Here is a 57,671-nt window from a genome sequence, read left to right as displayed (position 1 = left end):
CATCCGCGGCGGCGAGAACGTCTATCCCCGCGAGATCGAGGAGTTCCTCTACACCCACCCCGACATCGCGGACGTGCAGGTGATCGGCGTCCCCGACAAGAAGTTCGGCGAGGAGCTCATGGCCTGGATCATCATGCGCGAGGGCGTGCCCGCGCTGACCGTGGACGGCGTCCGCGAGTTCTGCACCGGACAGCTCGCGCACTACAAGATCCCGCGCTACGTGCACATCACCGACAGCTTCCCGATGACGGTGACCGGCAAGATCCGCAAGGTCGAGATGCGCGACCGGGCGGCCGAGCTCATCGAGCAGGGCTGATCGGCGCCTAGGGTGGCGGGCATGAGTGACCAGGTGCTGCCGAGCGGCGAGCAGTGGACCATCCGGCACGGCGAGCACGAGGTCGTGGTCACCGAGGTGGGGGCGACCCTGCGGTCCTACACGTATGCCGGACGGCCCGTGATCGTCGGGTCGCCGCAGGACGCGCCGGCCCTGCACGCGCGGGGGACCGTGCTGATCCCGTGGGTCAACCGCATCCGCGACGGGCAGTACACCTTCGACGGCACCGAGCGGCAGCTCGCCCTGTCCGAGCCCGCCCGGCACAACGCGCTGCACGGCCTGGTGCAGTGGCTGCCGTGGTCGCCCGTCCGCGTGGAGGACGACCGGGTGACCCTGCGCGCACGCCTGCACCCGCAGCAGGGCTGGGACTGGACCCTGGACCTGCAGCTCGACTACCACCTCGACGACGACGGCCTGACCGTCACGCCCACCGTCACCAACGTCGGCGACACCACCGCGCCGCTCGGCGTGGGGGCGCATCCCTACCTGACGGTGGGGGAGGACCGGGTGGACGACCTCGAGATCCGGTGCCCCGCTGCGTCATACGTCGCCGTCGACCCCGACCGGCTCCTCCTGGCCGACGACACCGTGGCCGCCAGCCTGCGTCCCGTCGAGGGCACGTCCCAGGACCTGCGCGACGCCGTCGTCGGCGACCGCGACCTCGACACCGCGATGACCGGTCTCACCGCGGACGACGACGGCCGGTGGCGCATCACCATCGCCCACGGCGGCCGCAGCACGACCCTGTGGGCCGACGCCGACGCCTTCCCCTGGACGCAGGTCTACACCGGGCACGACCTCCCCGAGGGCTACGCGCGCACGAGCGGCCTGGCGGTCGAGCCCCTCACGGCGGCACCCGACGCGTTCCGCACCGGCGAGGACGTCGTCCGGCTCGGTCCGGGCCACGCGTGGTCGGCCTCGTGGGGCCTGACGCCTCGCTGAACCGTTAGCCTGGTGGGCAGGGCGCGTGCCCCGAGAGATCCACGTGCCCTGACGCCGACCCCGCACACGGGCCGGCCCACGACGAGATCGACACGAGGTGGACCAGTGCCAACGGGCAAGGTCAAGTGGTACGACACGGACAAGGGCTTCGGCTTCCTGGCCGACGACGAGGGCGGGGACGTCTTCGTCCACGCCAACGCCCTGCCCGAGGGGACGACCACCCTCAAGCCCGGCACCCGCGTGGAGTTCGGGATCATGGACGGCCGGCGCGGGGCCCAGGCCCTGTCGCTCACGATCCTCGACCAGGCCCCCTCGGTGACGCGCAAGCTCCACGAGAAGAAGCGCAAGCCCGCCGACGAAATGGTCGAGATCGTCGAGGACACCATCAAGCTCCTCGACGGCGTCTCGATGCAGCTGCGCAAGGGGCGCTACCCCGACGCGGCCGGGTCCACCAAGCTCGCCGCCGCCCTGCGGGCCATCGCCGACAACTTCGACGGGAGCTGACCGATGGCCACCATCAAGCCCGACACGACGCTGACCGCGGCGGTCGACCTCGCGCGCGCCGCCGCCGAGAGCATCGCCGAGGCGGGGGCCGTGGGCGACCACCTGGCCGTCGTCATGGACGGCGAGCGGGTGGCCACGCACCAGTTCGCCTGCCTGTCAGCGGGATACCCCGACTGGCGGTGGTCCGTCACCGTCACCCGCGTCTCCCGGTCCAAGCACGTCACCGTCTCCGAGACGCACCTGCTGCCCAGCGACACCAGCATCGTCTCCCCGGCCTGGCTGCCGTATGCCGAGCGCATCGCCCCCGGCGACCTCGGCCCCGGCGACATCAACCCGTACGTCGAGGAGGACCCCAACCTCGAGTACGGCTTCGAGGCGACCGGGGACGAGGACGTCGACCGGATGGCCCAGTGGGAGCTGGGTCTCGGCCGCAAGCGCGTGCTGTCCGCCGAGGGCCGCGAGGACGCCGCCCAGCGCTGGTACGACGGCGACAACGGCCCCACCGCCGAGGTCGCCGTCAAGGCACCCGAGCGCTGCTCGTCCTGCGGCTACTTCCTGCCGATGGCCGGTGCGCTGCGCCGGTCCTTCGGGGTGTGCGCCAACGCGTGGTCACCGTCGGATGGCCGCGTCGTCGCCCTCGACCACGGCTGCGGCGCGCACAGCGAGGTCGACATGCCGACCAACGACCCCCGCCCGCTCGACCCGCCCGTGGTCGACGACCTGGCGGTGGACCTCGAGGTCGCGCCGGCCGTCGAGCTGACGCTGGCCGAGAGCGCCGAGAGCGCCACGAGCACGGACGAGGCGCCGACCGCCTCCGACGTCGCGTCGAGCACCGACGTTGCCGGTGACAGCGCAGCCGAGGTGCAGCCGGAAGCGCAGGCCGCTCCCGAGACCGACTCGTCCGAGAGCGCCAGCAGCGCTCTGGAGACGGCGTCGCTACCCGACGCCGAGCCCCCCGCCGCCGAGCCCGGGGCCGCGGAGTCGCCCGCCCCCGAGCCCGAGGTCGCGAGCGAGGCCACAGCGTCGGCGGCCGCCGCCGACGGTGTTCCGGAGCCGGAGCCGGAGCCGGAGCCGGAGCCGGAGCTCGAGCCCGAGGTCAAGGCCCCCGCCCCTCGCCGTGGTCGGCGCGGGTCGCGTCGCGCCGCCGGCGCCCCCGCGGGTCCGGCGACGCCGCGCACCGACCCGGCGACCGACGCCGCCGCCCAGCGGGTGGCCGAGCTCGCCGGCGACGCCTGAGCAGACCCGCGACACGGGCCGTCACCCCGGCCGCACGTGGGTCGCAGGGTCTCTTCCCCGCAACCAAGTGCTGCACATCGAAGCGACCTCGCGAGAGGGTCTGTTGCGGCACAACGGAACTCGGCAAGCGCCTCGGCCGATGTGCAGCAGTTGTGCACCCGGGCGACGCCCGAGCGCTGGGCGGACTCCGGCGCGTCGCCGTCAGGCGCCCTTGTCGGCGCCGCGCCCGCTCCTGACGTAGGCCAGGCCGAGCACGCCGAGCGCGATCCCCGTCACGCAGGCCCACGGCCACCAGGCGCGCCCGTCGAGGTGCAGCGACGGCACGACCAGCACGACGAGCAGGGCCACGACCCACAGCCAGGTGCCGAGCGCCACCACGCGATCGGTGCGCACGCGCATCGCCGGCACGGTGGTCGGGTCGATCGGGGGCCGCTGGTCGGTCACCCCTGCAGGCTAGCGCCCGGGCCCGTGCTCGAGGGGGACGGGCCCGACGGGGACGTGCCCGAGGGGGACATCGACGAGGTGGTGGCTCGGGCGTGGTGCTCGTGCGACTCCGGGGTCCGGGCAAAGCGCAGCGCCCCGCCGAGCAGCAGCACCGCGGACAGCACCAGCCCGGGCCAGTAGCTCCCGTCCGGGGCGCGCAGCGCGTAGAGCAGCGCGACGTAGACCACGGCCGCCTGCCCGCACAGCTGGACCAGGCCGTTGGACGTGCCCTCCGGCGTCGGCCAGGTGACCTCGGCGGCATACTGCATGCCGATCGGCATCAGGCTCACCAGGCAGAACCCGAGCAGGAAGGCCGCGCCGAGCAGCCCCGCGAGGGAGCTCGCGAGGGCGACCCCGACGACGGCGGGAGCGGCGAGCGCGAGCCCCGCCACGAGGAAGGGCACCCGCCGGTCGAGGCGATCCGACCAGGCCGACAACGAGACCGACCCGATGACCCCGCCGAGCAGCATGGCGGCACCGACGTTGCCGGCGTCGGTCGCCGAGAAGCCCCGCGGGGCAACGATGTCCGCGACCCACTGCGTGATCCCCTTGAAGACGCCCATCCCGATGAAGATCGCCAGCAGGTAGCGCCGGAACGGCCCCACCGACAGGGCGTGCCGCATCCCGTGGGTCTCGAGCTCGCGCTCGGTGAGGTCGACCGGGACGCCGGCGGGGCGGTCGGTCACGAGCAGGGGATAGGCGATGCCGGCGACCAGCGCCGCCATACCGATCCCGAGCTGCAGCGGCCCGATGACGCCGGGACCGTGCGCGTCGACGAGGGCCGTCGGCAGGACCATCCCGATGGCGGTGCCGACCAGGTTGGCGAGGGTGACCAGACCGATCGCGGTCGCGCGCTCGCGCCTCGGGAACCAGCGCGGCGCCACCGACACGTGACCCGCGGGTAACTGTGCGGCGAGGCCGCCTGACGCGCAAGGCATGCCCGGCCCGCGTCACCCGGGTGCCTGACCGACTGGTGGCGGGGGCGCGGACGGCATACGGCCCGCCGGTAGGATCCGGGGACATGACGCAGGCCCCCTCCCGCCGCCCCCGCAACGCGCCGCCCGCCAGCGGGCTCGACCGCTACTTCCGCATCACCGAGCGTGGCTCGTCCGTCGGCCAGGAGGTGCGCGGCGGGATCGTCACGTTCTTCACGATGGCCTACATCGTGGTGCTCAACCCCCTGATCATCGGCACCGTCCCGGACTCCACGGGCGGCTTCCTCGGCGGGGGAGACCCGGACCGGGCGCGCATGCTCGTGGCCGCCGGCACCGCGCTGGTCGCCGGGCTCATGACGATCCTCATGGGCGTCGTGGCCAACTTCCCGCTGGCCCTCGCGACGGGGCTGGGGCTCAACGCCTTCCTGGCCTACGGCGTGGCCAAGATGCCGCAGATGACCTGGGCCGACGCGATGGGCCTGATCGTCCTCGAGGGCATCATCATCCTGGTGCTCGTGCTGACGGGCTTCCGCAAGGCCGTCTTCCACGCGATCCCCGCGCAGCTCAAGACGGCGATCTCGGTCGGCATCGGTCTGTTCATCACCCTCATCGGCCTGATCGACGCGGGCTTCGTGCGCAAGCCGGCCGGCCCGACCCCGGTCGAGCTGGGCATCGGCGGCTTCCTCAACGGGTGGCCGCTGCTGACCTTCGTGGTCGGGCTGTTCCTGATCATCGCGCTGATGGTCAACCACGTGAAGGGCGCCATCCTCTACGGCATCGCCGGGGCCACCGTGCTCGCGATCGTGCTGGAGGCGGTGCTGCACATCGGCTCGCAGACCGGTCCGGGCGGCAAGATCGTCAACCCCACCGGGTGGGGCCTCAACGTCCCCACCCTCCCCTCGAACCCCTTCGCCCTCCCGGACTTCTCGCTGGTCGGTGACTTCAACCTGCTCGGGTCGTTCAGCAAGATCGGGTTCGTGTCGGCCGCGCTGCTGATCTTCACCCTGCTGCTCGCCGACTTCTTCGACACGATGGGCACGATGGTCGCCATCGGCGGCGAGGCGGGCCTGCTCGACGAGGAGGGCAACCCGCCCAGCTCCCAGCGCATCCTGGTCGTGGACTCCGTCGCCGCCATCGCAGGCGGCATGGGCTCGGTCAGCTCCAACACGTCCTACATCGAGTCGGCCGCGGGTGTCGGCGAGGGCGCTCGCACCGGACTCGCGTCCGTCGTCACCGGCATCATGTTCCTGCTGGCGACCTTCCTGTCACCGCTGGTCGCGGTCGTTCCCTACGAGGCCGCGACCCCGGCGCTGATCGTGGTGGGCTTCCTGATGATGCAGCAGGTCACCGGCATCGACTGGGACGACATGGAGATCGCCATCCCGGCCTTCCTCACCATCGTCCTGATGCCCTTCTCCTACTCCATCTCGGTCGGCATCGGCGCGGGCTTCGTGGCCTACGTCGTCGTCAAGATCGCCCGCCGCAAGGCCCGTGAGATCCACCCGCTGCTGTGGATCGTGGCCGCGCTGTTCGTCCTCTACTTCTGCATCACGCCGGTCAAGACGGCCCTCGGCGTCGCCTGAGCCCCGCGCTCACCGGGTCCGCGCCGCCGCCCCCTCCGCTTCCGCCCCGCCCCGCCGCCCCCTCCGGGCGCCATTGGTCACCACTGATCTTTTGGAACGTTCATATCGCCTCCGGGACGCGATTGGTGACCAATGGCGTGTGAGCGGTGAGCGGTGAGCGGGGTGGGCGACGTGAGCGGTGGGCGACGAGCGGGGTGGGCGCCGATGGGGTGGCGCGGAGACGGGGTGGCGGGCGGGTCGGCATACCTGCTCACCTCTCCCACTAGGGTGAGCCGTATGACGCAGCTGACTCGCTCCCAGGTCGCGCAGATGGTGGACCACACCCTGCTCAAGCCCGAGGCCACCGCCGACGACGTCCGCGAGCTCGTGGCCGACGGCGAGCGGCTCGGGGTCTACTCCGTGTGCGTCTCGCCGTCGATGCTGCCGCTGTCGACCTCCGTGGCGGTGGCCGTGGTGTGCGGCTTCCCCAGCGGCAAGCACACGTCCGCGGTCAAGGCTGCGGAGGCTGCCGAGTCCGTGCGTCTCGGTGCCGCAGAGGTGGACATGGTCATCGACGTGGGTGCGGCCGTGGCGGGAGACTTCGACGCGGTCGAGCGTGACATCGCCGCCGTCCGCGAGGCCACCCGCGGCGCCGTGCTCAAGGTCATCATCGAGTCCGCAGCCCTGACCGACGAGCAGGTCGTGGGGGCCTGCCAGGCTGCCGAGGCGGCCGGCGCGGACTACGTCAAGACGTCGACCGGGTTCCACCCCAGCGGTGGCGCCTCGGCGCACGCCGTCCGGATCATGCGCGAGACCGTCGGCGACCGGCTCGGCGTCAAGGCGTCCGGCGGCATCCGCACCGCCGAGGCGGCGCGCGAGATGATCGAGGCGGGGGCCTCGCGCCTCGGCCTGTCGGGCACCGCGGCCGTCCTCTACGGCTTCCCGGAGTAGCGAGCCGGACGTCGGGCCAGCCCGACTGAGCCGGACGTCGGGCCAGCCCGGCTGAGCCGGACGTCGGGCTAGCCCGGCTGAACCGGACGTCGGGCTAGCCCGACACATAGGACGCCAGGCAGCGGGATGGGGCTCTGACCAGGGGGTTCGTAGCGTGGACGACATGACGACAGACACCTCACCTGCTCGCCGCGAGACGTCGCCCAGCACGTCCGCCACGTCCACCACCTCCACCACGTCCACCTCGCAGACCTGGACCTGGTCGCCGACCCGGCTCATCGCCGACAGTGCCTACCTGCTGGTGGGCTTCCCGCTCTATCTCGCCGCCTTCATCCCGATCGTCGTCCTGCTCGCCGTGGGCGGCGCGACCATGATCCTGGCGGTGGGGGTGCCAGTGGTGATCGCCGGGCTCGTCCTCGCGCAGGGCACGGCCGCCGTCGAGCGGGCCCTGCAGCGGTCGCTCCTCGGCGCCAGGCTCCCCGAGCCCGTTGTGGTGGCCCACCCCCGCGACCCGGGCGTCGTCGGACAGGTCACCTCGCTGTTCCGCGACCGGCAGCGGTGGGGCGACGCGGTGTTCTCGCTGCTGGCGTGGGCACCCACCTGCGTCTTCTGGTCGGTGGCGCTCTCCTGGTGGGTGACGATCCTGGCCGGGCTGTCGTATCCCGCCTGGCAGCGCTACCTGCCCGAGGACCAGCTGGGTGACGGCATGGCCACGTGGCTCAACCTGCCGGACGAGTACTGGGCTCACGCCCTATGCAACGTCGCGCTCGGCCTGATGCTGCTGGCCCTGGCGCCGATCGCGATGCGGGGCCTATCTCGTGCCCAGGCCGGCGTCAACGGCTGGCTCCTCGAGGCGCCGACCCGGACCTTGCGGCTGGAGCAGGCCCATCGCCGGCAGCTCGCCGACACCCGCGAGGGCGAGCTGGGCTCGCTTCAGCGGCTCGAGCGGGACATCCACGACGGCGCGCAGCAGCGGCTCGTCCGGCTGCAGATGGACCTCGCGCGGGCCGAGCGGCAGTGGGACCGCGCCCCCGAGGCCGCTCGCGGCCTGCTCGCCTCGGCCACCGAGCAGGCGCACGGTGCCCTCGACGACCTGCGGGCCGCCACCCGGGGCATCGCGCCGCCCGTCCTGCTCGACCGCGGCCTGGCCGCCGCCCTGGGGAGGAGCTCGCCGGCCGCGCCGCCATCCCCACCCGCCTCAGCGTGGACGTGCCGCGGGTCAACCTCGGCTACGAGACCGCGCTCTACTTCTGCGTCACCGAGGCCCTCGCCAACGCCGCGAAGCACGCGAGCGCCACCCGCGTCGACGTCCGCGTCCACGTGGACGGCCCCTGGGTCGTGGCGGAGGTCGAGGACGACGGCGTCGGGGGTGCGCACCTCGGCAAGGGCACCGGCCTCGCGGGCCTGGACCGGCGCCTGGCAGGTCTCGGGGGCCACCTGACGGTGACCTCGCCGCAGGGCGGGCCCACCGTCATACGGGCGGAGGTGCCGTGCGTGTCGTGATCGGAGACGACTCCGTGCTGCTGCGCGAGGGTCTGCAGCTCCTGCTCGCCGACGACGGCCACGAGGTGGTGGCCACCGTCGGCGACGGTCCGTCGTGGGTCGCGGCCATGCACGAGCACCGGCCCGACCTGGGGATCGTCGACGTCCGTATGCCGCCGACCCACACCGACGAGGGGCTGCGCGCAGCGGTCGAGGTGCGGCGATCCTGGCCCGGCGCAGCGGTGTTCGTCCTGTCGCAGTACGTCGAGCGGTCGTACGCCGACGACCTGCTCGCCAGCGGCACCGGAGGCGTCGGCTACCTGCTCAAGGACCGGGTCAGCGACATCGACGGCTTCCTCGGGGCGCTGGATCAAGTGCGGGCCGGCTCCACGGTCATCGATCCGCAGGTGGTGAGGCAGCTCATGGCACGACCTGGCGGACCCGGGCCGCTCGCCCAGCTGACGCCGCGCGAGCGTGAGGTGCTGGGCCTGATGGCCGAGGGCTGCACCAACGCCGCCGTCGCCGCCCGGCTCGTCGTGACCGAGGGAGCCGTCGAGAAGCACACCCAGCGGATCTTCGCCAAGCTCGGGCTCGGCCCGGACGACGGCCAGCACCGGCGGGTGGCTGCGGTCCTGACCTTCCTGCGCGGCTGACCGGCATGGTCCATGATCGTGGTCCGGGGACGTCGAGCCGGGTCGAGGTGAGGACATGCTGAGGACGCACGACCTGATGCAGATCGGCGAGGTCGCGCGCCGCAGCGGCCTGGCACCGTCGGCGCTGCGGCACTACGAGACCCTGGGGCTGATCGCGAGCACCCGCACGGCGGGGGACCGGCGGCTCTACCAACGGTCGGTGCTGCGGCGGCTGGCCGTCGTGCGGGCCGGTCAGCGGGTGGGGCTGACCCTGGAGGAGATCCGGGCGTCCTTCGGGTCTCTGGCGCCGGACAAGGCGCCGACCCGGCAGCAGTGGGCGCGCATTTCGAGGTCGTGGGCACCCTCGCTGGACCGGCGGATCCGCGAGCTCGAGCAGGTGCGTGACAACCTCGCCGGCTGCATTGGGTGCGGGTGCCTGTCGATGCGGCAGTGCTCGCTCTACAACCCGCAGGACACCCTCGGCGAGGGTGGGGGACAGGGCGCGCAGCGGCTGCTGCCGCAGTAGGGCTGGCTAGGGAATCAACGACGACAGGTCATCGTTAGCCAAGGTAATGAACTAGGCTAAGGAAACGATGACCCAGGACACCCTCACCGATCACCCCGCCGAGGCCGACGACCTCGCCCACCTCGCCAACGACCTGCGCCTCGCGTGCCAGCGCATCAGCCGCCGCATCCGCTACGAGGGCACCCACGACGTCGCGCCCCACCAGGCCAGCGTCCTCTTCCGGCTCGAGACCCCGCGCACGCCAGGGGAGCTCGCCGAGATCGAGCGCGTCAGCGCCCCCAGCATGACCCGCACCGTCGGGTGCCTCGTCGACGCCGGCCTGGTCCGTCGTGACCCGCACCCCACCGACGGCCGCCAGGTGGTCGTGTCGCTCACCGCCGAGGGCGAGTCGCTGGCCCAGGCGATCCGTCGCCGCCGCGACTCGTGGATGGCCAGCCGGCTCGAGGGGCTGAGCCCCGAGCAGCGTGCCGTCCTCGCCGAGGCCGCCCCGCTGCTGCTGGAGGTGGCCGGACGATGAGTGCCACCTTCGCCTCGCTGCGCGTCCCCAACTACCGCACCTACTTCTTCGGCGGGCTCGTCTCCAACGTCGGCACCTGGATGGGCCGCGTCGCCCAGGACTGGCTCGTCCTCACCCAGCTGACCGACCACTCGGCGTCGGCGCTCGGCGTCGTGACCGGCCTGCAGTTCGCGCCGGTGGTGCTCCTGGCCCCGTGGGCCGGGGCCGCCGCCGACCGCTTCCCCAAGCGCACCATCCTGCTGTGCACCCAGGCCGCCCTCGGCATCACCGCCGCGCTGACCTGGCTCCTGGTCGTGACCGGCAGCGCCGAGCTGTGGATGATCTATCTGCTCGCGCTCGCCCAGGGCGCCGCCGCGGCGCTCGACAACCCGACGCGGCAGGCATTCGCCTCCGAGCTCGTCGGTCCCGACCTGATCGGCAACGCCGTCGGCCTCAACAGCGCGTCGTTCAACGCCGCCCGCCTGATCGGCCCCGCCGTCGCCGGCGTCGTCATCGGCGCCTGGGGCACGGGACCCGCGTTCGGCGTCAACGCCCTGTCCTTCGCGGCGGTCATCCTCAGCCTGACCCGGCTGCGCGTCGCCGAGCTCCACCCGGCGCCCCTGCGACGGGGCGGCGGCGCCATACGGGAGGGGATCGGCTATGTCCGGCGACGACCGGACATCATGCTGCTCATGTTCATCGTGTTCATGCTCGGCACCTTCGGCATGAACTTTCAGCTCACGATGGCGCTCATGGCCACCACGGTGTTCGGACGCGGCGCCGAGGAGTACGGCCTGCTCGGCTCGATCATGGCCATCGGCTCGCTGTCGGCGGCCCTGCTGTCGGCCCGTCGGGCCCAGCCGCGGCTGCGCGTGCTGCTGCTCGCGCTCGGCGGCTTCACCCTCGCCAGTGCCGCGGCTGCCGCCGCCCCGACGTATGTCGCCTTCGCCCTCCTGCTGATCCCGTGCGGGCTGACCGCGCTCACCGTCATGACGACCGCCAACGCGTCGGTGCAGCTGTCCGTCGACCCGGAGATGCGGGGTCGCGTGATGGCGCTCTACATGGCGATCTTCATGGGCGGCACGCCGCTCGGGGCGCCGTTCATCGGCTGGGTCGGCGACACCTTCGGCGCCCGCTGGACGATCGGCGTCGGGGCCGTGGCCACCGGGATCGCGTGCATCGCGGCCGTGGCCTACATCATGGTGTCGGACGGCGTGCGGCTGCGTCGTCGCCCCGGGAGCCGGCGGCTCGAGGTCGTGCACCCCGAGCAGCTCGAGCCCCACGTCCACGACCTGGCCGAGGTGGTGACCCGATGACCCCGCGCTTCCGCCGCGTGGCGACGCTGATCGTGATCGCCGTGTGCCTGGCCCTGGCGGCCTACGGCTCGCTGGTCCGCTGAGCCCGGTCGGTCCGGTGAGACCCGCCGGTCCGCTGAGCCCCGCCGCTCCTCCCGGACCCGTCGGGCGCTCCCGTCAGAGGCGCTCGACGACGTGCTCGATCGCGCGCATGAGGATCTCGACGTCGTCCGGCTCGACCGCCGGGAACATCGCGATCCGCAGCTGGTTGCGCCCGAGCTTGCGGTAGGGGTCGGTGTCGACGATCCCGTTGGCGCGCAGCACCGCTGACACGCGGGCGGCGTCGACGGTCTCGTCCAGGTCGATGGTGCCGACGACCTGCGAACGGGCGGCCGGGTCCGCCACGAACGGCGTCGCCCACGGCGTGCGCTCGGCCCACGCGTAGAGCCGCGAGGAGCTGTCGGCAGTGCGTCCCGCGGCCCACGGCAGGCCGCCCTGCGCGAGGAACCACCGGACCTGCTCCTCCATCATGGCGATGGTCGCGAGGGCGGGGGTGTTGTAGGTCTGGTCCTTGCGCGAGCTCTCGATCGCGGTCGTCAGCGACAGCGAGGCGGGGATCCACCGGTCGGTGGTGGCCAGCTCGTGGGCACGCTCGACCGCGCGGGGGGACAGCACCGCCACCCACAGCCCACCGTCCGAGCCGAAGGACTTCTGCGGGGCGAAGTAGTAGACGTCGGCCTGGGACACGTCGACCGGAAGCCCGCCGGCGCCGGACGTGGCGTCGACCAGCACGAGCGCGTCGTCGTCCGCCCCCGCCACGCGCTCGACGGGCAGCATCACGCCGGTGGAGGTCTCGTTGTGGGGCCAGGCATAGACGTCGACGCCGGCCTCGGCCGCCGCCGCCGTGCGCGTGCCCGGGGCGGACTCGCGCACCAACGGCTCCGCCAGGTGGGGAGCCTCCCGCGTGACCTGCGCGAACTTGCTGGAGAACTCGCCGACCACCACGTGCTGCGCCCGCTCGCGGACCAGGCCGCACGCGGCGACGTCCCAGAACGCCGTCGACCCGCCGTTGCCCAGCACCACCTCGTAGCCCTCGGGCAGCGCGAACAGCTCCGCCAGCCCCCGACGCAGCGAGCCCACCACGTCGCGGACGGGCGCCTGGCGGTGGGAGGTCCCGAGCCAGGTGGTGGCACCGGCGACGAGCCGCTGGACCTGCGCCGCGCGCACCTTGCTCGGTCCGGAGCCGAAGCGCCCGTCGGAGGGCAGCAGGTCGGAGGGCAGCAGGATCTCGGAGGTCACCTGCTCATCCTCCCAGCCGTATGCCGGGAGCGCGGCGAGCCCGCCGCGATCCGGACGGGCCCGTCAGGGGCGGCGCTCGGTCGAGTGGGGACGTTTGTGCCCGGATCCCGAGCATTTTGGTCCCCGTTGTTCCGCGTCCGGGTCGAGGGGGCGGCGCTCGTGGTGCGGTGGAGGCCGACGGTCGAGGGTCAGGCGGCGTCGCCGGTCCGACCGACGTCGGCGAGGCGTCGTGGGGGCGGTCCGGCATACCGGGCCGTGGGCCTGATCATGCGGCGGGCCCGCTGCTGCTCGAGCACGTGGGCCGACCAGCCCGCGGTGCGCCCGCACACGAACATCGGGGTGACGATCGGGGCCGGGACTTCGGCGAGGTCGAGCAGGACGGCCGCCCAGAACTCCACGTTGGTCGCGATCACGCGGTGGGGGTTGCGCTCGGCGAGCGCCGCCAGGGCCGTGGCCTCGAGCTCGCACGCGGCGGCGTATCGCGGGGCGCCGAGTCGTCGGCAGGTGGCCCTGAGGACGTCGGCGCGAGGGTCGGTGCCGCGATAGACGCTGTGACCGAAGCCCATGATCCGGCCGCCCTCGCCGAGGACCTGGTCGACGATCTGCGCGGCGGGCACGCCGGCCTCGACGTCCTCGAGCATCCACATGACCCGGCGTGGCGCGCCGCCGTGCAGGGGGCCGCTCATGGCCCCGACGGCTCCGGACAGGCAGGCCGCCGCGTCGGCGCCCGTGGAGGCGATGACCCGGGCGGTCAGGGCGGAGGGGTTGAGACCGTGCTCGGCCACGGTGACCCAGTAGCTGTCGATCGCCGCCACGTGCAGCGGGTCGGGGTCGCCGCGCCACCGGATCAGGAACCTCTCCGCGATCGAGCGACCGCGGTCGACCTCGCGCTGAGGGACGGCGGGCCGGTCCTCGCCCCGCGCGGACTGGGCGATGAAGGACATGGCCATCACCGACGCCCGGGCGAGGTCCTCGCGGGCCTGCGTCGCGTCGATGTCGAGCAGCGGGAGGAAGCCCCAGACGGGGGCGAGCTGGGCGAGGGCGCTCTGCACGTCGACCCGCACGTCACCGGTGCGCACCGGCAGCGGGAAGGGCTCGGCGGGCGGCAGGCCGGGGTGCAGCGCCTCGTCGACGAGCAGCCCCCACACCTGCTCGAACGGCACGTGGCCGACGAGCTCGCGCAGGTCGACCCCGCGATAGCGCAGGATCCCGCTGTCGCGATCGGCCTCCGCGATCTCGGTGACGAAGTCGGCTGTGCCGCCCACCTCGCGGTCACCCACCCGTGCGCTTGACCCGCGGCGTCATACGGCGTCTGGGGGCCGGGCGGACCCGCTTGTCGAGGTCGTACCCCTCGATCAGGGCCTGCAACGTCTTCTTCTTGCTCGTGGGGTGCGACGCGACGGGCGTGTCCCCGTTGAACACGACGAAGAGCCGCTGGTCCCCGTCGAAGACGGTGAGCACCGAGCCGTCGACGAGGTGGTGGGCGTGCTCGAGGGCGCGCCGGCGAGCGTTGCTGCGCGCCACCTGCCGCTCGGCGAGCTCGCGCGCGGGCTCCTTGCCGTGCTTGACCGCCTCGTAGACGATCGGGCCGTACTTGACGCCGAGCTTGACCAGGTTGTTGACGGCGCCGACCTTGCCTCGTGCCATGACGGACCTCCTCAGGACGCGGTGACCGGGTCAGCCTAGTCTCGGGGTATGACGCAGAACGACGTGACCGACCCGCGGGTGACGGGCGAGCAGGGCGACGACGCCCGCGGCGCGGGGGTGCAGGGCATCCGGCGGGTCGACTACGCCGGCACGGGTCTGGACGAGGCGACGCTGGGGGACAGCCCCTGGTCGCTCGCGTCGACCTGGCTCGCGGAGGCCGTCGCCCACGACGCGTCCAGCGGCGGGCACACCGAGCCCGACTGCCTCGACCTGGCCACGGTCGGCGCGGACGGCCTCCCGGACGTGCGTCCCGTCCTGATGAAGTTCTTCACGCCCGCCGGCCCGGGGTTCATCACCGACAGCGGCTCCACCAAGGCGCGCCAGATCGGCGAGCAGCCGCGGGTGGCGGCGACGCTGCGCTGGTCCGCGCTCTACCGCGTCATCAGGTTCCGGGGTCGGGCGGTGCCGCTGGACGGGGACGAGCTCGAGGGCTACTGGCGCACCCGACCCTGGGGCTCGCAGGTCAGCGCCTGGGCGTCCGAGCAGTCCTCGCCGGTCGACGGCCGGGAGGAGCTGCAGCGGCGGTATGCCGAGCAGGCCGCCCGCTTCACCCGTGACGGTGAGGAGGCCGAGATCCCGATGCCGCCGTCCTTCTGCGGCTGGCGGATCGCGTGCGACCAGATCGAGTTCTGGGCCGGTCAGCCGTCGCGCCTGCACGACCGCATCGCCTACGAGCGGGTGGGGGAGGGCGACCTCGACGACGCCGCGTCCTGGCGGCGGCACCGCAAGATGCCCTGATCTGCCCGATCCTGCCCGTCCTCGTGCCGGGCGGCGCTGCGTCGTGCGCGGCGCAAAGCAATTCCACAGGCGCGCGTGGCACGCTTGACCCCGTGACTGACCTGATCGACACGACCGAGATGTACCTCCGCACGATCTACGAGCTGGAGGAAGAGGGCGTGAAGCCCCTGCGCGCCCGCATCGCCGAGCGACTCGGTCACGCCGGGCCGACGGTCTCCCAGACGGTCGCCCGCATGGAGCGGGACGGTCTCCTTCACGTGGCCGGCAGCCGCGAGATCGAGCTGTCCGCCGACGGTCGGCTGCGGGCGATGCGCGTGATGCGCAAGCACCGCCTCGCCGAGCGCCTGCTCCTCGACGTGATCGGCCTGGAGTGGGAGCACGTCCACGACGAGGCCTGCCGCTGGGAGCACGTGATGAGCGAGCGGGTCGAGCGCAAGATCCTCGGCCTCATCGGCGACGACCACGTCTCGCCGTACGGCAACCCCATCCCCGGTCTGGACGAGCTGGGGTCGGTCGGCACGGACGGCAAGGACCCCGGACTGGTCCCGCTGCACTCCGTCGTGGATGGTTCCGTGACCTCCGTCACAGTCACGGTCCGACGGATCGGCGAGCCGGTGCAGGTGGATCACGAGGCTCTCGGCCTGCTGACGGCCGCTGGAGCGCTGCCCGGTGGCCGGGTTCGGGTGACCTCGGAGGGCGACCGGGTGATCGTCGTGGGCGTGAATTCCACTGACTCGCAGGGGGTTTCGCTCCCCGTGGATGTCGCGAGCCATGTGTTCGTGGACACCGTCACGTCCGACTGAGAGTGGTTATCGCACGCATTTGTGTCCGGTGCGGGCACTAGCAGCCGTACCCACGGAGGGCGCCTGTGATTCACCTGCCTGTGATCTGAACGTGACAATCCCGGGGGTGTCCGTTACCTTTTTTCACGGCCCTTCTCCCCCTGGAGGGGCTGCAGCAGGAGACGCCGAGTCCTGTCACTTCTGCTGTTCTGCTTATTTCCGCTGACAGGAGCGGGGGACCCACCTTGGCGCGCAAGCGTCCCGGGGTGAAGCCACGAGAGTGGCCGGGCCATACCTTTCCGCCCGAACCCGACAGCTAACTTCGTAGGCGTTCGAGAGGTCAACTGTGTCCATTCGCACCCCCGGTCGGCACCGCGCTGCCGACGTCACGTCCGCCAGTCTCCTGATCAAGGCGGCCAAGCACGCCGCCGCCCCGGCCACCAAGGTCGCGGGTGTCGTCGCCGCCACCGGTGGCATGGTCATCGCCGCGTCGATGCCCGCCACGGCCGCCCCGGCCGCTGCCGCTGCTCCGGTCAGCGTCGCTGCCCCCTCCGTCGCCGCCGTCGGCCAGCTCGGCCGCGTCTCGCTCGCCGGGGTCAAGAAGTCCAAGCTCAAGAAGGTCCGCGGCACCGTCAAGAAGCGCACTGCCGTCAAGCGCAAGAAGTCCACGGTCAAGCGCAAGCGCTACACGGTCAAGCGCAAGCGCTACACGACCAAGCGCAAGTACACCCGCACCTCGCGCACCTACCGTCGCACCGCGGTGCGTCGCGTGAACCGCACCTACACCCGCGCCTCCCGCACGGCCGTCCGTCGCACCGTTGCGCGCAAGGTCGTCAAGAAGGCCGCGAACCCGGCTCCCCGCGCCGTCGCGGGTGGTGGCGTGCTCCGCACCGCCGCCAGCCTGTCCGGCATCTACTACCGCTGGGGTGGCACCACCACGTCCGGCTTCGACTGCTCGGGCTTCACGAGCTATGTCTTCCGCGCCAACGGCAAGTCCCTGCCGCGCACCGCTGCCGCTCAGCAGCGCGCGACGCGTCGCGTGTCCAGCCCCCAGCCCGGCGACCTCGTGTTCTTCGGCTCCCCGGCCTACCACGTGGGCATCTACGCCGGCGGCGGCATGATGTACGACTCGCCGCGCACCGGCCGCACCACCGGCCTGCACAAGGTCTGGAGCGCCAAGGTCAGCTACGGTCGCGCCTGATCGGTCTGATCTCTCGAAGCACCACGCGACGCCCCCTCCGCCTCGGCGGTGGGGGCGTCGTCGTGCTGTCCAGCCGCTGTGCTGGGGACCGATCCCCCCGGTCGGTCCTGTGCGGCCCCTGCTGCTCAGCACCCTGAGCTGGTGCCGGAGGTGCCGGGCCACGCTGCGTCCCCCTCGCGCAGCGTGCCCGGCCCCTGCCGTGCACGCTCCAGTCTGCCGATCGCAAGCCCCCGGCGCATCAGCCTTTGGTCGGGATCTGATTGCGACCCAGGTCGTATGTCGAACCGCCCGTCTGCCGGAGCCGCCGGCCGCGCCGGTGCCCTCCCGCCGGCCGGTCGCGCCAGAGTGGTCACAGAACCGACACCAGATCAGGCCAGACGTCGCACCTGTGACCACTCTGACCTCGGCCTGAATAGCGAGAGGTCACACAGGGCTCCCCAGCCCGTCCAGACGGAGTCACTCCCGCCCTCTCAGCGCGGCGGAGCGCCCGCGGGGTCACCTCTCGACGGCGTCGTCGAGGGGGTGGGTTCGGCGTGCCATCAGGATGGTGCCCCCGGCTGGAATCGAACCAGCGACACCCGCTTTAGGAGAGCGGTGCTCTATCCCCTGAGCTACGAGGGCGGGGGTGGCGGCTGCGCCGACCACGGGCACCTATCTTGTCATGGCGGTGGGCGCAGCGATGACAGCGACCGGGGTGGTTCGTCATACGGGCGCGACCGCAGGGTGTGGATCGATCCAACCCGGCGACCGCCGAGATGGACACGGAGGGTGAGATCGGCACCGATCGGGTGTGTCAACAGGGCGAACTTGGGCCGTGGTTACTCGCCAGTCTTGACCTTCAACGATTGATTGCTGATCATTCAACGAGCGGCGCGCATGGTTCCCTCCCCCTGCATCATGCGCGCCGCCACCATGTCCGCCCGGGGCATGCCGGCCTCGCTATCCTTGGCCGGTGACCCCAGCACCGCCCGCCGCCAGCCGCCCCACCGATGCGCAGGACTCGGCGGTCGCGGCCGTCGCCCGCTGGCGGCGCGAGCTCGTCGAGGCCGGCGGACCCAACTCCTTGCTCTGGCGCCCGGCCGACGCGCGCGGGCGGCTCGAGCTGACGCACGGCCACCCGGCGGGGCTCGCGATCTTCCTGTCCGGGCGCGACGCCAAGCTGTCCGACCTGCACCGCGAGCCACGGGCGCTGGCCGAAGCCGTCGTGGCGGCGCGTCGCCTGCGCGCGACCGCCGAGGACCTGTGGGAGCAGCGGGGACTCGCCACCTGCTTCCTGGCTGCCGGTATGGCGACCTGGCAGACCTCCGGCGGGGCCGGGCGAGTGCCCAGCGCCCCCGTCTTCCTGCGTCCGTGCGAGCTGCGCCCCCGCGACCTGGCCCAGACCGACTTCGACCTGGTGGTCAGCCGCACCGTCGAGCTCAACCCGGCGCTGGTCGAGCTGGTCCGGGCCGAGCTGGGGGTGGAGCTCGACGGCCGCGGGCTGGCCGAGTCTTCCTGGGGGCGCAACGGGTTCGACCCCGAATCGGCATATCGCGAGCTGCTCCGTCGGTGCTCGGGACTACCCGGCTTCACCATCGAGCGGCGTCTCGGGGTCGCGCTCCTTCCCTACGCCAAGCTCGGGATGGTCGCCGACCTCGCCGGGACGACGGTGGCCGAGCACCCGGTGGTGCGGGCCCTCGCCGGTGACCCCGCCGCGCTGCGTCCGCCGACCGGCGAGCCCGCGGCCGGAGTGTCCCTGCCGCTGGTCCTGCCGGTCGACGAGCACCAGCGGGCGGCCCTGGACGCCATCGGCGCGGGCGACGACGTCGTGGTGCAGGGTGCACCCGGCACCGGGATGACCCAGGTCGTCGCCGCTGCCGTCGCCGGGCTGGCCGGTCAGGGCCGAAGCGTCCTGCTCGTGTCGCACGCCCGGTCCGCGATCACGGCCGTGCAGGAACGTCTCGCGCAGGCGGGGCTCGACCTCGTCGTCGAGGCGCACGACGGACCCGACCTGCGGCACGAGCACGAGCCGCTCACGGCCGCGACGCCGGCCGAGCCCGTGCAGGCGACGGCCGCGACGACCCGCGACCACCACGCCGTCACCGAGCGGCTGCAGGGACACCTCGTCGCCCTCCACCAGGCCCGACACCCGTGGGGCGTCAGCGCGTTCCAGGCGCAGGGGGCCATGGTCGAGCTGAGCCAGGTCGATCCACCGCCGCGATCTCGCGTCCGGCTCGCCGGCGACGACCTCGCCCACCTCACCCCGCAGCGGCTCGACGTCGCCACCCGTGAGCTGGTGCAGGTCGCCGAGGACGGCGCGTGGCTCACGCATCAGGGCGCCGACCCGTGGCGCGCGGCTCGCATCACCACCCCCGCCGAGGCGGACGCCGCCCTCGCCGCGTGCGAACGGCTCGACGGCGACCGCGGCCTCACCCGCCTGACCAGCCTGGTCGACGCCCTGTGCCGCGAAGTCGGTCTGCCGCACGCGAGCTCGGTGCGGGGCCTGGGCCAGGACCTGGACCTCGTGTCGGGCGTGCGCGCGACCCTCGACGCGTTCGTCCCGGAGGTCTTCGACGCGCCGCTGCCGGAGATGCTGGCGGCCACGTCCACGGCATACCGCACGGAGCACGACGCCGGCGTCGGCCCGTGGCGCCGTCAGGGCCTGCGGCGCGACGCCCGGCGGCTGGTGCGCCCCGGTCCCGGGCCGACCGACCTGCACGACGCGCTCGCGACGGCCCATGACCAGGTCACCCGGTGGCGCGAGCGGGCGGGCGCCGCAAGCCGTCCCACCGTCCCGCACGGGATCGACGAGGCCCGCGCCGCGCACCGCGCCGTGGTCGCCGACCTGGAGGCGCTCGAGCCGGTCCTCGCGACCACCGTCGACGGCGCCGGGTTGCTGGACCTGCCCGTCGAGACGGCTCTCGCCCGCGTGCGCGAGCTCCTGCGCGGACGGCGACGCCTCGCCGTGCTGCCCCTGGTGACCACGACCCTGGACGGGCTGCGGGCCCAGGGGCTGGGGCCGCTCGTCGAGGACCTGGCGGTCCGCCGCGTCCCCGCCGCGCAGGTGGCCTCCGAGGTGCGTCACGTGTGGTGGAGCTCCGTCCTCGACGAGGTGCGCCGCACGGACCCGCACTACGGAGCGCACGACGGCAGCGCCCTCGACGCCGACGCCGCGGGGCTGCGCCGGCTCGACGCCCTGGCCCTGCGCGAACGCGCCGCCGCCGTCGCCACCGCGGTCGGGGACGCCCGCCCCTGCTGGGCGACCAGCCCGCACGAGATCGCGTCCCTCCTGCCCGTCGGCGTGGCCGTGGACACCGTGATCGTGCTCGAGGCGTCCCAGCTGTCCGTGGCGCAGGCCGTGTCGGCCCTCAGCCGTGGCCGGCAGGTCGTCGTCTGCGGCGACCCGCACCAGCTGCCGCCCGGCGACGTCAGCGTCACCGTCCCCGACCCTGCTCGTCGCGGTGACGACGTGCAGGCCGACCAGCGTGCGCCGTCCGTCCTCTCCGAACTCGCCGAGATCCTGCCCGTGCACACCCTCCGGACCGTCCACCGCACCGTCGACGACCGCATCACGGCGGCGCTCGACCGCCGGCTGCACGGCCAGGACCTGGTGGGCGTGCCGGCCGCGTCCACCGCGCCCCGGCTGCAGCTCGAGCTGGTGGACCAGGACGGTATGCCGCAACCGCCCCGCGGCGAGGCCCCCGTCACGACCACGGCCGAGGTGGACCGCGTGGTCCGGCTCGTCCTGGCGCACGCCCGCAGCACCCCCGAGCGCTCGCTGGGGGTCGTCACCTTCCACCCCGCGCACGCGGACGCCATCACGGCAGGCCTGCGGCAGCAGCTGGCGACGCTCGACCGCGGTGACACGTCACGGCGGTTCTTCGAGGGCTCGGCGCGAGAACCGTGGTGGATCAAGCCCGTCGACCAGGTGCAGGGTCAGACCCGCGACGACGTCATCGTCTCCCTCGGCTATGCGCTGGACGAGGCCGGCCAGGCGGGGCACCGGTTCGGCGCCCTGGCTCTGGGGGCGGGGGACCGGCGCGCGGCCCTCGCGGTGACCCGTGCCCGCCACCGGCTCGTCCTCGTCTCCACCGTGTCGGCGGAGCAGCTGCACCAGGCGGGGGCGGGAAGTGCCGGGGTCGAGCTGCTCGCCGAGGTGCTGGACCTGGCTGGCACGCCTGCCGGACCCATCCCCTCACTGGGGGACCTGACCGACCCGGTCACCCGCGAGCTCGCCGGCCGGCTGCGGCTGGCCGGGCTCTCGGTGACCGAGCGCGCGGGTCGTGGCGCCGGCTCCGGCGCCGTCGAGCTGGCCGTCCGGGATCCTCGAGCCGTGCGGGGCGTTGCCGTGGCCGTGGAGTCCGACGGCGCGGACTACGCCACCGGTGCCGGACCGATCGACCGTGACGTCCGACGGCCCGCGCTGCTGCGGTGTGCAGGCTGGGAGCCGCTGCGCGTGTGGACGCCCGACCTGTTCACCGCGCCCGAACGCGTCGTCGCCCGGATCGTCGACGCGGCCCACGGGCGGGCCGAGGGTCTGCGGCGCGGTGAGCGTGGCGCGAGCGACCCGCGCGGCGACGCCTCGGCCGGGTCACCGCGATGACCCGACGCCACCGCCGCGTGGACGCGCCGGGCACGGGGTCCGCCGCGGCCACGCCCTTGGGGGCACCGGAGCCGCGTCTGGGGTCGACCGAGCGTCGCCCGGAGGAGTCCGAGCGCCTGCGCGGCACCCAGCGACGCCCGGGGGAGGCGGGGCCGAGCATGACACCTGCCGCTGGCGAGCCGGCTCCGTCGGGCGCGTCGCCTCGACGCGTGGGCGACGTTCCCCGCGAGGACGAGCGCGACCGGTGGCTGCGGGAGCAGCGTCCCCCGCACTGGGAGTAGGGGCGTCACTGACCATCCCCACGAGCGCACCCCTCGCTGTCGATGCAGTCGTCGGCAGGATGCGTGGGCGAACGACGAAGGGCCCCGCCAGACGGCGGGGCCCTTCGTGACGTGCGGGGGTGGGTCAGCGGCGACGCAGCTCGTCGCGGATCTCCATGAGGATGGACGCCTCCTCGGAGGGGGCGTCAGTCTCCTCGACCCCGGCCTTGCGGCGGGCGGCGATGGCGTTCATCGGGGCCACGACCATGAAGTAGATGGCAGCCGCGATGATCAGGAAGCTGATGAGCGCGGTCAGGAACGCGCCAACAGGCACGCTGCCGGGGTTGAAGGAATTGAAGTTGGGCTGGCCGCCCAGCTTGCCGATGAGGTTCATCAGGATCGCGACGAAGCTGTCGATGACCTTGCCGAAGGCGGCACCGATGACGACGGCGACCGCCAGGTCGACGACGTTGCCGCGCATGAGGAAGTCCTTGAAGCCCTTGAGCATGACTGTTCTCTCTCTGTTCTGGGGAGATGGGGAGCGAGCCCGCTCGGGCTCGGGGCGGCGACTCCGCCGCATGCGCCACCGTATGACGCTGAGTTGCGTGAGCACGATACTTGATCGTTCATCGGTGACCAAACGTTGACGCGATGCGCTCACTGGGAAGCGGCCGTGAGCATCAGGTGCAACGCCTCCACGTCGGGCCCAGCACTGCGTCCCGTGTGCAGCGCGCGGGTCTGAGACTCGTTGAGGGACACCAGGACCGTGCGACCGGAAGAGCCGGTCGCGCCTCCCGAAAGCCCTGGTCCGGCGGACTCGAGGACCGGTGTCTGCAGGACCACCGCGGCGGGGGCGACGAGTCGGGCACCCACCCACACCTGGACCCGGTCCCCGGCCCGCAGGAGATCGGCCACGACGGGCTCCACCGCCGGGACGGCCAGCGCGGCTGACCCCCTGGGCAGGCCGGTGAGCCTGGTCGAGCCGGTCACCGCACGTGACGTGAGCGGGTCGCCAGCGGCCACCGCGCTCGCCAGCCGCCGTCCGACCAGTGCGTCGGCCGCGGGCCAGCTGCTGGGAGCGTCCCGGCCGGGCCATCGGCGGCGGACGAGGTCGGCCTCGCCCAGGACGTGCCCGGCGGGCAGGTCGTGGGCGGCGCTGAGCACGACGGTCCCGGCGGGAGGCGGGGCAGGGAAGGCCAGGCGCAGCGCGCCGGTGACGGCCAGCCCCACGCAGAGGGCGGCCAGGACGCGGCGGGCGAGGCGCAGGTGCCAGGACACGCGACGGCTGCGCAGGCGAGCGCGCCACGACCGGCGCAGCGGTGCAGGGCGCCCGGCTCGGTCGCCACGGCGGGGGAGGGCAGTCATGCCGCGAGGCTAGGCAGCAGACCACCGACGGGCGAGGTCGCGGAGGCCGCCTGTGGACAGGGCGACCCACGACGCGACGAGCTGTGGACGACACGCCGCGGCCGGCGCGTCCCGCTGGTGTGCGAGTGGGTGGGCTGCGTCGTCATACGAGCTGGTCGTCCCGACGCCCGAGCAGCGAAACGAGGACTCGGCGTGGATGCGTGGGTGCGGTTTTGGTGAGAGGGCGCAGATGGTCCCTCAGACGCGGTTCGAGCAGCCGTATGTGACCTCTCGGGAGGCGGGCCGAGATCAGAGTGGTCGCAGATGCGACGTCTGGCCTGGTCTGGTGTCGGTTCTGCGACCACTCTGGAGCGACCGGCCGGCGGGAGGGCACCGGCGCGACCGGTGGCTCCGACATATGGGCGGTGCGGCCTCGGTGAGAGGGCGGAGGTGGTCCCTCGGACGCGGTCCGAGCAGCCGGATGTGCCCCCTCAGGCCTGTCGAGCGGCAGGCTCGAGGGAGCGCGGTGCAGGGGGCCAGGTCAGCTGGCGGCGGCCGAGCTGGTCGAGGTGCTGGAGCTGCTGGACGAGGTCCCGGACCCGTTGGAGCCGGACGACGTGCTGGTGCTGGAGGTGCTCGAGGACGCGTCGCTCGACGAGGCCGTGGTGCTTGCGGTCGCCTTGCCGTCCTTGCCGCGCGAGTCCGTGCGATAGAAGCCGGAACCCTTGAAGACGACGCCGACGCTGTTATAGACCTTGCGCAGCAGCCCCTCGCAGCGCGGGCACACGGTGAGCGCGTCGTCGGTGAACGACTGGACGATGTCGAAGGCCTCGCCGCAGTCGGCGCAGCGGTAGGAGTAGGTGGGCACGGTGCCTCCGGAGGGGACGAGCGGGTGAGGGACGCCGGCGGTCGACGTCGACCTGGGCGTGCGACCGCTCAGTCTAGCGAGCCGTCGCGGCGTCGCTGACCGCGTTCGCGGACCGTGCGGGCGACCGGAGGGCGGTGCCCGGGCTCGAGCCACCCGGCCAGGCGGCCCTGCTGGGACACCGCGCGCAGCCGCTCCTCCGCGGAGTCCCGCAGCTCCGCGGGCACCACGACCATGAGCGAGTCCCCGCGCCGCAGCACCGTGGACCGCTCCGGCACGAACGACCGCTCGCCGCGTAGCACGAGGGCGACGCTGGCGCCCTTGGGCAGCCGCAGCTCGTAGACCTCGACCCCCGCCATCCGCGACTCGTCCCCGATCTGCACCTCCACGACCTCGGTGTTGAGGCGTTCGAGCGGGGTGGACTCCAGCTGCAGGTCCATCGTGGCGCCCGCGTCGATGACGCCGAGCCTGCGTGCGACCCAGGGCATGGTCGGCCCCTGCACGACGGTGAAGATCACGACGAGCATGAAGACGAGGTCGAACAACCAGGCGAGCGACGAGGCGCCGGTCGTCTCCGGGACCGTGGCGAGGACGACGGGGACGGCGCCACGCAGGCCCGCCCAGGACAGGAAGGCCTGCTCCCGCCACCCGATGCCGAACGGCGTCGCGGACACCACGACCGACAGCGGCCGGGCGACGAGCAGCAGCACCAGGCCCATGACGACCGCGGGGACGATCCAGCGCCCCAGCTCGGAGGGGGACGCCAGCAGGCCCAGCAGGACGAACAGGCCGATCTGGGCGAGCCAGCCCATGGCGGTCGCGAAGCCCCGGGTCGCGGCCTTGTGCGGCAGGGAGCTGTTGCCGACGACGAGCGCGGCGACGTAGACGGCGAGGAAGCCGCTGCCGTGGGCGTAGGTGGCGACGCAGTAGGCCATCGTCGGCACCGCCATCACGCCGATCGAGAAGAGGGCGGACGAGGTGTCGGCATACCGGCGCAGCAGCTTGGTCCCCAGCCAGCCGACGGCGATGCCGAGGAGGGCGCCCACGACCAGCTCGTAGACCGCGAGCCCGGCGAGGAAGAGCGGACCGGCCTCGGAGTCACCCGCGGCGACCGAGGCCAGGGCCGTGACGAGGATGACCACCGGTGCGTCGTTGAAGCCCGACTCGGCCTCGAGCAGGCTCGTCAGCCGCCGCGGCAGGGGCACGCTGCGCAGCACGGAGAAGACGGCGGCCGCGTCGGTCGAGCTGAGGACGGCCCCCACCAGCAGCGCCGAGACCCAGTCGAGGTCGAGGACGAACCTCGCGGCGACGCCGACCACCCCGACGGACACCATGACGCCGACGGTCGAGAGCAGGGCGGCCGGGGCCACCGACGGCCTGATGTGCTTCCACGAGGTCGAGAGGCCGCCCTCGGCCAGGATCAGCACCAGGGCGATGTAGCCGAGGGCCTGGGTCAGGCGGCCTCCGTCGAACTGGATGCCGAGCCCCGACTCACCCAGCCCGACGCCGATCAGCAGGTAGAGGAGCAGGGACGGCAGTCCCGAGCGGGCGCTGATGCGGACGGCGACCACGGCCAACAGGAGGACGGCGGATCCGAGGAGGAGGACGGAACGCAGGTCCTCGATCCCGAAGCCCGCGCCCGTGTCCATGGCCCCATCCTCTCGTATGCCGCACCCGCCCCTCGCGTCGTCCGCCGGCCTGTCGGTGCCGTGGCCTAGTCTCGCTCACGTGTCCCGCGCCGCTCTGATCGCCCGACGGACGACCGTCTCGGTCGTCGTCCTGCTCCTCGTGGCCGCCCTCATCGTCGCCGGCGTCGTCTACGGCGCCGTCCGCAGGACCGACCCCACCGTCACCGGCACGGCGCGGCTCACCGGGCTGTCGGGCGAGGTGGACGTCCGGCGAGACGGCGAGGGGGTCGCCCACATCTACGCCGACACCCCCGAGGACCTGTTCCGGGCCCAGGGCTATGTCGCGGCCCAGGACCGGTTCTTCGAGATGGATCTGCGCCGCCACGCCACGGCAGGGCGGCTGGCCGAGCTCGTCGGCGAGGCCGGGGTGGCGTCGGACATCAGCGTGCGCACCATGGGCTGGCGCCGCGTCGCCGAGCAGGAGCTTCCCACGCTGTCGGCCGACACCCGGCGCTACCTCGCGGCGTATGCCGACGGGGTCAACGCCTACCTCGACACCACCGGCGACGCGACCCGCGTGGCGCCGGAGTACCTCATGCTCAGCGTCCGCTTCCCCGGGTACCGCATCGAGCCGTGGGGCCCGGTCGACTCGCTGGCCTGGCTCAAGGCGATGGCCTGGGACCTGCACGGCAACTACGCCGACGAGCTCGCCCGCGCCCGGCTGATGGCGCAGGGTCGCTCGCTCGACGAGGTGCGTGAGCTGTATCCCAGCTATGACGCCAAGGCCCAGCCCCCGATCCTCTCCCCGTCGGCGTGGTCGCCCTCTGGCGTGCACGGCGGCCGGTCCAAGGCGCCGGCGGCCGGCATACGGCAGGGTGCCGGCCCCGCCCCCGATCCCGAGAGCGACGCCGCCCTGGGGCGGACAGCGCAGGCCGTCTCCGCCGTCGCGCCGCTCGTCGGCCGGGGCGAGGGGATCGGATCCAACTCGTGGGTGGTCGGGCCCTCCCGGTCCTCGACCGGAAAGCCCTTGCTGGCCAACGATCCTCACCTCGCGCTCGCTCAGCCCGGGATCTGGCACCAGACCTCGCTGCACTGCCGCACCGTGTCCCAGGCCTGCCCGTACGACGTCTCCGGGTTCTCGTTCGCGGGCTTCCCTGGGGTCGTCATCGGGCACAACCAGCGGATCGCGTGGGGATTCACCAACCTCGACCCCGACGTGAGCGACTTCTACCTCGAGCGGGTCAAGGGCAGCACGGTGCTCAAGGACGGCGCCTACCGCCCGCTGACGACGCGCACCGAGCGGATCCGGGTCGCCGGCGGCACCGACCGCACCATCACCGTCCGGTCCACCTCGCACGGCCCGCTGATGTCCGACGTCGACGCTGCCGTCAAGGACGCCGCGGCCGTGCCCACGGCAGCGACCACCGCGTCGCCGGCGACCCCCGCCGAGGGAGAGTCCCTGGCGATCGCCCTGCGGTGGACCGGGCTGGAGGTCACGCAGACGGCCGACGCCATCTTCCGGATGAACCGCGCCACGTCCTTCGACACCTTCCGCGCCGCGCTCTCGTCGTTCGCCGCGCCCTCTCAGAACGCGATCTACGCGGACGTCGACGGCCACATCGGCTACCAGGCACCCGGCCGCGTGCCCGTCCGCCCCTCCGGGACGGCGGGGGCACCCCCCGGCTACCTGCCGGCACCGGGCTGGGACTCGCGCTACGACTGGACCGGCTATGTCCCGTTCGACCAGATGCCACGCACCCTGGACCCGCCCGAGGGCTTCGTCGTGACCGCCAACCAGGCCGTCACCACCGCGACGACACCCTTCCTGACGACGGACTGGACCCACGGCTGGCGCTCCACCCGCATCCGTCAGCTCCTGACCGCGCAGCCGACCGTCTCGCCCCAGCGCATGCGCGACATCCAGGGCGACGTCAACGACGGCTTCCAGCCCGTCCTCACCGCTGCGCTGCGCGGTGTCGACCTGAGCGGCGACAGCTTCACCCGTGAGGGGCAGGCGACGCTGGAGGGCTGGGACGGCCGGTTCGTGACGGGGGACAGCCACTCGTCCCGAGCGGCGGCCTACTACACGGCGGCTTGGTCCGCGCTGCTCCACCGCACCTTCGACGACGACCTGCCCCCCGGTCTGCGGCCCGATGGCGGCTCGCGCTGGCCCGCGGTCGTCAAGCAGCTGCTCGCCGACCCCCGGTCTCCCTGGTGGGACAACCAGAAGACCCTGCGGATCGAGACCCGCGACGACATCCTGCGCCAGGCCCAGGTCGACGCGCGTCTCGAGCTGACCCGGCTCACCGGCAAGGACGTCAAGGCCTGGGACTACGGGCGGCTGCACACGCTGACCCTGCGCCATCCGCTCAGCGCGGCGGCACCCGGCATGCTGCGGTCCCTGCTCGACCGCGGTCCGCAGCCGGCGCCGGGCAACCCGCTCGCTCCCAACGCCCTCGGCTACGACCTGCAGCTGGGCTACGCCGCCGACTGGGGGCCGTCCATGCGCATGGTGGTCGACCTCGGCACTCTTGACTCGAGCACCTGGGTCCAGTCCACGGGCGTGTCCGGGCACCCCACGAGCGACCACTACGACGACCAGACGGGGCGCTGGCTGCGCAACGAGCCCTTCGCGTGGCCGTTCAGCCGGCAGGCCGTCGAGGGCGCGACCCGTGACCAGCTCACGCTCGCGCCGCGCGACAACGGCTGAGCCCCGTCGCGCGCTCAGCGGTCGAGCCAGGTGATCCCGTCCGCGGTCACCACGGCGTCGACCCGCTGGTCGTGCTCGGCGGACGGCAGCTCCTCGTCCAGGAGCTCCTGCGGGTGCAGCAGCGTCACGACCCGGACGCCGTCGCGACGCCGGGGGAGCGCCCGGTCGTAGCACCCTCCACCCTGCCCGAGGCGCACGCCCCGCCGGTCCACGGCCGTGCCCGGCGCCAGCACCAGGTCCGCCTGGCTGATCGCCTCCAGCCCGAGCCGGGCCGACTCGTCCAGCTCGTCGCTGCCCAGCGGGCGCCAGTCGAGGTCGAGCCCCGGCAGGGTCACCGGCACCAGCACCCGATAGCCGGCCCCGACCAGGGCCTCGTTGATCGGGCCGGTGCCGGGCTCGGTCGGCCACGACTCGTATGACGTCACGGTGCCACCCGGGGCCACCAGGTCGGCGACGACCCGCAGGGCGTGGTCCGCCAGGGCCCGGGCCTGCGCCTCTCGGTCGGCGCGAGGGGTGTCGGCATACCGCTGCTTGCGGGCTGCCCAGAGGCGGGTCCGCAGGGCGCGCTTGGCCTCGACGGGGGTCGTGAGCGGGGTGTCCATGCCACGGATTCTGTCAGGCACGGACCCGTGAGGAGGAGGGGCGGATCGGTCTCGTGCCACGATGGGCCGCACCCACCCACCTCGAGGAGGACCCGTGTCCATCCGGACCCGCCTGGCGATCGTGCTCGCCGCCGTGGTCCTGCCGGTCCTGCTGGTGGCCGGGCTCGTGGCCGGGGTCCTGCTGCCGCGTGCGCTCGTGGACGGCCAGCGACGCGACGTCGACCGCGCCACCGTCGCCGTCGCGACGGCCATGGCGTCCGAGTGCTGGGCGCTGGGCGACCGGGCCGAGGTCATCGCCCTGTCGATCGCCAACGGGCGCCCGCCAGCCACGGTCCTCGCGGAAGAGACCCGCGGCGGGCTGGGGGCGGAGCGGGGCTACGCCGTGGTGCTGCGCGGCGGCGCCGTGCTGGCGGCCTCGTCCTCGGCGCCGCGACCCACGCCCACCAAGCTGCCCACCACGCGCTGCTCGACGGTGAGCGAGCCCGCCGGCGCCCACCTCGCGGAGCGGGTCGACCTCACCACCACCCAGGGGACGCTGACGGTCCACGTCGTCGAGCCCCTCACCGCGGGGCGGCTGGACGCGCTCACCCGTCAGGCCGCGGCCGGGGACGTCCGCACGATCCTCCAGTGCGCGGGCGGCGTCGAGGTCCACCCGAGCTCGGACCGCGGCCAGGGGTCCATCGCGCGGACCGCCGCCGCCGGGCCCGGGCGTCCCTGCGCGGTGCAGGGCTCGGCCGCCGATCCGGTCGGTGGGGCGAGGGCCTGGATGCCACTCCTGCTCATCCTGCTCGTGCTGGCGGCGGCCGTCGGTCTGCTCCGATGGCTGGCCCGGGAGCTCACCGCACCGCTCCTCGTCCTCACCGACGGCACCCGCCGTATCGCCGAGGGCGACCTGAGCGTGCGTCTGCCGGAGGGGCGCGACGACGAGGTCGGCGAGCTGTCGCGGGAGTTCAACGCGATGGCGATCGAGCTCGACCAGCGGATGGCCGAGCTGACCTCGAGCCGGGAGACCCTGCACGACACCGTCCGACGGATCGCCGCCACGCTGCAGCGCACCCACGACCTCGACGGCCTCCTCGCGGCCCTGTGCGCGCTCGCCGAGACGACGACCGGGTCCACCTGCGCGGTCGTCTGGATGCGCGAGGGCAGCGGCCTGCGCGCCCGCGTCGTGCACCCCATCGGCACCCGCCGCCCCGGCACGGGACGGATCCGCGCGGCCGAGAGCGCGATCGGCGAGGTCGTCCGCGACCGTCGCGTCGTCGTGCTCGACGATGCGCGCGACGAGTCCGGCGCGGTCCTGCGGGGCAGGCTGTGTGCCGCACCCCTCGTGGCCGGCGACGACGTCATCGGCGCGCTGGTCGTCGAACGGGCGGCCGGCGCGACGGCATACGACGACACGACCGGGGAGCTGCTTGACCTCGTGGCAGGGCCGGCCGGGGTCGCCATCGACAACGCGATCCTGCACCGCCGGGCGCAGCGCCAGTCCGTGATCGACCCGCTGACCGGGGTCGGCAACCTGCGCATGCTGACGACGACGCTGGGCCGCGAGGTGGAGCGGGCTCGGTCGTTCGGGCGTCAGGTGTCGCTCCTGATCGTGGACGTCGACCGGTTCCGGCAGGTCAACGACCAGCACGGGCACTCCGTCGGGGACGGCGTCCTGGCCGCGCTCGCGGCCCGCATCGTCGAGCTGGTCCCGCCGGTCGACCTCGTCGCACGCTACGGCGGCGAGGAGATGGCGGTCGTCTGCCCCGAGCGCGGCGAGGAGGAGTGCCTGCGGCTCGCCGAGCGGATCGTCGGTGACCTTCGCTCCCGTCCGCTGCAGGTCGGCGACCGCGAGATCCCCATCACCTGCAGCGTCGGGATCGCCACCTGGCCGCAGGACGCCGCCACGGCACCCGAGCTCGTGTCGGCCGCCGACGCCGCGATGAACGCCGCCAAGCGCGCCGGGCGTGACCGGGCGGTGGCCTCGAGGCATGTCGGACCCGTCGACTAGTCTCCGCAGCATGTCCGACGCACCCCGGCTGATGCCGGTCGACGAGCACCTGCGCCTCCTCCTCGAGGCCTGCGCCACCGTGCCCCGCTGCACCTCCGAGGTCCCGGTGGCAGAGGCGCACGGCTGCGTCCTGGCCCAGGACGTGCGCAGCGCCGTCGACGTCCCGGCGTTCACCAACTCGGCGATGGACGGGTATGCCGTCCGGGCCGCCGAGCTCGTGGGTGCCGGTGATCGCCCCGTGGTCCTGCCCGTCGCGGGCGACATCCCCGCCGGACGCACCGACCGGGTCACCCTCGAGCCGGGCACGACGATGCGCATCATGACCGGCGCCGCCCTGCCCGACGGTGCCGACGCGGTCGTCCCCGTCGAGCTCACCGACGGCGGCACCGAGCGGGCCACCCTGCGCCACCAGCCGCAGGCCGGCGCCCACGTCCGCCCTGCCGGCGACGACCTGTCCCGCGGCGAGACCGCCCTGGCCGCAGGCACGTTCGTGGACGCCCGGGTCCTCGCGCTGCTCGTGTCCCTCGGGCATCCTCTGGTCGAGGTCGTGCTGCCGCCCCGCGTCGCCGTCCTCTCCACCGGCGACGAGCTGGTCGAGCCGGGGGGCACGGCCGGGCACGGCACGGTCGTCGACAGCAACGGCCCGATGCTCGTGGCCGTCCTGCGCGAGCACGGCTTCACGGCCGAGCGGGTGCGCGCGGTCGCCGACGACGAGCAGGGCTTCCGCGCCCGGCTCGACGAGGTGCTGCTGACCCACGACGCCGTCATCACCACCGGCGGTGTCTCCGCCGGCGCCTACGACACGGTCAAGGCCGTGCTCGCCCGTGACGGCGAGGTCGCGTTCCGCGGGGTGGCGATGCAGCCCGGCAAGCCCCAGGGCTTCGGCCTGGTGCGGGCCGGCGACGGGCGACACGTGCCCGTCTTCACGCTGCCCGGCAACCCCGTCAGCTCGATGGTGTCCTACCAAGTCTTCGTGGCCCCGGCTCTGCGCCTGCTCGCCGGCCGCCCCGCCGAGGGGCTCGCGGGCATCGAGGCGGTGGCCGACGACGGCTGGCGCACGTCGGCCGGCCGCACCCAGCTGGCCCGCGTCCGCCTGCGCACCGAGGCGGACGGCCCGCACGCCACCCTCGCGGGCGGCCAGGGGTCGCACGTGCTCGGTGCCCTCGCTCACGCCGACGCCCTGGCCGTCGTGCCCGCCGAGGTCGACGAGGTCGTCCCCGGCACGCGCCTCACCTGTCTGCTCCTCCGTCCCCTCCCCGGCAAGGAGTCCCTCGCGTGACCTCCACCCCCACCCCCGACCCGCCCCGCCTCACGCACGTGCGGGCCGACGGCAGCGCGCACATGGTCGACGTCTCCGCCAAGGCCGTCACGGCCCGCTCGGCGACCGCCCGCGGCCGGGTCCTGCTCGCCGCCCCTGCCGTCGCCGCCCTGCGTGACGGCACCGTGCCCAAGGGCGACGCCCTCGCCGTGGCCCGCATCGCCGGGATCCAGGCGGTCAAGCGCACCCCCGACCTGATCCCCCTCGCCCACCCCATCGCCGTGCATGGCGTCGAGCTGGACCTCGAGGTGGCCGACGACGGCGTCGACCTCACGGCGACCGTCCGCACCGCCGACCGCACCGGCATCGAGATGGAGGCGTTGACCGCCGTCGCCGTCGGCGCCCTGGCCCTCATCGACATGGTCAAGGCGGTCGACAAGCACGCCCGCATCACCGACGTGCGCGTGACCGCCAAGTCCGGCGGCCGCTCCGGGGACTGGTCCGAGTGACCACCCCCTCGCGGCGGCGGGCCGTCGTCGTGACGGCGTCCACGCGGGCCGCCGCCGGCACCTACGCCGACCGCACGGGGCCGGTCATCGTCGAGGCCCTGCGCGCGTGGGGCCTGGACACCCCGGACCCGGTGGTCGTCCCTGACGGTGATCCCGTGGGGGACGCCATACGGTCCGCCGTCGCCGACGGCGTCGATCTCGTCGTCACCACCGGGGGGACCGGGCTGTCGCCGACCGACCGCACCCCCGAGGTGACCCGGGCGGTGATCGACCGCGAGGTGCCCGGCGTCGCCGAGGCCATCCGCGGCGCCGGTCTGGCGCAGGGCGTCCCCACCGCCTCGCTGTCCCGCGGCATCGCCGGCCTCGCGGGCGCCACCCTGGTCGTCAACCTCCCCGGCTCCCGCGGCGGCGTCGCCGACGGGCTGGGCGTGCTGGAGCAGGTCGTGCCGCACGCCCTCGACCAGGTGGGCGGGGGCGACCACTGATGTCGGCGTGGCCGGTGCGGCTCGAGGCGAGCCTGCCCGACGGGGGAGCGCTCGTGCTGCGCGGCCTGCGTCGCCGCGACCGCTCGGAGTGGCTCGAGCTGCGGCGCGCCAGCTGGGACTGGCTCAAGGAGTGGGAGCCGACCTTCCCGCGAGCGGGCCAGGAGGCCAAGCCCTTTCCCGAGTACGTCCGCCACCAGGCCCGAGAGGCGCGCGCCGGCCGGCAGCTCCCGTTCGCCGTGGAGGTCGACGGGCGGCTCTGCGGTGCGGTCAACCTCTCCCAGATCATGGAGGGCGCGTTGTGGGGCGCCACGGCGGGCTACTGGTGCGCGCCCACCCACGCCGGCCGGGGCATCGTGCCGCTGGCCCTGGCCACGGCGTGCGACTACGCCGTGGGGGAGCGCGGCCTGCACCGCATCGAGGTCAACATCCGCCCCGACAACACCAAGTCGCTCGCCGTCGTGCGCAAGCTCGGGTTCCGCGACGAGGGGCTGCGCGAGCACTACCTCCACATCGACGGCGCCTGGCGCGACCACCGGACCTTCGCCCTGACGACCGAGGACCTCGGCGGAGCGACCTTCACGGAACGGCTCAGGAGGGCATGATCCAGGGCAATCCGCCGACACACCCGCGCGGTTGAGCGTTCATCACCCGTCCCCCCTCTAACGTCGGGGACGTGCAGCCCTCCAGCCTCGTCTTCGTCGTCGTCATCGGGTTGTGGGCTGCCTATCTGACCCAGTCGTGGATGCGTCGTCGGGAGCACCTGCAGACCGCCCGATCCATCGAGCGCTACGCCGAGGCCCTCCGGGTCCTCGAGCGGCGCCCGGTCCTCGCCGAGCCCACCACCGCCCGGTCGTATGCCGTCAGCCCGCTGCGGGCCGGCGCCACCTCCACCGCGCCGACCGGTGCGACGCGTGCCACGCACGTGACCGAGGACGCCGCCCCCGGCCGGCTCGCCCACCGCCTGCGGGGAGCCTCTCTCGGGGTCGCCGTGGCCGTGCTGGTCGCGCTCGTCGTGGTCACCGTCCTGCGACTGGTGCCCGTCTGGACCCCGGTCGTCGGCCTGGCGCTCGTCACCGCCGACCTGGCCTGGCTGCGCCACAGCGCCCGGCGTCGCCAGCCGCGCCTCGAGCTGCGTCGCACGGCCCCGGTCGCCTCGGCCGCCCCCGTCGGGCCCGCAGCTCCGGTCGCGTCCACCGTCCCGACCGCGTCCCCGGTCTCCGCTCCTGAGGCGCCGGTCGTGGAGGAGAGCCCCGAGCCCGCAGTGGCCCCCGTGGGTGCCACCCGGGTCGACGCTCCCTTCGACGTGCGCCAGTTCGACACCGTCGACGCGGCGCCCGCGCCGGTCGAGGTCGCCCTCGAGCCGCTCGAGCCCGGGCAGTGGCGTCCGACGCCGGTGCCTCGTCCGACCTACACCATGAAGCCCGCCGCGCCGCGGGCCACCCCGGACCCGCTGCCGGTCGACGACGACGTGTTCGCCCCCATCGAGGTCGAGGACGAGTTCCTCGACGCCGCAGTGCCGTTGCGCAGCGCCGTCGGCGGGTGAGGATTGGGCCGACGCACCGCCTCGGTGGTACAGTCGGTCCTCGCCAGGGGCTGTGGCGCAGTTGGTAGCGCGTCTCGTTCGCAATGAGAAGGCCAGGGGTTCGAATCCCCTCAGCTCCACCGCACGCACAAGGCTCGAACCCTTGCCAACGGCAAACGTTGGTTGAGGTTCGGGCCTTGTGTGCGTCTGCGGCCCAGGTCAAGGCGTGACGTCGACCTGCGGATCGAGGAGCATTTCGAAGGGCCGGTTGTGCTCGACGCGAGCTCTTCCCAACCCGCGATACTGAGACCGTCGCCCTTGAAAAGAGCGGCCGGTAGGCAACGAGCATCACCTCAAAGCCCACCACTCGACGGGGCTCTATCCGTTCGTCGGGGCTCGTCGGTACATTCTGGACACGTTCGCGAACACGAAAAGCGCCTCGATGAAGCGGCGCGTCGCGCAGTTTCTCATCGCTGCCATCTGCCCGGTCTGTGATGGCAAGCGGCTGAAGCCCGAGGCGCTGTCCGTCACGTTCGAAGGATTCGACATCGCCGAATTCTCCCGACTGCCGCTTCGGGAACTTGCCACGATCCTCTCGGGAGTCGTTGCACGCCTGGAGGAGCTCGGAGCCGCTTCTTCCGGCGCTGCCTCTCCGCGGGCGGCATCGCAGGAGCATGTCGCTGCTGGCGGTTCCTCGCCTGCCGCCGCGCCCGATGTGCGACCCACCCTGAGCCGAGCGCCAGAGAAGCGTGCCGCTGCGGTCCAGCTCGCATCAGGGGTGCTGCAGCGACTTCGTCCATTGGTCGATCTGGGGCTGGGCTACCTGTCGTTGAGCCGGACGACGCCGACGCTGTCGGGCGGCGAGCTGCAGCGGCTACGGCTCGCGACGCAACTCAGCTCTGATCTCTTCGGGGTGGTCTACGTCCTCGACGAACCCTCGGCGGGGCTGCATCCGCAGGACGTGACGGCGCTCCTCGGGATCCTCGACGGACTCAAGGGGAAAGGGAACAGCCTGTTCATCGTCGAGCACTCCGTGGCCGTGATGCGGCACGCGGACTGGTTGGTCGACATCGGCCCGGGCGCCGGTGAACACGGCGGCCGAGTGCTCTACAGCGGCCCGCCCGACGGGCTCGCCGATATCGAGGAGTCCGTGACACGCGGGTACCTCTTCGGTGGCCGCGGTCTCCCTCTTCGCACACCCCGTGAGGCACGCAGTTGGCTTTGCCTGGAGAACGTGACGCGGAACAACCTGCACGACCTCACAGTCGATATCCCATTGGGTGTCTTCACCGTGGTCACGGGCGTGTCCGGGTCCGGCAAGTCGAGTCTGGTCACCCAGGCGCTTCCGTCGCTGCTTGGCGATCGCCTTGGCCGGGCCGTCCCGGCCGATGACGAGCCGGTCAGCGACGAGTCACTCCTCGCGGATGCGCCGGGACGTCTCGATGGACGCGTCGCCGGGCCCGTCACCGGTGTACGCCGGCTGATCGTCATCGACCAGCGGCCCATCGGCCGGACGCCGCGGTCGAACGTCGCCACCTACACCGGGCTGTTCGACCACGTACGTCGTCGATTCGCAGATACCCCGGAAGCTCGTTCACGCGGGTACAAGCCCGGCCGATTCTCCTTCAATGTCGCCGGCGGGCGCTGCCCGACCTGCGAGGGCGAGGGATCGGTGATGGTCGAGCTCCTCTTCCTGCCTTCCGTGTACACCGAATGCCCCGACTGCCACGGCGCCCGATACAAGGCGTCAACGCTCGAGGTCACGTGGCGGGGGCGCACGATCGCTGACGTGTTGTCGATGAGCGTCGAGGAGGCGAACCTGTTCTTCGTGGGCGATGAGGAGATCACTCGATCCCTGGCCGCTTTGTCGGACGTTGGACTCGATTACCTCCGACTGGGTCAACCGGCAACGGAACTCTCGGGGGGTGAGGCCCAGCGCGTCAAGCTGGCGGCCGAGCTGCAGCGTGCGCAGCGTGGGGACACGCTGTACGTATTGGACGAGCCGACGTCCGGGCTCCACTGCGCCGACACGGATCGTCTGGTCGCGCATCTGCAGACGCTGGTCGATGCGGGCAACACGGTCGTCGCCGCGGAGCTGGACATGCGCGTTGTCGCGGTGGCCGATCACGTGATCGATCTTGGACCCGGCGCGGGCGACGCCGGCGGGACCGTGGTTGCAGCGGGTACGCCCGCCTACGTCGCGGACAAGGGCGTCGGTGCTTCCGCGGGCTACCTTGCCGCCGCACTGCAGGCAGCTACCAACGTGACCCCATTGTGACGAGTGTGTCGCTGTGCGATATGAACATCGCACAGCGACACACTCGACGAGGTCGGGGTTGGAACCTTCAGCAGTCCCAGAAGCTCGTCCGGACGCTCTGACCCCGCAGGCTCTGACCCCGCACGCTCCATCGCCACCGAGCATGACGAGATGCTCGGATCCCTGATCCGGGCCTCTCGTCAGCTCGGTGGCGCAGCTGGCCGACGGCGTGCCCGGGCCACCGCACCACCGGGCCCTCACGAGGACAGCAGGGCGATCAGGCCACCTGCCGTGCGTTCGTCGATCACCAGGTCCGACACCACGCCCGCGCGCAGCGCCCCCAGCGTCCCCTGGATCTTGTTGTCACCCGCCACCGCGCACAGCCTGCGGTTCACACGCCGCAGCTCTGCGGGGGAGGGCCCGGAGGCCCGGCGGTTGAGCGCGATCCCGGCATACGACCCGTCCACCCGCAGGAAGTGCGTGGCGACGTCGCCGACGACGTGCTGGTCGGCGAGCTCGCGCACCTCCTCGGGGCGCAGGTAGCCGGTGGAGTAGACCTGGCTGAGCAGCCGCCCGCGGAAGGCCCCGACGCTGAACACCGCGATGTCGCAGGTGCGCCGCAGCTCGAGGATCCGGCGCACGGATCCCTCACGCCACAGCGCCTCCTTGGTCTCGGCGAAGTCGAAGAACGCCGGGGCGGGGAAGTAGTAGAGCTCGGTGTCGTAGGCGCTCGCGAAGCGATCGAGCAGCTCGGTGGTGTAGCGGACCCCGGAGGTGCGGGCGTTGGCCGCGCCGTTGAGCTGCACGACCACCGACCCGGTGGTGGGGTGCGGCGCGAGATGCCCCGCGATGGCGGATGTGGTCGTGCCCCACGCGACCGCGAGGGTCATGTCGTCGCCCATCCACGAGTCCAGCAGGCCGGCGGCGCGCCGGGCCACGGCCTCGAGCCGCTGGGGATCACTGGCCGAGGACGACACGGGCACGACGTGCGCCTGCACCCCGAAGGCGTCGAGGAGGGTGCGCGCGGTGTGGTCGGTCGGCCCGTCGGGCGCCGCGACCGTGATGCGCACGATCCCCTCGTCCCGGGCCCAGCGCAGCAGCCGCGAGACGGTCGACCGCGAGACGCCGAGGTCACCGGCGATCATGTCCATGGTCTGGTCCTGCAGGTAGTACAGCTGCGCTGCGCGGTAAGCGGATTCACGATCGTTCACGAGCCTCGCCCCCTCCTGCACGTTCGTGCAGACCGCTTGAGCATACGTGCAGGGCGACGCATGCTCGATGCAGAGACCAAGATGCACCACGGGGTGCACCCACCGAGCCGCCGGTCGACACCGGCACAGAAAGGGTCGTGAGGACCATGGCCGCCACACCGATGACCTCCACCGCACTGTCCGCGACGAGCCGCGCCGACGCCCTCGAGGCGATGACGACCGGCGAGCCCCTGGACCTGCTCGTCGTCGGCGGCGGCGTCACCGGCGCGGGCATCGTGCTGGACGCCGCGAGCCGGGGCCTGCGCGTCGGCATCGTCGAGGCCGAGGACTGGGCCTCCGGCACCTCCCAGTGGTCCTCCAAGCTGGTCCACGGCGGCCTGCGCTACCTCTACCAGCTCAACTTCGCCCTCGTGGCCGAGGCCCTCAAGGAGCGCGGCCTGCTGCTCACGACCCTCGCCCCGCACCTGGTCAAGGCCCAGCCCTTCCTGTGGCCCCTCAAGCTGCCGGTCGTCGAGCGGTCCTACAGCGCCGTGGGGGTGGGGATGTACGACGCCCTCGCGCTCGTCGGGGCCAAGGGCACCAAGACCGTCCCGCTGCAGAAGCACTACACGCGCCAGGGCGCCCAGGAGCTCTTCCCCGACATCCGCGACGACGCGCTGACCGGCGCGATCCGCTTCTACGACGCCCGCGTCGACGACGCCCGCCTGGTCATCGACCTGGTCCGCACCGCCGCCGGGTATGGCGCGCTCGCGGCCACCCGCACGCGAGTCACCTCCTTCGTCAAGGACGACACGGGACGGGTCGTGGGTGCCGAGGTGCACGACGCCGAGGGCGACCGCGACCTGACGATCCGCGCGCACCGGGTGGTCGCCGCCGCCGGCGTCTGGACCGAGGACGTCGAGGCGATGTCGGGCTCCGACCAGGGCCTGAAGGTGCTGGCGTCCAAGGGGATCCACATCGTCGTGCCCAAGGAGCGGATCCAGGGGGAGACCGGGCTGTTCCTGCGCACCGAGAAGTCCGTGCTGTTCGTCATCCCCTGGGAGCGCTACTGGGTCATCGGCACGACCGACACCCCGTGGGAGCAGGACCTGCGCAACCCGGTGGCCACCGCCGAGGACATCGACTACGTCCTCGAGCAGGCCAACTCGGTGCTGGCCCGTCCCCTGACCCGCGACGACATCATCGGCACGTATGCCGGGCTGCGCCCCCTCCTGCAGCCCCACCGCGGCAGCGGCGGGTCCTCCACCAAGGTGTCCCGCGAGCACACCGTGGCCGAGGTCGCCCCGGGGCTGTGGTCGATCGCCGGCGGCAAGCTGACGACCTATCGCGTCATGGCCGAGGACGCCGTCGACGTCGCGCTGGGCGAGGAGGCGGCCGAGGCCAACCCGTCCGTCACCGAGCACACGCCGCTGGTCGGCGCGGCCGGGTTCGACGCCTACCGCCACCAGGCTCCGCGCATCGCCGCCGCCTACGGGTGGAGCGCCGAGCAGGTCGAGCACCTGCTGTCGCGCTACGGCGCAGAGCTCCCGGCCCTGCTGGCCCTCGTCGACGCCGACGCCTCCCTGGGGGAGCCGCTCACGACCGCGCCCGCCTACCTGCGGGTGGAGGCGGCGTTCGCCGTCACCCACGAGGGCGCGCTGCACCTCGAGGACATCCTCATGCACCGCATCCGGCTGCACTACGAGACCCGCGACCGGGGCGTCAGCGCTCTCGAAGAGATCGGCGCGATCGCCGCACCGCTGCTCGGCTGGGATGAGGACGACCTCGCGCGGGAGCAGGCGGCCTACCGCACCCGCGTGGCGGGCGAGGCCGCGGCGGAGCAGGAGCGGACCGACGCCGCCGCCTCCGCGGCCCGCGCCCAGGTCACCGGCGAGGCGCTGCCGGCCTCGTCCTGAGCCACCCGCTCGGCCTGACCGACCCGCTCGACCGCTAGAACAACCCACCCCCCGGGCGCCATCACCGTCCCGGCCGGGGCGACTGCAGGACAACGACGTTCACCAAGGAGTCACCCATGCCCATCTCGCTCACCGCTGCCCTCTCCGAGATGGCGATCGCCGCACCCCCCACCGAGCCCGTGCCGCTCGGTACGGTCTTCGCCCACGAGCTGCTGGGGACGATGATCCTCATCGTGCTCGGCGCGGGGGTGGTCGCCAACGCCCTGCTGCCCGACTCCAAGGGCAAGGGCGGCGGCAACCTGATGATCAACGTCGGGTGGGGCATCGGCGTGATGGCCGGCGTCTACGTCGCCTTCAAGTCGGGCGGGCACCTCAACCCCGCGGTGACCCTCGGCCTGTGGGCCAACGGCGCCGACTTCGCCCCCGGCGTCCCGGCCGGCGCCACGACCGCGCTCGTCTACATCGCCGCGCAGGTCCTCGGGGCCTTCCTCGGCGCGGTCCTGGCCTGGCTGGCCTATCGCGACCACTTCGACCGGGAGGCCCCCGCCGGCGACAAGCTCGCGATCTTCTCGACCGGCCCGGCCATCCGCAGCTATGGCAACAACCTGATCACCGAGGTCATCGCGACCTTCGTGCTCGTCTTCGTCATCGTCACCTTCGGGCAGAACCCCGCCCAGCTCGGTCCGCTGCCCGTCACCCTGCTGGTCATCGGCATCGGCGCGAGCCTCGGCGGGCCCACCGGCTACGCCATCAACCCCGCCCGCGACCTCGGCCCCCGCATCGCCCACGCCCTGCTCCCGATCAAGGGCAAGGGTGGCAGCGACTGGGCCTATGCCTGGGTCCCTATCCTCGGACCCGTGCTCGGCGGCGTCCTCGCCGGTGTCGCCGCCACGGCGTTCGTCGGCTGATCGACATACAGTCAACCCAACTCACAAGGACGTGAAGGACAACTCATGAGCCCCAACACCCAAAAGTACGTCATGGCGATCGACCAGGGCACGACCAGCTCGCGCGCCATCCTCTTCGACCACTCGGGCCAGATCGTGAGCACCGGCCAGCTCGAGCACGAGCAGATCTTCCCCCGGGCCGGGTGGGTGGAGCACGACCCCAAGGAGATCTGGCGCAACGTCCGGCAGGCCGTGGCCCAGTGCCTCGCCGCCTCCAAGGACATCAACAGCAGCAACATCGCCGCCGTCGGCATCACCAACCAGCGCGAGACGGCGGTCGTGTGGGACAAGACCACCGGCGAGCCCGTCTACAACGCGATCGTCTGGCAGGACACCCGCACCGACAAGATCTGCGACGAGCTCGCCCAGGGCGACGACGACCGCTTCAAGGAGCGGTGCGGCCTGCCGCTGGCGACCTACTTCGCGGGGCCCAAGGTCAGGTGGATCCTCGACAACGTCGACGGCGCCCGTGACAAGGCCGAGCGCGGCGACCTGCTGCTCGGCACCACCGACTCCTGGGTGGTGTGGAACATGACCGGCGGCGTCGAGGGCGGCATCCACGTCACCGACGTCACCAACGCCAGCCGCACGATGCTGATGAACCTCGACACCCTCGACTGGAACGAGGACATCTGCGCCGAGATGGGCATCCCCATGTCGATGCTCCCCGAGATCAAGAGCTCCTCGGAGGTCTACGGCGAGGGTCGCGAGGGCGGCTTCCTCGTCGGCGTGCCGATCGCCGGCATCCTCGGGGACCAGCAGGCGGCGACCTTCGGGCAGGCGTGCTTCGAGCGCGGCATGGCCAAGAACACCTACGGCACCGGCTGCTTCATGCTCATGAACACCGGCGAGGAGGTCATCCACTCGCGCAACGGCCTGCTGACCACCGTCTGCTACAAGATCGGCGACAACAAGCCCGTCTACGCCCTCGAGGGCTCGATCGCGGTGGCCGGCTCCCTCGTGCAGTGGGTCCGCGACAACCTCGGCCTGATCAAGGACGCCCCCGAGATCGAGACGCTCGCCAAGACCGTCGACGACAACGGCGGCGCCTACTTCGTGCCGGCGTTCTCCGGGCTGTTCGCGCCGTACTGGAAGGACGACGCCCGCGGCGCCCTCGTCGGCCTGACCCGCTATGTCAACAAGGGGCACATCGCCCGCGCGGTGATCGAGTCCACGGCGTTCCAGACCCGTGAGGTCGCCGAGGCGATGGCGGCCGACGCCAAAGACGCCGACATCGAGCTCACCGAGCTCAAGGTCGATGGCGGGATGACGGCCAACGAGACCCTCATGCAGTTCCAGGCCGACCAGCTCGGCGTGGCCGTCGTCCGGCCGCAGGTGTCGGAGACGACTGCCCTCGGTGCGGCCTACGCGGCCGGGATCGCCGTGGGCTACTGGGACGGCGAGCAGGACGTGATCGACAACTGGGCCGAGGACGTGCGGTGGGAGCCCCAGGTCGACGAGGACGAGCGCGAGCGCACCTATCGCCTGTGGAAGAAGGCCGTGACCCGGACCTTCGACTGGGTCGACGACGACGTGCGCTGACCGAGCGTCTCGCGATCCGGCTCCGGCCGTATGCCGGGAGGGCCCCACCCCACGAGGCGGTGGGGCCCTCCCGGCATACGAGGGGTGTGTCTGGCAGGGTGGCCCCATGGGGGAGACGATCGACGAACCGACCGACCTGGCCGCGGCGCTGAAGTCACCCGCCCACCGGCCGAGCCCACGCGCGAGGACGCTGTGGCTGATCCACTCCGTGCTGGGGTCGCTGCCGTTCCTGGTGGCGGTGGGCGCCTGGTGGTGGTTCGACGAGGAGCGCCGCACCTGGTCGACCTGGGCGCTGGTCGCGCTGGCGGTGATCACCCTCGTCGACATGGTGGTCGTCCCGCGCTGGCGCTACGCCGTGCACCGCTGGGAGTGCAGCCCGACCGCCGTGTTCACCCGCACGGGGTGGTGGACGCAGGAGCGCCGCGTCGCCCCCATCTCGCGGGTGCAGACCGTGGACCTCGAGCGTGGCCCGATCGCGCGGATGCTGGGCCTGGCCACCGTGACGGTGACCACGGCGTCCTCTGCGGGGGCGGTCGAGCTGGAGGGGCTCGACCTGGAGACCGCCGAGCGCGTGGTCGCCGACCTGACCCGCATCACCGACCAGACGCCGGGGGACGCGACGTGAGCGACCCGACCGAGCTCACCTCGGCCGATCCGCAGGCCGGCCCGGCGGAGATCCCCTGGCGGCGGCTGAGCGGGCGGATGCTCCTCATCCACCCGCTGCGCAGCCTCAAGGAGCTGTTCCCCGCCATCCTGCCCGCCCTCGTCGTCGGCAACGCGCGCGTGGGCATCGACAACCAGTGGTGGAACCTCGGCGTCGGCGCCGTGGTGCTCCTGGTCGCGGTCGTCACCTGGGCGACCACCCGCTACCGCATCGCCGACGGGCGGGTGCAGCAGCGCAAGGGGCTGCTCAAGCGCGAGACCCTCAACGTCCCCATCGACCGGGTCCGATCGGTGGACCTGCAGGCCTCCCCGCTGCACCGCATCCTCGGCCTGTCGACGGCACGGATCGGCACGGGGGTGGCCGGCGGCAAGCCGCTGGTCCTTGACGGGCTGACCACCGGCGAGGCAGCGACGCTGCGCGCCGAGCTGCTGGTGCACCGCGGGTCGATCCAGGAGACCCATGCCCCCGCCACCACGGCGGTGGGCGAGGGGGAGGGCGAGGGCTTCGACGCGCAGGGGACGACCACGACCGGTGGGCCGTCCGGCGCGCCCGAGCCCGAGGTGCTGTCCCGCTTCGACCCCCGGTGGGTGCGCTATGCGCCGCTGTCGACCAGCGGGCTGCTGATCGCCCTGGCCATCATCGGCTTCGCCGGGCAGCTGAGCGGGCAGGTGCTGAGCGACGAGATCGTGGCGCAGGTGACGAGCGCGTCGGTGCGCTACGGCGTGGTGGCGCTGGTGGCGGCTGCGGCCGCCGTGGCGGTGGTGTTCGTGCTGGTCTGCGCGGTGGTGGCGTACGTCCTGGCCTACTGGGGGCACACGGTGACGCGCGAGGGCGATCGGCTGCACATCACGCGGGGCCTGCTCACCGTGCGGTCGACGACGCTCGATCTCGGGCGGCTGCGAGGCGTCGCCATGGGGGAGAGCCTGCTGATCCGGGCGGCCCGGGGCGCCAGCCTCAAGGCCGTGACCACCGGCATCGGCGGGGAGGGGGCTGACCAGGGCGTCGGCTCGAGCTCGGGCTCCGGCCTGCTGCCCCCGGCGCCCCGCCGCGACGTGCACGAGCTCGCGGCCCGGCTGCTGGGCGAGGACCGGCTCGGCGTCCCGCTGCGCAGCCACGACAGGGCTGCCCGGCGGCGCCGCTGGAGCCGGGCACTGCAGGCGGGGGTCGCGCTGCTCCTGCCGCCGCTCGTGCCGGTGCTGTGGCTGGGGTGGTCGTGGTGGTGGGTGGCGCCGTTCGCCATACCTCTGCTCCTGGCTCCCGTGCTCGCCGAGGACCGCTGGCGCAACCTGGGGCACGCCGTCCTCGGCCGGCCGGGCGAGCCGCGGCAGCTGGTCACGCGCATGGGCAGCCTGCACCGGCGCACGGTCGCGCTCGACGCCGACGGCATTATCGGGTGGACGGTGCGCGAGACCTTCTGGCAGCGGCGGGTGGGTGTCGCGACGCTGGTGGCGGCGACGGCGGCGGGGTCGCAGCACTACGACGTGGTGGACGTGCCGACGGACCGGGCGTGGGAGATCGTGTCGGAGGAGCTGCCCCTCGGCCTCGGCCAGACCCGCCGGGGGTAGAGGCATCAGCCTGGCGAACGAAGGCCGGTCGATGCCTCTACCGGGGGTAGGTCAGATCCAGGAGGGGAACCACATGCGGATCTGCCAGTCGGCGTACGGGATCACCTGGGCGGTGTAGACCGGCCAGAAGAACACGAAGCACGCCACGCACAGCGCCACGAAGGTCCCCGCGACGGTGAGGCCGGTGCGCCGCCGCGCGTCCGAGGCGTCCGGCCGCCCGATCACGAGGCCCAGCAGATAGGTCACGGCCAGCACCAGATAGGGCACGAACACCACGGCGTAGAAGGTGAAGATCGTGCGGTCCTGGTACATGAACCACGGGAGGTAGCCCGCCGCCACCGACACGACGATCGCGCCGGCCCGCCAGTCGCGCCGCAGCAGCCACATCACGAGCAGCACGACCAGGGCGGCCACGGCCGTCCACCACAGCAGGGGCGTGCCGACCGACGTGATCGCCTTGGCGCAGGAGTCGACGGTGCAGCCCTGCTCGCCGCGCTTGGGGTTCTGCCAGTAGAAGGACGTCGGTCGGCCCTGCAGGAGCCACGACCAGGGGTTGGACATGTAGGGGTGGGAGGCGGTGATCGAACGCGCCGACGTGAACATGTCCTGGTGGTAGTGCAGCAGCGAGCGCAGCGCCCCGGGCACCCAGCTCCACAGCGGGTCGGCGGGGTGCGTGTCGGCCCAGTGCCGGCCGTAGCCGTTGTCGCTGCGGAGCCAGCCGGTCCAGCCGGCGAGGTAGGTGCTGACGATGATCGTCGTCATGGAGAAGAACGCGGTCACCCCGTCGACGAGGATCCCGTTGCGGGCCCAGTTGACCTCGCCGATCGCCCGCCGCGCCGACAGGTCCCAGGCGACGGTGAGGAGGCCGAACGCCGCGAAGTAGAACCCGCCGGACCACTTGGTCCCGATGGCCAGCCCGAGGCAGAGGGCGGCCACGAGCCGCCACGGCCGTATGCCGAGGCCGATGCGTCCGTAGGTGACGTCACGCCCCTGGGCGACCAGGGCGGCCGCCCGGTCGGCGAGCCGGCGGCGGGAGTGCTCGCGGTCCGCCACCAGTGCACAGAACGCCGCCAGCACCCAGAAGGACAGGATCATGTCGAGCAGCGAGGTCCGCGAGTGCACGAAGTGGTGCCCCTCGGTGGCCAGCAGGATCGCCGCGACCACCCCGAGAAGGGTGGAGCGGAACATCCGGCGGGCGACCAGCCCGATCATGAGGATCGACAGGGTCCCCATCAGCGCGACGGTGAAGCGCCACCCGAAGGAGCTGGTGGGGCCGAAGATCATCTCGCCGAGGGCGATGCACCACTTGCCGAGGGGCGGGTGCACGACGAAGTTGCCGGCGGTGCCGAAGACGTCGGTGGTGCCGTTGGTGAACGGCACGTCGTGGCTGGTGATCGAGGACTTGGGCGTCAGCTCGACGCCGCCCTTGAGCAGGCCGACCCCGTCCTTGACGTAGTACGTCTCGTCGAAGATCAGCTCGTGCGGACGCCCGACGTCCCAGAAGCGCAGGACGCCCCCGACCACGGTGACCAGACCGATGAGCAGCCACGCGCGCAGGGTGTCGGTGAGCGGTCGGCCGAGGAGTCGCTCCCGCAGCCGCAGGGCGAGGTCGGTCGGTGGCGTCACGCGCCTCATCGTAGGTGCACGGGGGTGCGATGATCGATGCGTGACACCCGCAGCCGACCCCACGCGCGACCTCCGTCGTTTCGCCTGGCTCTCGATCGCGGCGGCCATCGCGACCATCACCCTCAAGGCCGGAGCCTGGTTGCTCACCGGCTCCGTGGGTCTGCTGTCGGACGCCGCCGAGTCCATCGTCAACCTCGTCGCCGCCGTGGTCGCGCTCGTCGCCCTCACGGTGGCGGGGCGGCCGGCCGACGACGACCACCACTTCGGGCACGCCAAGGCGGAGTACTTCTCGGCGGCCGTCGAGGGCCTGATGATCTTCGTCGCCGCCGCGGTGATCCTCGTGACCGCGGTCGAGCGCTTCCTGCACCCGCAGCCGATCGACAACGTCGGGGTCGGCCTGGCCGTCTCGGTCGTGGCCTCGGTGATCAACGGTCTCGTGGCGATGGTGCTGGTGCGGGCCGGTCGCAGGCACGACTCGATCACCCTGCGCGCCGACGGCCAGCACCTGCTGACCGACGTGTGGACCTCCGTCGGGGTGGTGGCGGGCGTCCTGCTCGTCGCCCTGACGGGGTGGCAGCGCCTGGACCCGATCGTCGCCTTCCTCGTCGGCATCAACATCGTCCTGACCGGGGTGCGCCTGCTGCGCGAGTCCGTCGGTGGCCTGATGGACACGGCGCTGCCGGAGGAGCGGCACCGCGAGATCGCCTCGGCCCTGCTGCCGTTCGCGTCCGAGGAGGTCGACTTCCACGGGCTGCGCACCCGCAAGTCCGGTCACCACGAGTTCGCCGAGCTGCACCTGCTCGTGCCCGGCCACTGGACCGTGCGGCGTGGCCACGACCTCACCGAGGACGTCGAGCAGCGCCTGCGTGCGACGATGCCCGAGCTGCGGGTCGTCATCCACCTCGAGCCCCTCGAGGACCCGCGGTCCTACGACGGCATGCCGGTGGAGCTGCCCGAGCTGCTCGAGGAGCCCGGTCGGCGGACCGACCTGGGACGGGAGCGGTTCGTATGACGCCCGCCGCCGCCTCCATGTCCGCCGGGTCCGCCGGGGACGGGGTGCTCGTCCTTGCCGCCACCCCGATCGGCGACCCGCGCGACGCCGCCCCGCGCCTGGCCGCCGAGCTGACCGACGCCGACGTCGTCGCCGCCGAGGACACCCGCCGCCTGCACCGCCTGTGCACGGCCCTCGGCGTCCAGCCGCGCGGCTCCGTCCTCAGCTATCACGAGCACAACGAGGCGTCCCGCACGCCCGACCTGCTGGCCCGGCTCGAGGCGGGGGAGCGGGTGCTCGTGGTGACCGACGCGGGCATGCCGTCGGTGTCCGACCCCGGCTACCGGCTGGTGGCGGCCGCGGTCGAGGCGGACGTCCGCGTGACCTGCGTGCCGGGACCGAGCGCGGTGCTGATGGCCCTGGCCGTGTCCGGGCTGCCCGTCGACCGGTTCTGCTTCGAGGGCTTCCTCGCCCGCAAGGCCGGGGAGCGCGCCCGTCACCTGGCCGAGCTCGTCGGCGAGCGCCGCACGATGATCTTCTTCGAGGCCCCGCACCGGCTCGACGCCAGCCTCGCGGCCATGGCCGAGGCCTTCGGCGGCGACCGGCGCGCGGCGGTGTGCCGCGAGCTGACCAAGACCTACGAGGAGGTCGTCCGCGGCCCCCTCGACGAGCTGGTCGAGTGGGCGCGCGGCGAGGTGCGCGGCGAGATCACCGTGGTCGTCGAGGGCGCGCCGGCCGTGGCCGTGCGGGCCGAGGACGCGGTGGCGCTGGTGCTCGAGCGCGTGGCCGCCGGCGAGCGCCTCAAGGACGCGTGCACCGCGGTCGCCGCGCAGACCGGCGCGGCCAAGAAGGCGCTCTACGACGAGGCGCTGCGCGCCCGGAATACGGACCGGTAGTCCCACGGGGCGAGACCTGCCGTCCGGGGCCTCGGTGAGGTGGGTCACGAAGGACACCCTAAGCAGGGGAGACGTCAAACGCAGCGTGCACCGCGATCGTTCCCGATCCGTGCTCTATCAGGGCGCGCCCCGGTCGGGCCCGTGCTGCGGCGAAGGGGTAAGTTTCACCCGTGGCTACTTCGACACTTCCCGCGAGGCAGGACACGTCGCGGCGCAGCAGCATCACCATGAAGGTCATCATGGCGATCTCGGGTCTGTACCTCGTGTTCTTCGTCCTCTTTCACATGTACGGCAACCTCAAGCTGTTCGCGGGCCAGGCGGCCTTCGACGAGTACGCGCACCACCTGCGCACGATGTTCATGCCGATCCTCCCGCACTCGGGCTTCCTGTGGATCTTCCGGCTCACCCTGCTCGTCGCCGTCGTGGCGCACGTCTGGGCCGCGATCCAGCTGACCGGCCGGGCCCACGCGGCGCGCAAGGACCGGTATGCCGTCAAGCGCACCGTCCGCGCGACGCTGGCGTCCCGCACGATGCGCTGGGGCGGCGTGGCCCTCGTCGTCTTCATCGTCTGGCACCTGCTGCACTTCACGATCGCCAAGATCAACGTCAACAGCGGCTACTCCGAGGCCGACCTCATGGTCGGTGGCCACGAGAGCCCGTTCCTGCTGACGTTCGCCGCGTTCAGCACCTGGTGGATGACGCTGCTCTACCTCCTCGCCATGGTGGCGCTGGGGATGCACCTGCGTCACGGGATCTACAGCTCGATCCAGACGCTGGGCGGCACCAACACCAAGAGGACCAACCGCACCGCCAACCTCGTCTCGATCGCCCTCGCGCTGGTGATCACCGTCGGGTTCGCCGTGCCGCCGCTGGCCATCGTCCTCGGCATCATCGGGAAGTAGGACCTGAAGACCCATGACTGACAACCTGATCCACGGCATCTACCGCGAGGGCGAGCCGATCCAGGACACGGCGGCGCCCAAGGGCCCCATCGAGTCGCGCTGGACCCGCCACAAGTTCGAGACCAAGCTCGTCAACCCGGCCAACCGCCGCAAGCTCGACGTGATCATCGTCGGCACCGGCCTGGCCGGCGGCGCCGCCGCTGCGACGCTCGGCGAGGCCGGCTACAACGTCAAGGCGTTCTGCTACCAGGACAGCCCGCGCCGGGCCCACTCGATCGCCGCGCAGGGTGGCATCAACGCCGCCAAGAACTACAAGGAGGACGGCGACTCCGTCTACCGCCTCTTCTACGACACGGTCAAGGGTGGTGACTACCGCTCCCGCGAGTCCAACGTCTACCGCCTGGCCGAGGTGTCGGCGGCCATCATCGACCAGTGCGTGGCCCAGGGCGTGCCCTTCGCCCGCGAGTACGGCGGCCTGCTGGACAACCGCTCCTTCGGTGGCGTTCAGGTGTCCCGCACCTTCTACGCCCGCGGCCAGACCGGCCAGCAGCTGCTGATCGGCGCCTACCAGGCGCTGGAGCGTCAGGTCGCCGCCGGCGCGGTCAAGCAGTTCACCCGCCACGAGATGGTCGAGCTGATCGTCGTCGACGGCCGCGCCCGCGGGATCATCGCCCGCGACATGGTCACCGGTGAGCTCGAGACCCACCTGGCCGACGCGGTGGTCCTGGCCTCCGGCGGCTACGGCAACGTCTTCTTCCTGTCGACCAACGCCATGGGCTGCAACGTCACGGCGACCTGGCGCGCGCACCGCAAGGGCGCGCTGTTCGCCAACCCCTGCTACACGCAGATCCACCCGACCTGCATCCCGCAGCACGGCGACAAGCAGTCCAAGCTGACGCTGATGTCGGAGTCCCTGCGCAACGACGGCCGCATCTGGGTGCCCAAGCGCGCTGAGGACTGCGACAAGGACCCGCGCCAGATCCCCGAGGAGGACCGCGACTACTACCTGGAGCGGATCTACCCCTCCTTCGGCAACCTGGTGCCTCGCGACATCGCCTCCCGCCAGGCCAAGAACATGTGCGACGAGGGCCGTGGCGTGGGCCCGGCCATCGCCGAGGTCGGTCCGGACGGCGAGGAGCGCCAGGTGCGCCGCGGCGTCTACCTCGACTTCGCCGAGGCGATCTCGCGCATGGGCCAGGACGCCGTGTCCTCCAAGTACGGCAACCTGTTCGACATGTACGCGCGGATCACGGGGGACAACCCCTACGAGACGCCGATGCGCATCTACCCGGCCGTGCACTACACGATGGGTGGCCTGTGGGTCGACTACGACCTGCAGTCCAACATCCCGGGCCTGTTCGTGGCCGGCGAGGCCAACTTCTCCGACCACGGCGCCAACCGCCTGGGCGCCTCGGCGCTCATGCAGGGCCTGTCGGACGGCTACTTCGTCCTGCCCAACACGATCCGCGACTACCTCGCGGCCGGCCCGTTCCCCAAGGTCGACGCCGACGACAGCGCCGTGGCCGAGGCCGAGCGCTCCGTCAGGGACCGCATCGAGCACTTCCTCACGATCAACGGCACGCGGTCGGTGGACTCCTTCCACCGCGCCCTGGGCTCGATCATGTGGGAGTACTGCGGCATGTCCCGCACCGAGGAGGGCCTCAAGAAGGCCATCGGCATGATCCGCGACCTGCGCGCCGAGTTCTGGCGCGACGTGCGGGTCCTCGGCGAGGGCGACCGGCTCAACCAGGAGCTCGAGAAGGCCGGCCGCGTGGCCGACTTCCTGGAGCTCGGTGAGCTCATGTGCATCGACGCCCTGCACCGGCGCGAGTCCTGCGGTGGTCACTTCCGCGAGGAGTCGCAGACCGAGGAGGGCGAGGCCCTGCGCCACGACGACGAGTTCGCCTACGTCGGCGCGTGGGAGTGGGGCGGCCAGGACGGCGCCCCGACCCTGCACAAGGAAGACCTCGTGTACGAGTTCATCGAGCTGAAGCAGCGGAGCTACAAGTGAGAATCACCCTGAAGATCTGGCGCCAGGCGGGTCCCGCCGCCAAGGGCGCGCTGGCGACCTACCAGCTCGACGACATCTCCGAGGACATGTCCTTCCTCGAGGTGCTCGACGTGCTCAACGAGACCCTGATCGCCTCCGGCGAGGAGCCGGTGGCCTTCGACAGCGACTGTCGCGAGGGCATCTGCGGGCAGTGCGGCGTGGTCATCAACGGCCAGCCCCACGGCCCGGAGGTCACCACCTCCTGCCAGCTGCACATGCGGTCCTTCTCCGACGGCGCCGAGCTGACGGTGGAGCCGTGGCGCGCCACGGCCTTCCCCGTGATCCGCGACCTCGTCGTGGACCGCTCGGCGTTCGACCGGATCATCCAGGCGGGCGGCTTCATCGGCGCCAACACCGGGTCGGCCCCCGAGGCCCACTCGGTGCCGGTCCAGAAGCGCAAGGCCGACCGGGCGTTCGAGGCGGCGGCGTGCATCGGGTGCGGCGCCTGCGTCGCGGCCTGCCCCAACGCCTCCGGCATGCTCTTCATGGGCGCCAAGGTCACGCACCTCGGCGAGCTGCCGCAGGGCCAGCCCGAGCGCTGGTCCCGCGTCGCCGCGATGGTCAAGCAGCACGACGCCGAGGGCTTCGGCGGCTGCACCAACATTGGCGAGTGCTCCGCGGCCTGTCCCAAGGAGATCCCGCAGGATGTCATCTCGACGCTCAACGCGGACTTCCGCAAGAGCAAGGGCGGCAAGCGCTGACCACGCGCGCCGCACCCGCACCACCGCGTGCGTCGTCCCCCCGGTAGCCACCGGGACGGCACACGCCCGACGGCCCGTCCTCCCCCTGCCGGGGGAGCGGCGGGCCGTCGGCGTTCCGGCGCCGGTGGCGCCCGCGAGCGCCGGTGGCAGCCGCCAGCGCCCGTGGCATGCTGCAGCTCACCACGGACACCGGCCGGACCCACCGGGGAGGTGCGGCGCCACGGACGACGGTCGACACCGCTGGCGCAGGCCGTCCTGGCCGGTGCACAACCCGACCCGCAGGGCAGCACGTGCGGCGCGCCCTCGCCCCTCGCCCGCTCGTGCCGGCTGCCGCTCGGCGGACTACGGTTGCGCCCATGGACCAGACCTACCCGAGGCAGTCACATCGACCGGCCTTCGCACCCCAGGCTGACGTGACTACCTCGGGCAGGTCCGTCGTCGCGGTGCTCAACGGCCCCAACCTCAACCTCCTCGGCACCCGCAACCCCGAGGTCTACGGCCGCGACACCCTCGCCGACGTCGAGCGGCGGTGCGAGGAGCGGGCAGCGTCATACGGCCTGGTCGCCGACTGCCGCCAGTCCAACCACGAGGGCGTCCTCATCGACTGGGTCCACGAGCTCCGCACGAGCTGCATCGGGCTGATCATCAACGCGGGCGGCTACACCCACACGAGCGTGGCCCTGCGCGACGCCCTCGAGACGGTCGAGGCGCCGGTCATCGAGGTGCACATCAGCGACATCCACGCGCGCGAGGAGTTCCGCCACCACTCCTACGTCGAGCAGGTCGCCGCCGCGCAGATCGCCGGCCACGGGATCGCGGGCTACGAGGAGGCGATCGACCTGGTCGCCCGGCTGGCCGGGGATCAGACCGACCAGCCCGTATGACGTCCCGCCCCGGCCCCACGCATGGGTCCTGACCAGCGGGCGACGGTGAGAGCGGCACCGGCGCGACCACTAGACTCGTGCCTCATGAGCAAGGTCCTGTCAGCAGTTGCCTGGCCGTACGCCAACGGCCCCCGTCACATCGGTCACGTCGCGGGCTTCGGTGTCCCCTCCGACGTCTTCAGCCGCTACATGCGGATGGCGGGCCACGACGTGCTGATGGTGTCCGGCACCGACGAGCACGGCACCCCGATCCTGGTGGCCGCCGACAACGCCGGGGTCACGGCGCAGGAGCTGGCCGACAAGAACAACGCGGTCATCGTGCAGGACCTCGTCGACCTGGGCCTGTCCTACGACCTGTTCACCCGCACCACGACGCGCAACCACTACTCCGTCGTGCAGGAGCTGTTCCGCGTCTGCCACGCCAACGGCTACATGGTCGAGGAGACCACCAAGGGCGCGATCTCCCCGAGCACGGGCCGCACCCTGCCCGACCGCTACGTCGAGGGCACCTGCCCGATCTGCGGCTTCCCCGACGCGCGGGGCGACCAGTGCGACAACTGCGGCAACCAGCTCGACCCGACCGAGCTGATCGACCCGCGGTCCAAGATCAACGGCGAGACGCCGCAGTTCGTGGAGACGCAGCACTTCTTCCTCGACCTGCCGTCGCTGGCCGAGGCGCTCAAGGTCTGGCTCGACGACCGCGAGGCGACCGGCACCTGGCGCCCCAACGTCATCAAGTTCTCCCAGAACCTCCTCAAGGACGTCCGTCCCCGCGCGATGACGCGCGACATCGACTGGGGCATCCCGGTGCCGCTGGACGGCTGGCGCGACCAGCGCACCAAGCGGCTCTACGTCTGGTTCGACGCGGTCATCGGCTACCTGTCGGCGAGCATCGAGTGGGCGCGGCGCGTGGGCGACGAGGAGCGCTGGCGCGAGTGGTGGAGCGAGGAGTCCGACGCCCGCTCCTACTACTTCCAGGGCAAGGACAACATCACCTTCCACTCCCAGATCTGGCCGGCCGAGCTGCTGGCCTACGCCGGTCGGGGCGCCAAGGGCGGCGAGCCCGGCGTGTTCGGCACCCCCACCCTCCCCACCGAGGTCGTCGCCAGCGAGTTCATGACGATGGAGGGCAAGCAGTTCTCGTCCTCGCGCGGCGTCGTGATCTACGTCGGGGACATGCTCAGCCGCTACCAGCCGGACGCGCTGCGCTACTTCATCTGCGCCGCCGGCCCGGAGAACCAGGACAGCGACTTCACCTGGGCGGAGTTCGTGCAGCGCACCAACTCCGAGCTCGTCGCCGGCTGGGGCAACCTGGTCAACCGCACGGCCAGCATGATCGCCAAGAGCTTCGGCGAGATCCCGGCGCCGGGGCCGCTGGAGCCGGTCGACCAGGAGATCCTCGACGAGGTCGCGCGCGGGTTCGACACGGTCGGGGACCTCATCGCCCACCACCGCCAGAAGGCCGGCATCGCCGAGGCCATGCGGATCGTCGGCGAGGTCAACACCTATGTCTCGCGGACCGAGCCGTTCAAGCTCAAGGGCGAGGACCAGCGCGAGCGCCTCGGGACCGTCCTGCACACGCTGGCCCAGTGCGTCCACGACTGCAACACGATCCTCGCGCCGTTCCTGCCGCACGCGTCCAACCGCGTGTGGGCGACCTTCGGCGGCGAGGGCGAGTTCATGCCCATGCCGCGGATCGAGCACGTCGAGGACCTCGGGCCGGTCACCACGGCGGCGGTCGACCCCTCGATCGCCTCCGACGAGCTCCGCGTCTACCCGATCATCACGGGCGAGTACTCCTCGACCCCGCGCTGGGAGCGGCGTCCTGTCACGGTCGGCGCCCCGGTGGCCAAGCCCACCCCGGTCTTCGTCAAGCTCGACCCCTGCGTGGTCGAGGAGGAGATGGCCCGTATGACGGGCGCCTCCGGCGCCGACACGACCGCCGCCGACGCGACCGGTGACGTCGCGGCCGCCCCGGCGCAGGGCGGGGCCCAGGCATGACGGACGGCAGCGGTCACGGCGCCGGGCAGGACCGCGGCGCCCCGCCGCCCCTGCCCGACCCGCTGCCGCTGCCCGTCGTCGACAACCACACGCACGTCGACATCGCCCGCGACGGCGGCGACCGCCCCGACCTCACCGAGGTGATCCGCCAGGCGCGCAGCGTCGGCGTCGACCGCATCGTGCAGATCGGGTGCGACCTCGCGGCGGCACGCTGGACGGTCGAGACCGCGGTGACCCACCCCGCGGTCATCGGTGGCGTCGCGCTGCACCCCAACGAGGTCCCGCCCCTCGCGGCGCGGGGCGACCTGGCTTCGGCATACGCCGAGATCGAGCGACTGGCTCAGCACCCGCGGGTGCGGGTGGTGGGCGAGACGGGGCTCGACTACTTCCGCACGGGCCCGGAGGGGCAGGGCGTGCAGCACGAGTCCTTCCGCTGGCACATCGATCTCGCCAAGCGGCTCGGCAAGGCGCTGCAGATCCACGACCGCGACAGCCACGAGGACGTGCTGCGGATCCTCGCCGAGGAGGGCGCGCCGCCGGTGACGGTGATGCACTGCTTCTCCGGCGACATCACGATGGCGCGCGAGTGCGTCGAGCGCGGCTACTACCTGTCGTTCGCGGGGACCGTGACCTTCAAGTCCGCCAAGTCGTTGCGCGACGCCCTGTCGATCGTGCCGCTGTCGCAGGTGCTGGTCGAGACCGACGCGCCCTACCTCACGCCGCACCCGCACCGCGGCGCGACCAACGCGCCCTACCTCGTCCCGGTCACGCTCCGCTCGATGGCGACCACGCTCAACGTCGACGTGCCGACCCTGTGCCGCGCCGTGTCGGACAACGCCGAGCGCATCTACGGAGGCTGGTCGTGACCGACGCCCCCGCCTCCGGCCTGCTCGGGCCGGCCCAGATCCGCGAGCTCGCCACCCGGCTCGGGGTGCGCCCCACCAAGCAGTGGGGCCAGAACTTCGTGCTCGACGCCAACACCGTCCGGCGCATCGTGCGGCTCGCCGGGGTGGGGCCGGACGACGTCGTCGTCGAGGTCGGGCCGGGCCTCGGGTCGCTGACCCTCGCGCTGCTGCCCGAGGTGCGCCAGGTCGTCGCGATCGAGGTCGACCCGGCGCTCGCCGCGGCCCTGCCGGACACCGTCGCCGCCACCAACCCCGCTGTCGCGCACAAGCTCTCGCTGGTGCAGGCCGACGCCCTCACGGTCCGGTCGCTGCCCGACCCGCAGCCGACGGCGCTCGTGGCCAACCTGCCCTACAACGTGTCGGTGCCCGTGGTCCTGAGCTTCCTCGAGGCCTTCCCGACGCTCGAGCGCGTGCTCGTCATGGTGCAGCTCGAGGTCGCCGAGCGTCTCGCGGCCGGGCCGGGGTCCAAGACCTTCGGCGTCCCCTCGCTCAAGGCGTCCTGGTACGCCGACGTCCGCCTCGTCGGCACCGTCGGCCGCACGGTCTTCTGGCCCGCCCCCAATGTCGACAGCGGCCTGGTCGAGCTGGTCCGCCGCCCGACGCCGGTCATCGAGGGCGACCAGCCCGAGCGCAGGGACGTGTTCCGCGTGATCGACGCGGCCTTCCTGCAGCGCCGCAAGACGCTGCGCGCGGCCCTCGGCGGGTGGGCCGGCTCGACGGCGCGCTCCGAGGCGATCCTGCGCGCCGCCGGCGTCGACCCCCAGGCCCGCGGCGAGGCGCTCGACATCGAGGCGTTCACCCGCATCGCGGCGGCCGCCTTCACGGTCCCCGCGTGATCCGCCGTCACCTGCGCGTCCGGCCCGGGTGTGGGTAGGGTGCGAGACATGCCGTCCCTGCCCGAAGCCGTCACCGTGCGCGCCGCAGCCAAGGTCAACCTCGAGCTGTTGGTCGGTCCGCGCGACGCCTCGGGCTACCACGCCCTGGCGACGGTCTTTCAGGCCGTGAGCCTGTATGACGACGTCACCGTCCGCCGCGCCCGCCGCTGCTCGCTGACCGTGGCCGGGCGCGACGCCGAGCACGTGCCCACCGACGAGTCCAACCTCGCCTGGCGCGCCGTGATCGCGGTCGGCGAGGGGCACCCCGAGGCGGGGCCCGTCGCCATCTCGATCGCCAAGGACATCCCCGTGGCCGGGGGTATGGCGGGCGGGTCGGCCGACGGCGCCGCGGCCCTCGTCGCCGCCGACGCGCTGTGGGGCGTGGGGCTCAGCCGCACCGAGCTGCACCGGCTGGCCGCGGGCCTCGGGGCGGACGTGCCGTTCTCGGTGCTGGGGGGCACGGCCATCGGCACGGGGCGCGGCGACGAGCTGGCGCCGGCCATGGCGCGCGGCAGCTATCACTGGGTCTTCGCGTTCAGCGACGAGGGGCTCTCGACGCCGCGGGTGTTCGCCGAGCTCGACCGGCTGCGCGCCGAGCGGGGCGAGGACGTGGCCGTGCCGGCGAGCGGGTCGGCTCCGTCGGCTCCGTCGGCTCCGTCGGCTCCGTCGGCTCCGTCGGACCAGCAGGACGAGCCCGCCGGGCCGGCCTCGCAGGCTCACCGGCAGCCCGAGCTCGAGGTCTCCACCGCGATGATGACCGCCCTGCTCTCCGGCGACGCCGTCGCCGTGGGCCAGGCCATGCACAACGACCTGCAGGAGGCCGCGCTGTCCCTGCAGCCCCGCCTCGTCGACACCCTCGCCATCGGCCAGGAGTGCGGCGCCCTCGGCGGCATCGT

At 72.6% G+C, this 57,671-nt stretch carries 50 protein-coding genes, 2 tRNA genes, 2 pseudogenes and 1 riboswitch (1 of these 55 running past the window's edge); of the genes and pseudogenes, 41 read left to right on the top strand and 13 right to left on the bottom strand.

Annotated features, from left to right (window positions below; translation table 11 throughout):
* The 4 genes from K313_RS0112595 to K313_RS24805 form a co-directional block, all read left to right on the top strand.
* Positions 1-316, top strand: partial view of an AMP-binding protein gene (locus K313_RS0112595; protein WP_029211908.1) — the 3' end only. It extends 1,313 nt beyond the left edge of the window; only the last 316 of its 1,629 coding nucleotides appear in the window; the start codon falls outside the window, past its left edge; the stop codon is at positions 314-316.
* 21 nt (positions 317-337) lie between these two features.
* A complete protein-coding gene (locus tag K313_RS0112590) occupies positions 338-1,276 on the top strand; it encodes an aldose 1-epimerase family protein (protein ID WP_029211907.1) in 939 nt (312 codons plus the stop codon).
* Positions 1,277-1,381: 105 nt separating this feature from the next.
* A complete protein-coding gene (locus tag K313_RS0112585; protein ID WP_029211906.1) occupies positions 1,382-1,780 on the top strand; it encodes a cold-shock protein in 399 nt (132 codons plus the stop codon).
* Between the two features lie 3 nt (positions 1,781-1,783).
* The gene (locus K313_RS24805; protein ID WP_029211905.1) at positions 1,784-3,016 is read left to right on the top strand and encodes a DUF3027 domain-containing protein; all 1,233 of its coding nucleotides are present in this window, start codon (positions 1,784-1,786) and stop codon (positions 3,014-3,016) included.
* A 201-nt stretch (positions 3,017-3,217) separates the two neighbouring features.
* On the opposite strand, the gene K313_RS21040 is transcribed toward K313_RS24805, so the two are convergent.
* A complete protein-coding gene (locus K313_RS21040) occupies positions 3,218-3,460 on the bottom strand; it encodes a DUF2530 domain-containing protein (protein WP_019284327.1) in 243 nt (80 codons plus the stop codon).
* Positions 3,457-4,389, bottom strand: coding sequence for an MFS transporter (locus tag K313_RS0112570; protein ID WP_169516840.1), 933 nt, complete (start codon positions 4,387-4,389; stop codon positions 3,457-3,459). Before K313_RS0112570 ends, K313_RS21040 begins: the two co-directional genes overlap by 4 nt.
* 131 nt (positions 4,390-4,520) lie before the next feature.
* Here K313_RS0112570 and K313_RS0112565 point away from each other — a divergent pair, with 131 nt between their 5' ends.
* The 8 genes and pseudogenes from K313_RS0112565 (at position 4,521) to K313_RS0112535 (ending at position 11,399) form a co-directional block, all read left to right on the top strand.
* Complete coding sequence (locus K313_RS0112565; protein ID WP_029211903.1) at positions 4,521-6,017, top strand: NCS2 family permease; 1,497 nt, start codon at positions 4,521-4,523, stop codon at positions 6,015-6,017.
* Between the two features lie 276 nt (positions 6,018-6,293).
* Complete coding sequence (gene deoC, locus K313_RS0112560) at positions 6,294-6,947, top strand: deoxyribose-phosphate aldolase (RefSeq protein WP_029211902.1); 654 nt, start codon at positions 6,294-6,296, stop codon at positions 6,945-6,947.
* Between the two features lie 163 nt (positions 6,948-7,110).
* A pseudogene (locus K313_RS21035) lies at positions 7,111-8,064 on the top strand (sensor domain-containing protein); the annotation flags it as partial.
* Positions 7,965-8,450, top strand: a complete 486-nt coding sequence (locus tag K313_RS24895) for a sensor histidine kinase (RefSeq protein WP_420804910.1) — start codon at positions 7,965-7,967, stop codon at positions 8,448-8,450. The pseudogene K313_RS21035 and the gene K313_RS24895, both read left to right, overlap by 100 nt.
* Positions 8,447-9,082 (top strand): response regulator, encoded by a 636-nt coding sequence (locus K313_RS0112550; protein WP_476692350.1) that lies wholly within the window; start codon positions 8,447-8,449, stop codon positions 9,080-9,082. The genes K313_RS24895 and K313_RS0112550 overlap by 4 nt, the downstream gene beginning before the upstream one ends.
* Positions 9,083-9,137: 55 nt before the next feature.
* Positions 9,138-9,587, top strand: coding sequence for a redox-sensitive transcriptional activator SoxR (gene soxR, locus K313_RS0112545; RefSeq protein WP_029211900.1), 450 nt, complete (start codon positions 9,138-9,140; stop codon positions 9,585-9,587).
* A gap of 67 nt (positions 9,588-9,654) precedes the next feature.
* Entirely contained in the window at positions 9,655-10,104 is a 450-nt protein-coding gene (locus K313_RS0112540; protein WP_029211899.1) for a MarR family winged helix-turn-helix transcriptional regulator, read from the top strand.
* Entirely contained in the window at positions 10,101-11,399 is a 1,299-nt protein-coding gene (locus K313_RS0112535; protein WP_029211898.1) for an MFS transporter, read from the top strand. Before K313_RS0112540 ends, K313_RS0112535 begins: the two co-directional genes overlap by 4 nt.
* A 156-nt stretch (positions 11,400-11,555) precedes the next feature.
* On the opposite strand, the gene serC is transcribed toward K313_RS0112535, so the two are convergent.
* The 3 genes from serC to K313_RS0112515 form a co-directional block, all read right to left on the bottom strand.
* Positions 11,556-12,677 carry a phosphoserine transaminase gene (serC, locus tag K313_RS0112525; RefSeq protein ID WP_029211897.1) on the bottom strand — a complete coding sequence of 374 codons (1,122 nt, stop codon included), beginning with the start codon at positions 12,675-12,677 and terminating at the stop codon, positions 11,556-11,558.
* 188 nt (positions 12,678-12,865) lie between these two features.
* The gene (locus tag K313_RS0112520; RefSeq protein ID WP_029211896.1) at positions 12,866-13,957 is read right to left on the bottom strand and encodes a citrate synthase 2; all 1,092 of its coding nucleotides are present in this window, start codon (positions 13,955-13,957) and stop codon (positions 12,866-12,868) included.
* Positions 13,950-14,324: a hypothetical protein gene (locus tag K313_RS0112515; RefSeq protein WP_029211895.1), complete on the bottom strand. Its 375-nt coding sequence runs from the start codon at positions 14,322-14,324 to the stop codon at positions 13,950-13,952. The genes K313_RS0112520 and K313_RS0112515 overlap by 8 nt, the downstream gene beginning before the upstream one ends.
* Positions 14,325-14,372: 48 nt before the next feature.
* Here K313_RS0112515 and K313_RS0112510 point away from each other — a divergent pair, with 48 nt between their 5' ends.
* The 3 genes from K313_RS0112510 to K313_RS22470 all read left to right on the top strand — a co-directional run bounded on the left by K313_RS0112510 (position 14,373) and on the right by K313_RS22470 (position 17,105).
* Positions 14,373-15,122, top strand: a complete 750-nt coding sequence (locus K313_RS0112510; RefSeq protein WP_029211894.1) for a pyridoxine/pyridoxamine 5'-phosphate oxidase — start codon at positions 14,373-14,375, stop codon at positions 15,120-15,122.
* 92 nt (positions 15,123-15,214) lie between these two features.
* Positions 15,215-15,925: an iron-dependent transcriptional repressor DtxR gene (locus K313_RS0112505; RefSeq protein WP_029211893.1), complete on the top strand. Its 711-nt coding sequence runs from the start codon at positions 15,215-15,217 to the stop codon at positions 15,923-15,925.
* Positions 15,926-16,104: 179 nt separating this feature from the next.
* A riboswitch (cyclic di-AMP (ydaO/yuaA leader) is annotated at positions 16,105-16,250 on the top strand.
* Complete coding sequence (locus tag K313_RS22470; protein ID WP_029211892.1) at positions 16,251-17,105, top strand: C40 family peptidase; 855 nt, start codon at positions 16,251-16,253, stop codon at positions 17,103-17,105.
* A 545-nt stretch (positions 17,106-17,650) separates the two neighbouring features.
* On the opposite strand, the gene K313_RS0112495 is transcribed toward K313_RS22470, so the two are convergent.
* Positions 17,651-17,726, bottom strand: a tRNA-Arg gene (locus K313_RS0112495).
* Between the two features lie 331 nt (positions 17,727-18,057).
* Between K313_RS0112495 and K313_RS0112490 the strand changes: the two genes are divergently transcribed.
* Together K313_RS0112490 and K313_RS23085 are read left to right on the top strand one after the other, a co-directional pair.
* Positions 18,058-21,687 carry an AAA domain-containing protein gene (locus K313_RS0112490; protein ID WP_029211891.1) on the top strand — a complete coding sequence of 1,210 codons (3,630 nt, stop codon included), beginning with the start codon at positions 18,058-18,060 and terminating at the stop codon, positions 21,685-21,687.
* A complete protein-coding gene (locus K313_RS23085; protein WP_084412806.1) occupies positions 21,684-21,968 on the top strand; it encodes a hypothetical protein in 285 nt (94 codons plus the stop codon). The genes K313_RS0112490 and K313_RS23085 overlap by 4 nt, the downstream gene beginning before the upstream one ends.
* A gap of 124 nt (positions 21,969-22,092) precedes the next feature.
* Here K313_RS23085 and mscL read toward each other — a convergent pair whose 3' ends face one another.
* The 4 genes from mscL to K313_RS0112470 all read right to left on the bottom strand — a co-directional run bounded on the left by mscL (position 22,093) and on the right by K313_RS0112470 (position 25,805).
* Entirely contained in the window at positions 22,093-22,455 is a 363-nt protein-coding gene (gene mscL / locus K313_RS0112485) for a large conductance mechanosensitive channel protein MscL (RefSeq protein WP_029211890.1), read from the bottom strand.
* Between the two features lie 149 nt (positions 22,456-22,604).
* Complete coding sequence (locus K313_RS22465; protein WP_084412804.1) at positions 22,605-23,312, bottom strand: SAF domain-containing protein; 708 nt, start codon at positions 23,310-23,312, stop codon at positions 22,605-22,607.
* A gap of 520 nt (positions 23,313-23,832) precedes the next feature.
* Positions 23,833-24,159 carry an FmdB family zinc ribbon protein gene (locus K313_RS0112475; RefSeq protein ID WP_029211888.1) on the bottom strand — a complete coding sequence of 109 codons (327 nt, stop codon included), beginning with the start codon at positions 24,157-24,159 and terminating at the stop codon, positions 23,833-23,835.
* 68 nt (positions 24,160-24,227) lie between these two features.
* The gene (locus tag K313_RS0112470) at positions 24,228-25,805 is read right to left on the bottom strand and encodes a potassium/proton antiporter (protein ID WP_029211887.1); all 1,578 of its coding nucleotides are present in this window, start codon (positions 25,803-25,805) and stop codon (positions 24,228-24,230) included.
* Positions 25,806-25,884: 79 nt separating this feature from the next.
* Here K313_RS0112470 and K313_RS0112465 point away from each other — a divergent pair, with 79 nt between their 5' ends.
* Complete coding sequence (locus tag K313_RS0112465) at positions 25,885-28,494, top strand: penicillin acylase family protein (protein WP_029211886.1); 2,610 nt, start codon at positions 25,885-25,887, stop codon at positions 28,492-28,494.
* Positions 28,495-28,508: 14 nt separating this feature from the next.
* On the opposite strand, the gene K313_RS0112460 is transcribed toward K313_RS0112465, so the two are convergent.
* Positions 28,509-29,096, bottom strand: coding sequence for a 5-formyltetrahydrofolate cyclo-ligase (locus K313_RS0112460; protein WP_029211885.1), 588 nt, complete (start codon positions 29,094-29,096; stop codon positions 28,509-28,511).
* A 94-nt stretch (positions 29,097-29,190) separates the two neighbouring features.
* Here K313_RS0112460 and K313_RS21020 point away from each other — a divergent pair, with 94 nt between their 5' ends.
* From K313_RS21020 to K313_RS21010, 8 genes and pseudogenes are all read left to right on the top strand, one after another.
* Positions 29,191-31,089 carry a GGDEF domain-containing protein gene (locus K313_RS21020; RefSeq protein ID WP_034253080.1) on the top strand — a complete coding sequence of 633 codons (1,899 nt, stop codon included), beginning with the start codon at positions 29,191-29,193 and terminating at the stop codon, positions 31,087-31,089.
* A gap of 10 nt (positions 31,090-31,099) precedes the next feature.
* On the top strand, positions 31,100-32,368 hold the full coding sequence (locus K313_RS0112450) for a molybdopterin molybdotransferase MoeA (RefSeq protein ID WP_034253078.1): 1,269 nt from the start codon (positions 31,100-31,102) through the stop codon (positions 32,366-32,368).
* A 62-nt stretch (positions 32,369-32,430) separates the two neighbouring features.
* Positions 32,431-32,856 carry a cyclic pyranopterin monophosphate synthase MoaC gene (moaC, locus tag K313_RS0112445; RefSeq protein ID WP_051274128.1) on the top strand — a complete coding sequence of 142 codons (426 nt, stop codon included), beginning with the start codon at positions 32,431-32,433 and terminating at the stop codon, positions 32,854-32,856.
* Positions 32,853-33,341: a MogA/MoaB family molybdenum cofactor biosynthesis protein gene (locus tag K313_RS0112440; RefSeq protein ID WP_029211882.1), complete on the top strand. Its 489-nt coding sequence runs from the start codon at positions 32,853-32,855 to the stop codon at positions 33,339-33,341. Before moaC ends, K313_RS0112440 begins: the two co-directional genes overlap by 4 nt.
* Positions 33,341-33,943, top strand: coding sequence for a GNAT family N-acetyltransferase (locus tag K313_RS21015; protein WP_034253076.1), 603 nt, complete (start codon positions 33,341-33,343; stop codon positions 33,941-33,943). Before K313_RS0112440 ends, K313_RS21015 begins: the two co-directional genes overlap by 1 nt.
* A gap of 71 nt (positions 33,944-34,014) precedes the next feature.
* Positions 34,015-34,884, top strand: coding sequence for a hypothetical protein (locus K313_RS0112430; RefSeq protein ID WP_029211881.1), 870 nt, complete (start codon positions 34,015-34,017; stop codon positions 34,882-34,884).
* Positions 34,885-34,930: 46 nt separating this feature from the next.
* Positions 34,931-35,003: transfer RNA gene (locus K313_RS0112425), tRNA-Ala, on the top strand.
* A 245-nt stretch (positions 35,004-35,248) separates the two neighbouring features.
* A pseudogene (locus K313_RS21010) lies at positions 35,249-37,141 on the top strand (ATP-binding cassette domain-containing protein); the annotation flags it as partial.
* A 236-nt stretch (positions 37,142-37,377) separates the two neighbouring features.
* Here K313_RS21010 and K313_RS0112415 read toward each other — a convergent pair.
* Positions 37,378-38,331, bottom strand: a complete 954-nt coding sequence (locus tag K313_RS0112415; protein WP_029211879.1) for a sugar-binding transcriptional regulator — start codon at positions 38,329-38,331, stop codon at positions 37,378-37,380.
* Between the two features lie 161 nt (positions 38,332-38,492).
* On the opposite strand from K313_RS0112415, the gene K313_RS0112410 reads away from it, so the two are divergent.
* From K313_RS0112410 to K313_RS0112390, 5 genes are all read left to right on the top strand, one after another.
* Positions 38,493-40,226, top strand: a complete 1,734-nt coding sequence (locus K313_RS0112410; RefSeq protein ID WP_239263380.1) for a glycerol-3-phosphate dehydrogenase/oxidase — start codon at positions 38,493-38,495, stop codon at positions 40,224-40,226.
* Between the two features lie 149 nt (positions 40,227-40,375).
* Positions 40,376-41,134, top strand: coding sequence for an MIP/aquaporin family protein (locus K313_RS0112405; RefSeq protein ID WP_051274127.1), 759 nt, complete (start codon positions 40,376-40,378; stop codon positions 41,132-41,134).
* A 45-nt stretch (positions 41,135-41,179) separates the two neighbouring features.
* Positions 41,180-42,715 carry a glycerol kinase GlpK gene (glpK, locus tag K313_RS0112400; RefSeq protein WP_029211876.1) on the top strand — a complete coding sequence of 512 codons (1,536 nt, stop codon included), beginning with the start codon at positions 41,180-41,182 and terminating at the stop codon, positions 42,713-42,715.
* Positions 42,716-42,821: 106 nt separating this feature from the next.
* Complete coding sequence (locus K313_RS0112395) at positions 42,822-43,340, top strand: PH domain-containing protein (protein ID WP_029211875.1); 519 nt, start codon at positions 42,822-42,824, stop codon at positions 43,338-43,340.
* Complete coding sequence (locus tag K313_RS0112390) at positions 43,337-44,944, top strand: PH domain-containing protein (protein WP_029211874.1); 1,608 nt, start codon at positions 43,337-43,339, stop codon at positions 44,942-44,944. The genes K313_RS0112395 and K313_RS0112390 overlap by 4 nt, the downstream gene beginning before the upstream one ends.
* 51 nt (positions 44,945-44,995) lie before the next feature.
* Here the strand turns inward: K313_RS0112390 and K313_RS0112385 are convergent, their stop codons facing one another.
* Positions 44,996-46,579, bottom strand: coding sequence for a dolichyl-phosphate-mannose--protein mannosyltransferase (locus K313_RS0112385; RefSeq protein ID WP_051274126.1), 1,584 nt, complete (start codon positions 46,577-46,579; stop codon positions 44,996-44,998).
* A 31-nt stretch (positions 46,580-46,610) separates the two neighbouring features.
* Between K313_RS0112385 and K313_RS0112380 the strand changes: the two genes are divergently transcribed.
* From K313_RS0112380 to K313_RS0112335, 10 genes are all read left to right on the top strand, one after another.
* Positions 46,611-47,582 carry a cation diffusion facilitator family transporter gene (locus K313_RS0112380; RefSeq protein ID WP_029211872.1) on the top strand — a complete coding sequence of 324 codons (972 nt, stop codon included), beginning with the start codon at positions 46,611-46,613 and terminating at the stop codon, positions 47,580-47,582.
* A complete protein-coding gene (gene rsmI / locus K313_RS0112375; RefSeq protein ID WP_029211871.1) occupies positions 47,579-48,457 on the top strand; it encodes a 16S rRNA (cytidine(1402)-2'-O)-methyltransferase in 879 nt (292 codons plus the stop codon). Before K313_RS0112380 ends, rsmI begins: the two co-directional genes overlap by 4 nt.
* A 227-nt stretch (positions 48,458-48,684) precedes the next feature.
* Complete coding sequence (locus tag K313_RS0112370) at positions 48,685-49,359, top strand: succinate dehydrogenase cytochrome b subunit (protein WP_084412798.1); 675 nt, start codon at positions 48,685-48,687, stop codon at positions 49,357-49,359.
* A 13-nt stretch (positions 49,360-49,372) separates the two neighbouring features.
* On the top strand, positions 49,373-51,370 hold the full coding sequence (locus K313_RS0112365) for a fumarate reductase/succinate dehydrogenase flavoprotein subunit (RefSeq protein WP_029211869.1): 1,998 nt from the start codon (positions 49,373-49,375) through the stop codon (positions 51,368-51,370).
* The gene (locus K313_RS0112360) at positions 51,367-52,110 is read left to right on the top strand and encodes a succinate dehydrogenase/fumarate reductase iron-sulfur subunit (RefSeq protein WP_029211868.1); all 744 of its coding nucleotides are present in this window, start codon (positions 51,367-51,369) and stop codon (positions 52,108-52,110) included. The genes K313_RS0112365 and K313_RS0112360 overlap by 4 nt, the downstream gene beginning before the upstream one ends.
* A gap of 413 nt (positions 52,111-52,523) precedes the next feature.
* Positions 52,524-52,994 (top strand): type II 3-dehydroquinate dehydratase, encoded by a 471-nt coding sequence (gene aroQ / locus K313_RS0112355; protein WP_034253086.1) that lies wholly within the window; start codon positions 52,524-52,526, stop codon positions 52,992-52,994.
* An 84-nt stretch (positions 52,995-53,078) separates the two neighbouring features.
* Entirely contained in the window at positions 53,079-54,995 is a 1,917-nt protein-coding gene (gene metG, locus K313_RS0112350) for a methionine--tRNA ligase (protein WP_029211866.1), read from the top strand.
* Complete coding sequence (locus tag K313_RS0112345; protein ID WP_029211865.1) at positions 54,992-55,861, top strand: TatD family hydrolase; 870 nt, start codon at positions 54,992-54,994, stop codon at positions 55,859-55,861. Before metG ends, K313_RS0112345 begins: the two co-directional genes overlap by 4 nt.
* A complete protein-coding gene (gene rsmA / locus K313_RS0112340; protein ID WP_029211864.1) occupies positions 55,858-56,736 on the top strand; it encodes a 16S rRNA (adenine(1518)-N(6)/adenine(1519)-N(6))-dimethyltransferase RsmA in 879 nt (292 codons plus the stop codon). Before K313_RS0112345 ends, rsmA begins: the two co-directional genes overlap by 4 nt.
* Positions 56,737-56,784: 48 nt before the next feature.
* Positions 56,785-57,671 (top strand): 4-(cytidine 5'-diphospho)-2-C-methyl-D-erythritol kinase (locus K313_RS0112335; RefSeq protein WP_034253074.1); only part of this gene is annotated, 887 nt, incomplete at its 3' end.

Source organism: Arsenicicoccus bolidensis DSM 15745 (assembly GCF_000426385.1).
GTDB classification, from domain to species: Bacteria; Actinomycetota; Actinomycetes; order Actinomycetales; family Dermatophilaceae; genus Arsenicicoccus; species Arsenicicoccus bolidensis.
Note: the sequence above shows the minus strand (reverse complement) of the source record. Positions and strands in the feature narration are given on the sequence as shown.

Excerpts from the sequence above, each read along its gene's own strand:
- K313_RS23085 (WP_084412806.1), top strand. The coding sequence starts at position 21,684 with ATGACCCGACGCCACCGCCGCGTGGACGCGCCGGGCACGGGGTCCGCC.
- glpK (WP_029211876.1), top strand. The coding sequence starts at position 41,180 with ATGAGCCCCAACACCCAAAAGTACGTCATGGCGATCGACCAGGGCACG.
- soxR (WP_029211900.1), top strand. The coding sequence starts at position 9,138 with ATGCTGAGGACGCACGACCTGATGCAGATCGGCGAGGTCGCGCGCCGC.
- K313_RS21015 (WP_034253076.1), top strand. The coding sequence starts at position 33,341 with ATGTCGGCGTGGCCGGTGCGGCTCGAGGCGAGCCTGCCCGACGGGGGA.
- K313_RS22465 (WP_084412804.1), bottom strand. The coding sequence starts at position 23,312 with ATGACTGCCCTCCCCCGCCGTGGCGACCGAGCCGGGCGCCCTGCACCG.
- mscL (WP_029211890.1), bottom strand. The coding sequence starts at position 22,455 with ATGCTCAAGGGCTTCAAGGACTTCCTCATGCGCGGCAACGTCGTCGAC.
- K313_RS0112515 (WP_029211895.1), bottom strand. The coding sequence starts at position 14,324 with ATGGCACGAGGCAAGGTCGGCGCCGTCAACAACCTGGTCAAGCTCGGC.
- K313_RS24805 (WP_029211905.1), top strand. The coding sequence starts at position 1,784 with ATGGCCACCATCAAGCCCGACACGACGCTGACCGCGGCGGTCGACCTC.
- K313_RS0112365 (WP_029211869.1), top strand. The coding sequence starts at position 49,373 with ATGACTGACAACCTGATCCACGGCATCTACCGCGAGGGCGAGCCGATC.
- K313_RS0112370 (WP_084412798.1), top strand. The coding sequence starts at position 48,685 with ATGAAGGTCATCATGGCGATCTCGGGTCTGTACCTCGTGTTCTTCGTC.
- K313_RS0112395 (WP_029211875.1), top strand. The coding sequence starts at position 42,822 with ATGGGGGAGACGATCGACGAACCGACCGACCTGGCCGCGGCGCTGAAG.
- metG (WP_029211866.1), top strand. The coding sequence starts at position 53,079 with ATGAGCAAGGTCCTGTCAGCAGTTGCCTGGCCGTACGCCAACGGCCCC.
- K313_RS0112470 (WP_029211887.1), bottom strand. The coding sequence starts at position 25,805 with ATGGACACGGGCGCGGGCTTCGGGATCGAGGACCTGCGTTCCGTCCTC.
- K313_RS0112590 (WP_029211907.1), top strand. The coding sequence starts at position 338 with ATGAGTGACCAGGTGCTGCCGAGCGGCGAGCAGTGGACCATCCGGCAC.
- K313_RS0112405 (WP_051274127.1), top strand. The coding sequence starts at position 40,376 with ATGGCGATCGCCGCACCCCCCACCGAGCCCGTGCCGCTCGGTACGGTC.
- K313_RS0112450 (WP_034253078.1), top strand. The coding sequence starts at position 31,100 with ATGTCCGACGCACCCCGGCTGATGCCGGTCGACGAGCACCTGCGCCTC.
- deoC (WP_029211902.1), top strand. The coding sequence starts at position 6,294 with ATGACGCAGCTGACTCGCTCCCAGGTCGCGCAGATGGTGGACCACACC.
- K313_RS0112565 (WP_029211903.1), top strand. The coding sequence starts at position 4,521 with ATGACGCAGGCCCCCTCCCGCCGCCCCCGCAACGCGCCGCCCGCCAGC.
- K313_RS0112535 (WP_029211898.1), top strand. The coding sequence starts at position 10,101 with ATGAGTGCCACCTTCGCCTCGCTGCGCGTCCCCAACTACCGCACCTAC.
- K313_RS0112410 (WP_239263380.1), top strand. The coding sequence starts at position 38,493 with ATGACCTCCACCGCACTGTCCGCGACGAGCCGCGCCGACGCCCTCGAG.
- K313_RS0112540 (WP_029211899.1), top strand. The coding sequence starts at position 9,655 with ATGACCCAGGACACCCTCACCGATCACCCCGCCGAGGCCGACGACCTC.
- K313_RS0112510 (WP_029211894.1), top strand. The coding sequence starts at position 14,373 with ATGACGCAGAACGACGTGACCGACCCGCGGGTGACGGGCGAGCAGGGC.
- moaC (WP_051274128.1), top strand. The coding sequence starts at position 32,431 with ATGGTCGACGTCTCCGCCAAGGCCGTCACGGCCCGCTCGGCGACCGCC.
- rsmI (WP_029211871.1), top strand. The coding sequence starts at position 47,579 with ATGACGCCCGCCGCCGCCTCCATGTCCGCCGGGTCCGCCGGGGACGGG.
- K313_RS0112385 (WP_051274126.1), bottom strand. The coding sequence starts at position 46,579 with ATGAGGCGCGTGACGCCACCGACCGACCTCGCCCTGCGGCTGCGGGAG.
- K313_RS0112345 (WP_029211865.1), top strand. The coding sequence starts at position 54,992 with ATGACGGACGGCAGCGGTCACGGCGCCGGGCAGGACCGCGGCGCCCCG.
- K313_RS0112460 (WP_029211885.1), bottom strand. The coding sequence starts at position 29,096 with ATGGACACCCCGCTCACGACCCCCGTCGAGGCCAAGCGCGCCCTGCGG.